The sequence below is a fragment of the Vibrio sp. R11-SG3-ISO3-SZ genome (assembly GCF_059834345.1).
Map to the genome: position 1 here is coordinate 1 of NZ_JCBDGX010000032.1, position 47,326 is coordinate 47,326.

50 protein-coding genes and 1 pseudogene are annotated in these 47,326 nt (G+C 44.0%); 41 read left to right on the top strand and 10 right to left on the bottom strand.

What is annotated here, in order from left to right:
- The 4 genes and pseudogenes from rpmB to mutM all read left to right on the top strand — a co-directional run.
- A pseudogene (rpmB, locus tag AC6R1O_RS04425) lies at window positions 1-79 on the top strand (50S ribosomal protein L28); the annotation flags it as partial.
- Window positions 80-92: 13 nt separating this feature from the next.
- Window positions 93-263 (top strand): 50S ribosomal protein L33, encoded by a 171-nt coding sequence (gene rpmG / locus AC6R1O_RS04430; RefSeq protein ID WP_260260108.1) that lies wholly within the window; start codon window positions 93-95, stop codon window positions 261-263.
- A gap of 242 nt (window positions 264-505) precedes the next feature.
- Window positions 506-1,036, top strand: a complete 531-nt coding sequence (locus AC6R1O_RS04435; protein ID WP_487902558.1) for a hypothetical protein — start codon at window positions 506-508, stop codon at window positions 1,034-1,036.
- Window positions 1,037-1,253: 217 nt separating this feature from the next.
- Window positions 1,254-2,060: a bifunctional DNA-formamidopyrimidine glycosylase/DNA-(apurinic or apyrimidinic site) lyase gene (mutM, locus tag AC6R1O_RS04440; protein WP_500646159.1), complete on the top strand. Its 807-nt coding sequence runs from the start codon at window positions 1,254-1,256 to the stop codon at window positions 2,058-2,060.
- A gap of 8 nt (window positions 2,061-2,068) precedes the next feature.
- Here the strand turns inward: mutM and AC6R1O_RS04445 are convergent, their stop codons facing one another.
- Window positions 2,069-2,836 carry a glycosyltransferase family 25 protein gene (locus tag AC6R1O_RS04445; RefSeq protein WP_500633161.1) on the bottom strand — a complete coding sequence of 256 codons (768 nt, stop codon included), beginning with the start codon at window positions 2,834-2,836 and terminating at the stop codon, window positions 2,069-2,071.
- Between the two features lie 252 nt (window positions 2,837-3,088).
- Between AC6R1O_RS04445 and AC6R1O_RS04450 the strand changes: the two genes are divergently transcribed.
- From AC6R1O_RS04450 to AC6R1O_RS04475, 6 genes are read left to right on the top strand one after another with little or no spacing between them, the layout of a single operon-like run.
- Window positions 3,089-4,303 carry an O-antigen ligase family protein gene (locus AC6R1O_RS04450; protein WP_500656534.1) on the top strand — a complete coding sequence of 405 codons (1,215 nt, stop codon included), beginning with the start codon at window positions 3,089-3,091 and terminating at the stop codon, window positions 4,301-4,303.
- On the top strand, window positions 4,266-5,192 hold the full coding sequence (locus AC6R1O_RS04455; RefSeq protein WP_500633163.1) for a glycosyl transferase family 90: 927 nt from the start codon (window positions 4,266-4,268) through the stop codon (window positions 5,190-5,192). Before AC6R1O_RS04450 ends, AC6R1O_RS04455 begins: the two co-directional genes overlap by 38 nt.
- A gap of 17 nt (window positions 5,193-5,209) precedes the next feature.
- The gene (gene waaF / locus AC6R1O_RS04460; protein WP_500633164.1) at window positions 5,210-6,274 is read left to right on the top strand and encodes a lipopolysaccharide heptosyltransferase II; all 1,065 of its coding nucleotides are present in this window, start codon (window positions 5,210-5,212) and stop codon (window positions 6,272-6,274) included.
- Entirely contained in the window at window positions 6,274-7,548 is a 1,275-nt protein-coding gene (waaA, locus tag AC6R1O_RS04465; RefSeq protein WP_500633165.1) for a lipid IV(A) 3-deoxy-D-manno-octulosonic acid transferase, read from the top strand. The genes waaF and waaA overlap by 1 nt, the downstream gene beginning before the upstream one ends.
- Window positions 7,545-8,285 (top strand): glycosyltransferase family 25 protein, encoded by a 741-nt coding sequence (locus tag AC6R1O_RS04470; RefSeq protein WP_500625420.1) that lies wholly within the window; start codon window positions 7,545-7,547, stop codon window positions 8,283-8,285. The genes waaA and AC6R1O_RS04470 overlap by 4 nt, the downstream gene beginning before the upstream one ends.
- A 12-nt stretch (window positions 8,286-8,297) precedes the next feature.
- Window positions 8,298-9,182 (top strand): hypothetical protein, encoded by an 885-nt coding sequence (locus AC6R1O_RS04475; protein ID WP_500633166.1) that lies wholly within the window; start codon window positions 8,298-8,300, stop codon window positions 9,180-9,182.
- A gap of 25 nt (window positions 9,183-9,207) precedes the next feature.
- Here AC6R1O_RS04475 and AC6R1O_RS04480 read toward each other — a convergent pair whose 3' ends face one another.
- Together AC6R1O_RS04480 and AC6R1O_RS04485 are read right to left on the bottom strand one after the other, a co-directional pair.
- Window positions 9,208-10,122: a WaaS/CpsH family glycosyltransferase gene (locus AC6R1O_RS04480; protein WP_500633167.1), complete on the bottom strand. Its 915-nt coding sequence runs from the start codon at window positions 10,120-10,122 to the stop codon at window positions 9,208-9,210.
- Window positions 10,123-10,133: 11 nt separating this feature from the next.
- The gene (locus AC6R1O_RS04485; protein WP_500633168.1) at window positions 10,134-10,856 is read right to left on the bottom strand and encodes a 3-deoxy-D-manno-octulosonic acid kinase; all 723 of its coding nucleotides are present in this window, start codon (window positions 10,854-10,856) and stop codon (window positions 10,134-10,136) included.
- Between the two features lie 70 nt (window positions 10,857-10,926).
- Here AC6R1O_RS04485 and AC6R1O_RS04490 point away from each other — a divergent pair, with 70 nt between their 5' ends.
- Genes AC6R1O_RS04490 through AC6R1O_RS04505 form a run of 4 tightly spaced genes read left to right on the top strand, consistent with a single transcriptional unit; the run spans window position 10,927 to window position 14,567 of the window.
- Window positions 10,927-12,021 (top strand): glycosyltransferase family 9 protein, encoded by a 1,095-nt coding sequence (locus AC6R1O_RS04490; protein ID WP_500633169.1) that lies wholly within the window; start codon window positions 10,927-10,929, stop codon window positions 12,019-12,021.
- A 1-nt stretch (window position 12,022) separates the two neighbouring features.
- A complete protein-coding gene (locus AC6R1O_RS04495) occupies window positions 12,023-13,099 on the top strand; it encodes a glycosyltransferase family 9 protein (protein WP_500633170.1) in 1,077 nt (358 codons plus the stop codon).
- Window positions 13,100-13,107: 8 nt separating this feature from the next.
- A complete protein-coding gene (gene coaD, locus AC6R1O_RS04500) occupies window positions 13,108-13,596 on the top strand; it encodes a pantetheine-phosphate adenylyltransferase (RefSeq protein ID WP_500633171.1) in 489 nt (162 codons plus the stop codon).
- Window positions 13,596-14,567: a glycosyltransferase gene (locus AC6R1O_RS04505; protein WP_500633172.1), complete on the top strand. Its 972-nt coding sequence runs from the start codon at window positions 13,596-13,598 to the stop codon at window positions 14,565-14,567. Before coaD ends, AC6R1O_RS04505 begins: the two co-directional genes overlap by 1 nt.
- Window positions 14,568-14,652: 85 nt before the next feature.
- Here AC6R1O_RS04505 and lpxM read toward each other — a convergent pair whose 3' ends face one another.
- From lpxM to AC6R1O_RS04530, 5 genes are all read right to left on the bottom strand, one after another.
- Window positions 14,653-15,609, bottom strand: coding sequence for a lauroyl-Kdo(2)-lipid IV(A) myristoyltransferase (lpxM, locus tag AC6R1O_RS04510; RefSeq protein WP_500633173.1), 957 nt, complete (start codon window positions 15,607-15,609; stop codon window positions 14,653-14,655).
- An 89-nt stretch (window positions 15,610-15,698) separates the two neighbouring features.
- Entirely contained in the window at window positions 15,699-16,640 is a 942-nt protein-coding gene (rfaD, locus tag AC6R1O_RS04515; RefSeq protein WP_500633174.1) for an ADP-glyceromanno-heptose 6-epimerase, read from the bottom strand.
- A gap of 238 nt (window positions 16,641-16,878) precedes the next feature.
- Window positions 16,879-17,220 (bottom strand): hypothetical protein, encoded by a 342-nt coding sequence (locus AC6R1O_RS04520; protein ID WP_500625410.1) that lies wholly within the window; start codon window positions 17,218-17,220, stop codon window positions 16,879-16,881.
- Window positions 17,217-17,717 (bottom strand): N-acetylmuramoyl-L-alanine amidase, encoded by a 501-nt coding sequence (locus AC6R1O_RS04525; RefSeq protein ID WP_500633175.1) that lies wholly within the window; start codon window positions 17,715-17,717, stop codon window positions 17,217-17,219. Before AC6R1O_RS04525 ends, AC6R1O_RS04520 begins: the two co-directional genes overlap by 4 nt.
- A 60-nt stretch (window positions 17,718-17,777) precedes the next feature.
- On the bottom strand, window positions 17,778-18,086 hold the full coding sequence (locus AC6R1O_RS04530) for a hypothetical protein (protein ID WP_500656535.1): 309 nt from the start codon (window positions 18,084-18,086) through the stop codon (window positions 17,778-17,780).
- 278 nt (window positions 18,087-18,364) lie between these two features.
- Here AC6R1O_RS04530 and AC6R1O_RS04535 point away from each other — a divergent pair, with 278 nt between their 5' ends.
- From AC6R1O_RS04535 to AC6R1O_RS04660, 26 genes are all read left to right on the top strand, one after another.
- Window positions 18,365-18,922, top strand: coding sequence for a helix-turn-helix domain-containing protein (locus AC6R1O_RS04535; protein ID WP_500633178.1), 558 nt, complete (start codon window positions 18,365-18,367; stop codon window positions 18,920-18,922).
- Window positions 18,919-19,236, top strand: coding sequence for a hypothetical protein (locus AC6R1O_RS04540; protein ID WP_500633179.1), 318 nt, complete (start codon window positions 18,919-18,921; stop codon window positions 19,234-19,236). The genes AC6R1O_RS04535 and AC6R1O_RS04540 overlap by 4 nt, the downstream gene beginning before the upstream one ends.
- 345 nt (window positions 19,237-19,581) lie before the next feature.
- A complete protein-coding gene (cysD, locus tag AC6R1O_RS04545) occupies window positions 19,582-20,496 on the top strand; it encodes a sulfate adenylyltransferase subunit CysD (RefSeq protein ID WP_500656536.1) in 915 nt (304 codons plus the stop codon).
- A gap of 12 nt (window positions 20,497-20,508) precedes the next feature.
- Complete coding sequence (locus AC6R1O_RS04550) at window positions 20,509-22,224, top strand: SLC13 family permease (RefSeq protein ID WP_500656537.1); 1,716 nt, start codon at window positions 20,509-20,511, stop codon at window positions 22,222-22,224.
- 22 nt (window positions 22,225-22,246) lie between these two features.
- Complete coding sequence (gene cysC, locus AC6R1O_RS04555) at window positions 22,247-22,873, top strand: adenylyl-sulfate kinase (RefSeq protein ID WP_500656538.1); 627 nt, start codon at window positions 22,247-22,249, stop codon at window positions 22,871-22,873.
- 1 nt (window position 22,874) lies between these two features.
- Window positions 22,875-23,840 (top strand): DHH family phosphoesterase, encoded by a 966-nt coding sequence (locus AC6R1O_RS04560; RefSeq protein WP_500656539.1) that lies wholly within the window; start codon window positions 22,875-22,877, stop codon window positions 23,838-23,840.
- Window positions 23,841-23,860: 20 nt separating this feature from the next.
- Window positions 23,861-25,276: a sulfate adenylyltransferase subunit CysN gene (gene cysN, locus AC6R1O_RS04565; RefSeq protein ID WP_500656540.1), complete on the top strand. Its 1,416-nt coding sequence runs from the start codon at window positions 23,861-23,863 to the stop codon at window positions 25,274-25,276.
- A gap of 65 nt (window positions 25,277-25,341) precedes the next feature.
- The gene (rfbB, locus tag AC6R1O_RS04570) at window positions 25,342-26,430 is read left to right on the top strand and encodes a dTDP-glucose 4,6-dehydratase (RefSeq protein WP_500633184.1); all 1,089 of its coding nucleotides are present in this window, start codon (window positions 25,342-25,344) and stop codon (window positions 26,428-26,430) included.
- Complete coding sequence (gene rfbA / locus AC6R1O_RS04575) at window positions 26,430-27,299, top strand: glucose-1-phosphate thymidylyltransferase RfbA (RefSeq protein WP_500656541.1); 870 nt, start codon at window positions 26,430-26,432, stop codon at window positions 27,297-27,299. Before rfbB ends, rfbA begins: the two co-directional genes overlap by 1 nt.
- Window positions 27,300-27,307: 8 nt before the next feature.
- Window positions 27,308-28,180 (top strand): dTDP-4-dehydrorhamnose reductase, encoded by an 873-nt coding sequence (gene rfbD, locus AC6R1O_RS04580; RefSeq protein ID WP_500656542.1) that lies wholly within the window; start codon window positions 27,308-27,310, stop codon window positions 28,178-28,180.
- Between the two features lie 5 nt (window positions 28,181-28,185).
- Window positions 28,186-28,731 (top strand): dTDP-4-dehydrorhamnose 3,5-epimerase, encoded by a 546-nt coding sequence (rfbC, locus tag AC6R1O_RS04585; RefSeq protein ID WP_500656543.1) that lies wholly within the window; start codon window positions 28,186-28,188, stop codon window positions 28,729-28,731.
- A 922-nt stretch (window positions 28,732-29,653) separates the two neighbouring features.
- Window positions 29,654-30,460 carry an ABC transporter permease gene (locus AC6R1O_RS04590; RefSeq protein ID WP_500656544.1) on the top strand — a complete coding sequence of 269 codons (807 nt, stop codon included), beginning with the start codon at window positions 29,654-29,656 and terminating at the stop codon, window positions 30,458-30,460.
- A gap of 9 nt (window positions 30,461-30,469) precedes the next feature.
- The gene (locus AC6R1O_RS04595; protein ID WP_500656545.1) at window positions 30,470-31,798 is read left to right on the top strand and encodes an ABC transporter ATP-binding protein; all 1,329 of its coding nucleotides are present in this window, start codon (window positions 30,470-30,472) and stop codon (window positions 31,796-31,798) included.
- Between the two features lie 2 nt (window positions 31,799-31,800).
- Window positions 31,801-32,874, top strand: a complete 1,074-nt coding sequence (locus tag AC6R1O_RS04600; protein ID WP_500656546.1) for a DegT/DnrJ/EryC1/StrS family aminotransferase — start codon at window positions 31,801-31,803, stop codon at window positions 32,872-32,874.
- Window positions 32,871-33,572 carry a WbqC family protein gene (locus AC6R1O_RS04605; protein ID WP_500656547.1) on the top strand — a complete coding sequence of 234 codons (702 nt, stop codon included), beginning with the start codon at window positions 32,871-32,873 and terminating at the stop codon, window positions 33,570-33,572. Before AC6R1O_RS04600 ends, AC6R1O_RS04605 begins: the two co-directional genes overlap by 4 nt.
- Before the next feature lies 1 nt (window position 33,573).
- The gene (locus AC6R1O_RS04610) at window positions 33,574-34,377 is read left to right on the top strand and encodes a sulfotransferase domain-containing protein (protein WP_500656548.1); all 804 of its coding nucleotides are present in this window, start codon (window positions 33,574-33,576) and stop codon (window positions 34,375-34,377) included.
- Window positions 34,374-35,339, top strand: coding sequence for a sulfotransferase family protein (locus AC6R1O_RS04615; protein WP_500656549.1), 966 nt, complete (start codon window positions 34,374-34,376; stop codon window positions 35,337-35,339). The genes AC6R1O_RS04610 and AC6R1O_RS04615 overlap by 4 nt, the downstream gene beginning before the upstream one ends.
- Before the next feature lie 202 nt (window positions 35,340-35,541).
- Window positions 35,542-36,612, top strand: coding sequence for a glycosyltransferase (locus AC6R1O_RS04620; protein ID WP_500656550.1), 1,071 nt, complete (start codon window positions 35,542-35,544; stop codon window positions 36,610-36,612).
- A 635-nt stretch (window positions 36,613-37,247) separates the two neighbouring features.
- Window positions 37,248-38,129: a glycosyltransferase family 61 protein gene (locus AC6R1O_RS04625; protein WP_500656551.1), complete on the top strand. Its 882-nt coding sequence runs from the start codon at window positions 37,248-37,250 to the stop codon at window positions 38,127-38,129.
- On the top strand, window positions 38,126-38,533 hold the full coding sequence (locus tag AC6R1O_RS04630; RefSeq protein ID WP_500656552.1) for a sugar 3,4-ketoisomerase: 408 nt from the start codon (window positions 38,126-38,128) through the stop codon (window positions 38,531-38,533). The genes AC6R1O_RS04625 and AC6R1O_RS04630 overlap by 4 nt, the downstream gene beginning before the upstream one ends.
- Window positions 38,526-39,065 (top strand): GNAT family N-acetyltransferase, encoded by a 540-nt coding sequence (locus AC6R1O_RS04635; RefSeq protein WP_500656553.1) that lies wholly within the window; start codon window positions 38,526-38,528, stop codon window positions 39,063-39,065. The genes AC6R1O_RS04630 and AC6R1O_RS04635 overlap by 8 nt, the downstream gene beginning before the upstream one ends.
- Entirely contained in the window at window positions 39,062-40,168 is a 1,107-nt protein-coding gene (locus AC6R1O_RS04640; RefSeq protein ID WP_500656554.1) for a DegT/DnrJ/EryC1/StrS family aminotransferase, read from the top strand. Before AC6R1O_RS04635 ends, AC6R1O_RS04640 begins: the two co-directional genes overlap by 4 nt.
- Before the next feature lie 15 nt (window positions 40,169-40,183).
- Complete coding sequence (locus tag AC6R1O_RS04645; protein WP_500656559.1) at window positions 40,184-41,287, top strand: glycosyltransferase; 1,104 nt, start codon at window positions 40,184-40,186, stop codon at window positions 41,285-41,287.
- Window positions 41,277-42,212 carry a rhamnan synthesis F family protein gene (locus AC6R1O_RS04650; protein ID WP_500656555.1) on the top strand — a complete coding sequence of 312 codons (936 nt, stop codon included), beginning with the start codon at window positions 41,277-41,279 and terminating at the stop codon, window positions 42,210-42,212. Before AC6R1O_RS04645 ends, AC6R1O_RS04650 begins: the two co-directional genes overlap by 11 nt.
- A 147-nt stretch (window positions 42,213-42,359) precedes the next feature.
- Window positions 42,360-43,286, top strand: coding sequence for a 3-oxoacyl-ACP synthase III family protein (locus AC6R1O_RS04655; RefSeq protein ID WP_500656556.1), 927 nt, complete (start codon window positions 42,360-42,362; stop codon window positions 43,284-43,286).
- Window positions 43,287-43,487: 201 nt separating this feature from the next.
- Window positions 43,488-44,417 carry a glycosyltransferase family 2 protein gene (locus AC6R1O_RS04660; protein ID WP_500656560.1) on the top strand — a complete coding sequence of 310 codons (930 nt, stop codon included), beginning with the start codon at window positions 43,488-43,490 and terminating at the stop codon, window positions 44,415-44,417.
- On the opposite strand, the gene AC6R1O_RS04665 is transcribed toward AC6R1O_RS04660, so the two are convergent.
- Both AC6R1O_RS04665 and AC6R1O_RS04670 read right to left on the bottom strand, forming a co-directional pair.
- Window positions 44,400-45,158: a glycosyltransferase family protein gene (locus AC6R1O_RS04665; RefSeq protein ID WP_500656557.1), complete on the bottom strand. Its 759-nt coding sequence runs from the start codon at window positions 45,156-45,158 to the stop codon at window positions 44,400-44,402. The two genes, AC6R1O_RS04660 and AC6R1O_RS04665, sit on opposite strands and share 18 nt — an antisense overlap.
- A gap of 3 nt (window positions 45,159-45,161) precedes the next feature.
- Entirely contained in the window at window positions 45,162-47,036 is a 1,875-nt protein-coding gene (locus AC6R1O_RS04670; RefSeq protein ID WP_500656558.1) for a polysaccharide biosynthesis protein, read from the bottom strand.
- A gap of 160 nt (window positions 47,037-47,196) precedes the next feature.
- Here AC6R1O_RS04670 and AC6R1O_RS04675 point away from each other — a divergent pair.
- A partial coding sequence (locus tag AC6R1O_RS04675) for an NAD-dependent epimerase/dehydratase family protein (RefSeq protein ID WP_500656561.1) occupies window positions 47,197-47,326 on the top strand: 130 nt, incomplete at its 3' end.

The following is a 47,326-nucleotide window of genomic DNA, read 5'->3' on the forward strand; positions in this document are numbered from 1 at the left end:
AAAAGGTATGCGCATCATCGACAAGAAAGGTATTGATACCGTTCTTGCTGATATCCGTGCAAACGGCGAAAACGTTTAAGAGGAAATAGACAATGGCAAAGAAAGGCGTACGTGAGAAAATCCGTCTAGTATCTTCTGCTGATACTGGTCACTTCTACACGACTGATAAGAACAAGCGTAACATGCCTGGCAAATTCGAGATCAAAAAGTTTGATCCTGTAGTTCGCAAGCACGTTATGTACAAAGAAGCGAAAATCAAGTAATTGATGCTTTTTTGAGTTCCCACAGGGAACCGTGAATTGAAACCCAATCATAGCAATATGGTTGGGTTTTTTATTGGGTTTGAGTTCCTAGAGGCGAGTGACTAGTTCCTAGAGGATGGAATATTTAAGATTTTGTTTTTCTCTAGGAACTAGGCTGATATTTGGCTTTTTCTCTAGGAACTAGGAACTTTTACTTATCAACGATATTCTAGTGGCTAGGAACTGTCATCTAGGAGCGCCCTATGCCTCGAGCGTCCATTGCTAAACGCCGCCGTTGGAACAACTGGCTTATCCTTGGCATCATCGCCTTTATGGTGATTCTCAATGCCCCGTCGCTCATCAAAGCGTACTTAATTGACGAGCCCTCGACGCCGGCCGTGTCGGATGCATCACTATCGAGCGAGTCGCAGACGGCGCTGCCCAAATTACTCAACCCTAATTACCCTGTCAGCGCGCTCTATTACCGCGGCGTGGAAATTGAGCTCAAAGACGGCAAACTGGTCTCCAACGTAAAATTGAAAGACGATGTTCCACCGCCAGACATCATCGAGCGTTGGCGTTCGATTGAGGGGACATTGGTATCGCCAGAAAATTTCGACACCATGCAAGCCAGTCTCGGCAATCCAGAAACCATCGAAGTCTGGTATCAGGGCCTAGATGAGCCCCACCGCATCACGCTGTACAAAACCGAACAATTTTGGCTACTGAAAAACTGGCAAGACGATTGGATCGCGATCACCGTGGATCCCGACTTCCTACAACCGCGGTATTGATCAGAGTTCCTAGTTGATGAAAGTTCCTAGTTCCTAGTTGATAGTTCCTAGAGGGGGGTTGACTTGACTGGGGGCTCAGACATACTTTTCTAGGCACTAGGCACTAGGCACTAGGCACTAGGCACTAGGCACTAGGCACTAGGCACTAGGCACTAGGCACTAGGCACTAGGCACTAGGCACTAGGCACTAGGCACTCAAAACTAGGAATTTACACCCATGCCAGAATTACCTGAAGTCGAAGTGAGCCGGATGGGGATCTCGCCACACCTTATCGGCCAAACCGTCGCCAAAATCACCATTCGAACGCCCAAACTGCGTTGGGCGATCCCTGCAGAGCTGGCTCAGCTTGAAGGGCAAGTGATTCAAACCATTACGCGACGTGCCAAATATCTGCTGATTGAAACTCAAGTGGGTTGCGCGATTGTGCATTTGGGCATGTCTGGCTCGCTGCGAGTGTTGGATGCGGAGATCCCGGCAGGCAAACACGATCACGTGGATCTCAAACTCTCGAATGGCAAAGTGCTGCGCTACAACGATCCGCGCCGCTTTGGGGCGTGGCTATGGAGTGAGGATGGGCAGCACACCGTACTCGCCAACAGCGGCCCTGAGCCACTGACCGAGGCATTTAACGCCGAGTACCTGCTAGAAAAAGCCGCCAACAAGCGTGTTGCGGTAAAGCAGTTTATTATGGACAACAAAGTCGTGGTCGGGGTGGGCAATATTTACGCCAATGAGTCGCTGTTTAGTGCTAAAATCCATCCCAGCCGAACGGCTGGCAGCTTATCTCTGCCAGAGTGGCAGCAACTGGTCAGCGACATCAAAGCCGTGCTGGCGACCGCCATCAAACAAGGCGGCACAACGCTAAAAGATTTCGCCCAAGCCGACGGCAAGCCCGGCTACTTTGCCCAAGAGCTGCAAGTCTACGGCAAAGCCGGAAAGCCCTGCCCAACCTGCGGCGAGCCGATTGAAGAGCTCAAAATTGGGCAGAGGAATACGTTTTATTGTGGTGGGTGTCAGGTATAGCGACTGGCTTAACCGAACCACCAACGCAGCGGTTTGTAGTTCGAACCCAGCTTTCCGAGGTGGTAGAGGTTAGTGGTGAGGTTGAGTGTCATGTTCATCAACTTATGCAAAATCTTCATCAAGGCAATAAAGTAGTTTTTCTTCCCTTTTCGCTTACGATTGCCAATGATCGATGGCTTGTTTCCGCCCCAAAGCCCCGCTTGGCAAACACCGAAAATCGGTTGTTTGTGAATCCATGTGTTGCGTAAAAACACATCGACCGGGTAATCAAAGTGCTTGCTATGGTCGATAAACGCCTGCGCCGTTTTGGGTGAAATCGCGTAGGCCGTCATACACTGTGGCACTTTGAGGTATTTAACCAGTCTTTGCTCTCCGCAATCACGAACAGGGTAGAACATATCGTGGTTATCTGCGTTTTCAATACGAATGTAGCCACACGTCTCAATGTGTTCTTTCGCGATGTCGAGCGTTTTCAGATAAGTGTCAGGCTCGATGTCAAAATCATCTTCATAGACGATCATAGGCTCGTTAAGCTCAACGCACTTTTGCCACATGAGGTAGTGACTGGCATAGCATCCCACTTCGCCAATGGCGGCAGGCCTACCCATTCGGCGTTCAAAGTGTGCGTATCGAATGCTATCGAGTAAAGGGTGCTGATCGGTTCGGGCATCGACACCGAGAAAAAAGTCGCAGTTGAGCTGTGCCTTTTTAAGCACTTTGGTTGTGTATTCTTGTCTGTCTTGGCAAGAGTGAAGAGTGATACAGAATGCTTGCATGAGTATGGGTTTGTCTTGTTGTGCGTGTGTCTATAGCCTATAGAGAAAGTATTTCGGCTTAGTAAAATATAAGCACGCTCATATAGGAAAGTGAATCGTATTGGCTTTTTTTATGGTAGCGTTGAGGTCGAAGAAAACCTTGAAACTTGGTAGACTGTTTAGAACATATTTATAATAATGTCGATAGAAAAGCCCAATAAAAAAGATGTAAATCAAATTATTAGTGAAAGGGCGAGAATATGAGTATAAGCAGTGAATAAATTAGAAATGATAAATTCAATCAGGCTATGTTTGTTTTTTATGACATTGGGCTGGTTTTTTTCTGGCATGATATGGATGTATCAGGGCAGTAAGCCTTTGGTGGGGTTTGTTGTCGTTCTCCTCCTATCATCACTTCCCTGGTTAAAAGGGAATGCTAAAGCGCTGTTTGATGGTGGGCCTTATAATCGTTGGTTACATCTTCTTTTCATAACCGCACTATTTATTGTCGGGTCTTATCTCACTTACGGCGCCAGTAGCCAAGAGTTACGATCTCTGCTTGTGGCTTGTGTCTTTTTGTTTGTGATAAAAGATATGAAATTGTCACTTAGGCACCTTCAAACCTTATTGTTTATCTCTTCAATCAGTGCCTTTATTTTGACGGTTTACTTTGTCTATATTCTTCAAGTTGACCGAATGGGATTACCGACCAATCCGATCCCTCTGGCCTCTCACTATTCGTTACTCATTTTACTGGCATTGGCGATGACTCAAATCCAATACCAAGATAAAAACCGTGTTGTCTTGTATGCAGCCGCGGCCTTATGTGGCTTTGCATTCATGTATACCGAATCGAGAGGGCCTATATTGGCCTGTGTCGCGGTGGTTGTGTTGTTGTTTAGCCTTAGATTGTGGCGCCAGTTTTGTCTTAAACAGTTCTTAATATTGATCGCTATGGCCTCTCTAGCAGGCATAGCGGCAATGTATTTATTAGCGGAGCGTATTGACGATACATTGGTTGAGGTTGATCGTATTGCGCGCGGGGATTTAGACTCCTCTATTGGACTTCGCCTGCAAATGTACGCTGCCGGGTGGGAAATTTTTAAGAACCACCCTTGGCTCGGTGTTGGCCGGATTTTACCTGAGCATGTTGATGGAATTGACCTGACAGAACTCGGTTATCGTTTTGTTACGAACGCTCATCTACACAATAACTTCATTGATAAGCTCGCTTCCTCTGGTCTAGCTGGTTTCACATTGTTAACTTTAGCCCTAGGTTTACCCTGTTACTTTGCTTATCGGTTGGTCTCACCTTATCGGGCTCTTCTTGTTGCACCCTGTGTGCTTTATACTTTCCTTTGCTTGTTGGATTCACCGTTTAAAAATGGTGATACGGCGGTACTCTATTTTGTTACTATAGGGCTACTACTTAAAGTGATAAGCACAGAAAATGAAAATCCTCTACTACCTAAAACACCTGTGTCTTGAGTGTGCACCAAGCTTTTATTTTACCCGCGTCGCCAACCATCTTGCCAAACAACACCAGGATTCAGTAAGCTTGGTGGCGAAGCGTGTAGATTACTATACGAAAGGGCTCAATGGCTTCACTTTGCCCCAAGATTGCACGGCGATTTCGGAGTACAAGCGCAAAGGCTACACCTCCTACTATTTTGATCTCAAAGAGTTTCTGCACTATTTCCCCAAGCATTTTCGATTCGCCTACTGTTTTGGTGACGAAACGCACATCGAACCTATCCCAACTTTATTTAAAGCTCGCCCGATAGTCGGAGAGAACAGCCACTCCGTTTTATTTAAGCTCGATAAGCGCCGCCACTTTCGCTTTGTGGACGACAAACTGAGCTTCGCTGAAAAGAAAGATATGGCGGTGTTTCGTGGTGCCGTCACGCAGCCGCATCGAATCCGCTTTATGGAGGCGATGTTTGAACACCCTCGCGTCGATGCTGGGCAGTCGAATCCATCAGACGAGCACCCAGAATGGCAAAAGCCTTTTATGTCGGTCGAAGAGCAGCTTCAGTACAAATTTTTGATTTGCTTGGAAGGCAACGATGTCGCGTCAAACCTGAAGTGGGCGATGTCTTCGAATTCTGTGGTCATCACGCCTAAGATGAAATATGAAACGTGGTTTATGGAAGGGACGCTTGAGCCGGGCGTGCATTATATTGAAGTCAAAGACGATTGGTCAGACTTTGATGAAAAGATAGAGTACTACTTGGCGAACCCTGAGAAAGCAGAACAGATCGTTAAGAACGCTCACGCCTATATCAAACCATTTCAAGATGAAGAACTTGAAAAACTCGTGTGTATTAAGACACTTGAACGATATTTCGAATTGTCTGGCCAGCTTAATAAAAGCTGACTGAGAAAGAGTAAGCAATGAACATATTAGTAATTGGCCCATCATGGGTGGGCGATATGGTGATGTCCCAGGGGTTATACATTGAGCTAAAGCGGCAATGCCCTGATGCGAAGATCGACGTTCTCGCCCCTGCTTGGTGTAAACAGATTTTGGAGCGAATGCCGCAAGTGAACCAAGCACTTGAGATGCCACTGGGTCACGGTCAGTTTGATTTGGCGACGCGCTACCGGTTAGGAAAATCACTAAAAAAGAACGCCTACGACGCCGCCTATGTGCTGCCCAACTCAGCAAAATCGGCCCTCATTCCCTTTTTCGCAGGCATCAATCGACGCGTGGGTTGGAAGGGTGAAATGCGCTACGGGTTACTCAATGACATCCGCAGTAACAAGAAAGCGTTTCAATACATGCTTGAGCGCTATGTTGCGCTTGCTCACCCAAAGAGTGAGATGACGGGGAGCGGATGTTTAGGTGCCTTGCAGGATTTACCCTACCCTCACTTAACGGTGGTGCCTGAGGCTCAATCGCAAGCCATGCACACTTTAGGGCTCAATCGTGAGCGCCCAATTTTAGGGTTGTGCCCCGGCGCAGAATTTGGCCCGGCGAAGCGCTGGCCAGATCAACATTTTGCTACCGTTGCGGCTGAGATGATTGGCCGGGGGTATCAGGTGTGGTTGTTTGGCTCAGCGAAAGACCGAGAAGTCACCGAACAAATCATTCAGCAGGTCCCAAAAGAGAAGCAAGGCCACTGTTTCAACTTAGCCGGAAATACCAGTCTTATTCAGGCGGTGGATCTTATTGGTGCGTGCCACACCGTCGTGAGTAATGACTCTGGCCTTATGCACGTTGCGGCGGCGGTGGGTTGCAATGTCGTCGCGGTTTATGGGTCGAGTTCACCGAAATACACGCCGCCACTGACCAAAAAACTGGCAATACTTAATACGGATATTGATTGCCGTCCGTGTTTTGAACGTACCTGTCCCAAGCAGCATCTTAAGTGCTTGGTTGAGCTTGATCCTCAGCGAGTGATCAGTGCCATTCAACAGTTTGATAGCGGCCACTCTCAAGCCGAGCGTTTGATTTGATGCGATCTCTCTACACTCTGCTTCTCGCGTTAGTCAGCCCCCTGTTACTTTGGGGGCTGTATCGAAAAAGGCCAAACAAACCCGACTTCGGCCCTCGTTGGAAAGAGCATTTTGGTGTTACCCCGCCGCTTGCTGAGGATGAAAAAACCTCTAGCGGCGTGATTTGGGTGCATGCCGTCTCTGTAGGCGAGGTGTTGGCGAGCAAAAAACTGGTGTTGACACTCAAACAGCGTTACCCCAACAAGCGCGTTCTTGTCACCACTACCACCAGTACTGGCGCTGAGCAAGTGGCGAAGATGGGGCTAGAGCATCGCTACATGCCGATCGACTTTGGTTGGTGTGTGAACCGCTTCCTTACCACGATTCAACCCGACATCATGTTGATCATTGAAACAGAACTGTGGCCGAATACGCTTCACACCGTCTCAAAGCGGCAGGTTCCGATAGTATTAGTCAATGGCCGTCTATCCGACAAATCGCAGCGCCACTATCACCGGTTGCGTTTGCTAATGACGCCAGCATTGCAATGCGTTCAGCACGTGTTGAGCGTTCATGAGGATGATTCAGCCCGGTTTAGGCAGTTGGGCGCCAAAAACGTCACGACGACGGGCTCTTTGAAATACGACATCACAGTGAACCCCGACACACAGCGTCTTGGCCAACAGCTGAGAGAGAAGCTCGGCATATCAAGGTTGGTCTGGATTGGCGCAAGCACCCACAGTGGTGAAGATGAAATCCTATTTCGCGCTTATCAGCTGGCCAAAAATCAGTTGCCCAATCTGCTCTTGATGTTGGTGCCTCGCCACCCAGAACGTTTTGATGATGTCGCAACAAGCGCAGCTCAGCACGGTTTAACGGTAGAAAGGCGCTCTCATCAGAAGCTGACGCCAACGTCAGAGCAAACCGACGTGTACTTGGCCGATACCATGGGCGAAATGATGTGCTTGCTTGCTGCCAGCGATATCGTGTTTATGGGGGGAAGTTTAGTCGGCCGCAAAGTCGGTGGACATAACTTCATTGAACCTGCGGTCTTATCTAAGCCGTGTTTGACAGGCCCAAGCTATTACAACTTTTCAGATCTTGCCGAGCAGCTTGTCCAAGCGAAGGCTCTGGCTGTGGTCAGTGATGAGCAAGAGATTGCCGAGCAGCTTATGATGTATGCTTTTGCCCCAATCCTCGATGGTGGTGCGGGTTATGATATAGTGCGAAGAAATCAGGGTGCCTTAGATAACACCCTAAACCTCATTCAACGTTTAATAGAGAATTCACCATGATCAAAACCTTCATCATTCATGTCAGTAAGGGCTACGAGGATAGAAGAGAGCATATCGACACTCACCTTCCTCAAAGAGGGATTACAGAATACGAGTATATGCTAAAAGGTGATATTGATGATTTATCACAAGACATTAGAGATAACTTTTTCTCCCACAACTTGTCGCTACCCCAGATGTCTTGCCTCTATAAGCACTACCTCGTTATGAAAAAAGTAGTGGAAAATGAGATCCCTCATGTATTGGTTTTAGAAGATGATGCTTTGCTTGATGAGCACTTCTGTCAGCATCTTCAGACATTTATTGACGAGGTGGGTAATGAAGAAAACTATGTCATTAACATCGAAGAAGCGTCTAATCTTGTTCCATTTTCCATCCGTAAACATAATCAGTCCCTTTACGTTTGTAGTACGAATAAACTGACCGGGGGGTTGGTTTATGATTTGTCGTTTGCTAAGAAGATGGTCCAGTATTTAGAGAGTACGGTTACAGATGCTCCTATTGATGGGCTAATAGGGAATGTAAGAGAAGAGGTAGGTTACAATATTTATTGGACACATCCTCCTATCGTGAGGCAAGGCAGTAAAATCGGTATTTTTTCTAGTGAATTAAGTGGTCGTCGTTCTGGGCTGTATGCTGAAGTGCGCAGTTGGTTTAAAGAAAACTACCGAACCCATGTGCGCAGCCATATTAGTAGAAAGCAAAAATCACTCTTTACTGGCGTGAAGAAATTCTAGGTGGAGGGTAATATGGTATCCAAGAGTTATTTAGTTTACGTCGTCTACGGCAATGACCCTACATACTACCTCGGGGCTCGCTTTGGTATATTGTCGTTTTTATCGCAGTGGCAGGGGGATGCTTCCACGCGCCCTGAAGTTGTGGTGTTGGCAGAGCAAACAGATCACTTTAATGGAATGCCAATCAAGGTTTTTGGTATTTCTCCTCAGCAAAAATTAGAGTGGAGCTTGAATAATCAGTATCACTTCCGGATCAAAAACCGAGGTCTTCGATTCTTGGCTGATGCATTACCACTTGGCGTGGAAGATAAACTGGTTTTTTTAGATGCAGACACCTATTTTAAGCAGTCAACTAATATCTATTTTGACACGATAACGGCCAAGTGTTCTTTGATGTATTTTCCCGAAGTGAACATCAATAGCCTTCCAGACTCAAACGAGTATGGGCAGATCAAAGGACGTGCTTTTAAGCTCAAAAGTGGAGAAACCTATACGGTGACACCAGAGTCAACCATGTGGGCGTCTGCAGTGATTGGGGTCACAGGTAAGCAGGTCGAGAGTTTAGATTATGCTGATGACATCATGCTTGCGTTACGTGACGCAGGTTGTCATGCACATACTCTAGAGCAGTTTGCTCTGTCAGAAGCATTGAGACAACAAACAGAGCTTATTCCCGCGAAACCTTGGCTTAACCACTACTCTACGAGTGGCCGAAAAGATTGGGGTCGCAAAGTACTAGAAAGGTTTTTTGCTTGTCACGGTGACAAGCCATTTGAAGAACAGATTAAGCTCGCTCAATCGGTTAGCTTTACCCGTCCTTTTATTGAGGTTATTCGTGGGCACATTTATAAGAAAAAGAAAAAAATACGCAAATTACTAGGATTAAAGGAAGAGTAATTGGATTACGTGATATAGTCTAATATTAACTAGATTTTCTTTTTTGTGATCTTCCGATTGAATATATCTCTTTGGGTAAATTAATTAACTGTTCGTAGGTTGTTTCCACTTTATATGCTTCGGTATTGCATTGTGATTTTTTCAATGGGGTGTTCAAGAATTGAACCACTCCATTTTTAAGGTCTTCTATATCGTTGAAAAGTAGAATATTGTCTGGATGATACAGAGGATGTTTTTTTATCGATGGATTGTTTGTGATAACTTTACGCTGAGCGTGCAGTGCTTCTACTACCCTCATGGTACTTGCGTTTTGTCCATCAATAGTGATTTCTAAAACGGCTTTTGCGTTCAGTAGTTTTTGCAAGTAGTTTTCATAACTTAGCTGTTTTCCGTTGTTAATTATGGAAATATTACAATGAATACCGCAATCTAAGAGAGATGTTTTGATGTCATTTAATAAACTAGCTCTTCCTTTATCCAATCCTACAAAAGAGATATCGTACTCTTGTTTAAGCTGTATGTTTTCAAGTGAATAAAGGCTTGGTGCGGGAAGAGTTATATGGTGAAAGCCATAGTTTAAACAGTCACTTTCATTGAAGCTGTAAACCTCAAATCCTTCTAGTTCATCCAAAAAAGATCCGTTAAAAATGTTTCTAAATGTAATCACCTTTCTAGCATTTACATTTTTAGTCGCTCTTATGTGTTTGATTGAATCCGTAATAAATATACAGTCAATGTTATTAAAATTTTTTATTTTCTTCTCAATTATTTTCGAGTAAAACCAATGTTGAATTCTTTTGTTGAAAAAAAAGAGATTAGAAATGATACGTTTTGTGAATTTTCTTACTTCAACGTGATGAGTGTCATGAATTTTTGAAAGGCGTTGTATTTCTACTTGTTCGTAGTCTTCTTTATAGCCAAGGAAAACTAAAGTTTTCATATATTGAATACTCATCTATTTTTGTAACCAGTTCGAATTTGAGACCAATTGTCTTCAATCCAATAGATCCCTTTGATTTTCTGTTCTTTCTCAAAAGAGCGCTTCAAACGCGCCATATTATCCCCTTTCCAACCTTCGCCGACTTGCTGATAACACTTATCAAAGTCAATAATCCACACCTTGTTATGCCCATCAATCAAAATGTTGTGGATGTTGAGATCCGTATGATTGATATTGGCATCGTGCATTTTGCGTATTTGCTGACCTATGTGCTGGTAAAGCTCGGGTGATATTTCGTGTTTAGATAGCAGCCCAACCAAATCTTGCGCGTTGGGTATTTGACTGATCAGAATATCGGCACGGTAAGTCCATCCGGAGCGGGTGACTTTCGCTGCAATGGGTTGTGGTACATTGACTTGGTGTTCGCGCAGCTGATTGAGTAGCATGAGTTCTTGATACGCGCGAGTGTTCTCCCAGCCGGTGAAGTGATACTTATCTTTGACCACTTTTCCCCATAGCCCACCACGATAGTAATGGCGAAGCGCATAGGCGCCGTTATCACCTTGAACAAACCAAGTGGTGCCCCTGCCTTTCGCTGAGCCAAGAATACGCCCTTGTTCTTGCCAAAACGAGACGGAAAAGGCCTGTTCAACGGGTTCCGCAAGGCGTTCAGGATCGTACCAATAGTGGGTGCAAGCGGTCTTGGCTCCGCCGATTTGTTTTGTACTAAACATGAATCACTGTCGAGGTTAGGGTAGTCTGTGGCATACTTAGCCACAGAGTATCACAAACGACCCAGAGTTAATGAGCCGCTCGCAACGCTATCAAAAAATATTAGTTATCGCTACACACTGTATCGGCGATAGTCTGCTGATCACCACGTTTACGCGAAGTTTACGCAAGGCATACCCAAACGCGCAAATTGACGTGTTAGTTAATGCCCGCGGCGAGATGGTGTTTGGCACCAATCCCGATGTCGATAATCTGGTCGAGATCCCGCCGAGACCAAGCTTGCGAGATTTCTTTGCTCTTCGCAGGCAGCATGGTCGGTACGATTTGGTGGTCAATGAAATGCTCAACGACAGAACCGCCATTTACAGTTGGTTTTTTGGTAAGCAGAGAATCGGAGCAGTGGATGAGAACTTGCCCGGCGCATGGCTTAAGAAATGGTTGTTCACCCATTATATTCTTGAGACCCACAACTTTGAGCATAAAATGAGCCGCATGGCGAGAATTCTCGACTTGATTGATGTGGATATTGAACCTCAGTTAGTCTCTCCCGAAGCGCCATTACCAGAGTCGGTTTCCTCCTGTTTGCCTGAGCAGTATGTGGTTGTTCATGCGCCTTCTTCCAACGAGATAAAACAGTGGCCTGTGCACTATTGGATTAAGACGGTAGAGCAGCTTCTGTCGCATGATTATCATGTAGTGTTGACCGGAGCAGGTGAGCGGGACGAACAGATCGTTGCGCAGATCGTCGAGCAGTTACCAGCGTCTGCTAGATTGATTAATGTTGTAGGGCAACTTTCACTGGCGCAAACGTCTACATTGTTAAAACGTAGCCAAGGCTTTGTGGGCCCAGACAGTGGCCCAGGGCATATGGCATCTGGCTATCCGATACCGATTGTGTCTATCATCAGCGTGGCTCCAGCCAGCATGTGGTCACCCTGGCCGTATCACATGCCCGTGGAACGAGATCGCCACCTTTATCAAAATGGCACGGCAAAACAGATACAAGGTAATGTAACGCTGCTTCAGTCGCAGAGATCATGTGTGCCGTGTTATAAAAACAAATGCCAAATTAGTGAGGACCTCTACTCACCATGTCTAATGGATATTCAGCCTGAACAAGTGGTTGAAGCGGTGTTTGATGCTATCCCGATCAAAGTGGTGAACTAGGATGGCAGTGTCTTCTCCCCAATCCATCTGCATTCTGCGCCTCTCCGCCATTGGCGACACCTGCCACGCGCTGGCGGTGGTTCAGCAGATTCAACGCACCTATCCCGATTGCCAGATCACCTGGGTGATGGGAAAAATAGAAGCGCAGCTGTTTGGCGATCTCCCCAGTGTGAGGGTAGTGGTGTTTGACAAAAAGCAGGGCTGGCAGGGGATGAAGGCCGTCTGGCGAGCCCTGAAAGGGGAGCGTTTTGATTATTTACTTCACATGCAAGTGGCACTCAGGGCTAGCTTACTCTCGGCGGGCATTCGCGCGCGCACCAAAGTCGGGTTTAGTTGGGCAAGAGCGAAAGAAGGGCAGTGGTTATTTACCGATAAAAAATTGTCCGCGACTCACGCCGAGCATGTTTTGGATAACTTTGCTGAGTTTGCGCGCTTTCTTGGCTGCCCAGAAGCGCCGCCTAAGTGGTCAATCCCTGTTAGTGAACAAGATCAATCCATCGTGAAGACGCTTGAGCACCCATACTTGGTGATAAGCCCTGCGGCAAGTAAAGACGACAGAAACTGGCTCGCCGAGCGTTACGCGGGGGTGGCCGACTACGCCCATGCGCAAGGGTTGCATATTGTATTGTGTGGCGCGCCAACCGAGCGAGAAAAAGCGCTGGCGCAGAGCATCACTGATAAGATGTCTGTACCCGTGACTAACCTCGTCGGCCAAACCAACCTAAAGGCGCTTACGGCTGTGTTGGGTCGGGCGCATTGTGTGCTCGCCCCTGACTCTGGCCCAGCCCATATTGCCACGACACAATCGACGCCCGTTATCGGGCTATACGCGCACAGCAACCCCAAGAGAACGGGGCCATACTACAGCCAGCGTTTTGTGGTTTCTGTGTATGAGCAGATTGCGCAGCAGCAATATGGCAAACCAGTTGACGAGCTGCCTTGGGGTAGCCGTGTCAAAGGCAAAGACCTGATGGCGCAAATCTCCGTAGAGGAAGTGAAACGCACTTTGGATGATTTGCTCTCACATTATCCAGTTCAGTTCTCACACATACCCTCTCCACCGAAGACAGATAAATAAGGACGATGATGCGTATTGCTGTTTACCCAGGTACATTTGATCCGGTTACGAATGGACATTTTGATTTAATTCAACGCGCCGCCAAGATGTTTGACCACTTGGTGGTGGGCGTTGCCGAAAGCCCGAGCAAAAATACCCTGTTTAGCCTTGATGAGCGAGTCGCGTTGCTCAAAAAGACCTGCCAAGGCGTGAACAATGTTTCCGTAAAAGGGTTCAGCGGCCTATTAGTGGATTTCGCCACTGAGCAAAACGCTACTATTTTAGTACGCGGGTTACGTACGACGATGGACTTTGAATATGAGTTTGGCCTAACCACTATGTACCGCCGTTTAAAACCCGGGCTAGAAAGTTTGTTTCTCACCCCTTCTGAAGAGTTTGCGTTTCTCTCCTCGACACTGGTAAGAGAAGTCGCGATTCATGGCGGAGAGGTACAAGAGTTTGTGCCTGCTTGCGTGCATCAAGCCATTCTGTCTAAAACCAACCAGACCTCCCATTGATGATGAATATCTTAATTTATACCCAAGCGACTTTGCCGGTAAAAAACTATGGCGGCACCGAACGCGTGATCTGGGATCTTGTGTACGCTCTGCACTTGCTCGGCCACAAGGTGACCTTATTGGCCGGGAAAGGCACGCAGTGTGAATGGGCAACGGTGATTGAGTACCAACCGGATCGCCCGGTCGCAGAGCAACTTCCGCAAAACATCGATGTGGTGCATTTTCATAGCCATCCGGAGTCCGTGCCCTGCCCCTATGTGATCACCCAACATGGCAACTCGTCAGGCCCAATTGACCGCAATACCATTTTTGTTTCCTCGCAACACGCACAAAACCATGGTGCACAGGCCTTTGTTTACAACGGCTTAAATTGGGACAACTACCTCAAGCCTGACTTGAATGCGAAACGAGAGCGTTTTCATTTCTTGGGTAAGGCCGCGTGGCGAGTAAAGAACGTACAAGGTGCGATTGATATCACTAAGAAGGCGAATCAGTCTCTCGATGTATTAGGTGGGCACCGTTTGAACTTCAAAATGGGTTTTCGCTGTACGCTCGATAGACACGTGCGCTTTTTAGGCATGGTGGATGACACGACAAAATCTCAGGTTATGACACGCTCAAAAGGGCTGATTTTCCCCGTCACCTGGCATGAACCGTTTGGTTTGGCGATCACCGAAAGTTTGTATTTTGGCTGCCCAGTCTTTGCTACGCCTTATGGCTCTTTGCCGGAGCTTGTTAATGAGCAGGTAGGCGTTTTATCCTCTGATGAGACCGCGCTGGTTGCGGCGGTGAAAGAGGCTCAGCGCTATCTACCTCACACTTGCCACGAGTACGCGCGCGATCACTTCAATGCCAATGTGATGGCAAAAGCGTACGTGGCGCAGTATGAAAAAGTGGTCAACGGTGAGGTGTTGAACCCAAACCTTGGCGAGATTATTAAAGACTTTAAACGTTTGCCCTACACAAAATAAACAAAAAGGGAGCCATCGTGCTCCCTTGTTTGACTAGATAAAGGTTTATCGCTTGATTTGCTTATGTCTATGAGCAGACGAGCGATTAGTAGCCTACGTACGGATCATTACCATCTCGCTGCGTTTTCAACAGCTTTAAGATCCACATATATTGCTCTGGTTTTGGCGTGACGAAGGTTTCGACGACTTCATTCATTGCACGTGCATCTTGAACATCATCACCGGAAAACTCGGCCATCGGCGGCAAGATCTCAATTTCGTATTGGCCCGTTTGGGTATTGTAACTGGCAAAGGTCGGGACAATTTTTGCTCGGCTGACTTTCGCGAGCTTGCCAAGGCCAGGCAGCGTGGCTTTCTCCGTTGCAAAAAAATCCACAAATACACTTTGCTCAGGCCCGTGGTCTTGATCTGGCAAGTAGTAACCGAGGTAACCGTCTTTTACGGATTTGATAAAGGGTTTAATACCGCCGCTTCTGTCATACACTCGGCCACCGTATTGAACCCGTTGCTTGTGCATCAGCCAGTCTGTCACCGGATTTTTCTGGCTATTGGCCATCGCCGAGACAGGAAAGCCACGTGAGGCCAACAAAATAGCTGGAATATCAATCGCCCAAGAATGAGGCACCAATAATATGGCACTTTGCCCGTCTTGCTGGAGCTGCTCTAAGTGCTCTATTCCTTTAATGACCGAGTGCTTTTCTAGCCATTGTTTACTGCGCAGTGAGATAGCCGAAAACCCAAGTAGAAACGTCCCTGCAGTAAGTAAGCACTCATGCAGTATGGCTTCTCGCTCTGCCTCCGAGCGCTCAGGAAAACATAACGCCAAATTAATTCGCGCTTTTTGGACCGACCCTTTGCGCTTCTTCACCATTTTATCGGCAATAACTCGCGCAATCGCCACTCTCGCCCTATTCGGCAGCAGCGCAATTGGCAACCCAGCCAATAACCCAAGCCAAAGCCCCCAATATTTAGGCGCAAGAAACGCTCGGCGAAACGTCGGATTATACGCCTTAGGATCATAATCGTTTCGAATTGAACTCATAAATACCCGATACTCTTCCAGGAACTAGGAACTAGGAACTAGGTTCTCACCCCATTACCCATTACCTATCACCCACAACCCATCACCCGTTACTTATTCACCAACCCCATATACTCCGCGACCCCTTCCGCCACCGTCTTAAACTCATGCTCACAGCCCGCTGCGCGCAGTTTTGTTAGATCTGCTTGAGTGTACTCTTGGTATGCGCCTTTTAAATGTTCTGGGAACGGAATCGTCTCAATCTCGCCTTTGCCGTGGTACTTGATCACGGCTTTTGCTACTTCTTCAAACGATTCAGCATTACCCGTACCAAGGTTAAAAATCCCTGATACGCCATGCTCAAAGAACCACAAGTTCACTGCTGCCACATCACCCACGTAGACGAAATCACGCTTAAAGTGCTCGCTACCGGCGAACAGTTTCGGATTTTCGCCTGCGTTCATCTGGTTGTTAAGGTGGAACGCGACAGAGGCCATCGAGCCTTTGTGCTGCTCACGCGGGCCGTAGACGTTGAAGTAGCGGAAGCCTGTCACTTGAGAGAGCGTCTCGCCGTGGGCTTTGGCATCTTCCCACACGCGTCTCACGTAGTTATCAAACTGCTGTTTGGAGTAGCCGTACACATTCAATGCGCCTTCGTACTCTTTCTCTTCAATAAAGGTATCCGTCTCACCGTAGGTAGCCGCTGAGGAGGCGTAAAGGAACGGGATCTCTCTATCTAGGCAGTAGTGCAGCAGCTCTTTGGAATACTCGTAGTTGTTGAGCATCATGTACTTGCCATCCCACTCGGTAGTCGCAGAGCATGCGCCTTCATGGAAGATGGCTTCAATCGGGCCAAAGTTCTCACCCGCCATGATCTGAACAAGGAAGTCGTCTCTATCCATGTAATCAGCAATATCCAGATCCACCAAGTTCTGAAACTTTTTGCCGTTCTTCAGGTTATCGACCACCAAAATATCGTTAATACCTTGCTCATTCAGCGCCTTGACAATGTTACTGCCAATCATGCCCGCGCCACCTGTTACGATGATCATACGTTTGTTTACCTCAGCCTAGAAATTGTTCGTTATGGGCGAAGTATATCAGGTACAGCGGATAAGTTCCTAGTGCCTAGATCCTAGTTCCTAGAGGGTGTGTGGTGGGGTTGCGTTAAATAAGGCTAAAGCCCCCATAGCGCTGCTTGAACGATAGATAAATCACTTCTACGCATCTAATTCTAGGAACTAGGCACTTGTCTTCCACTAGGAGCTCCCCTCTAGGAACTAGGAACTTTTAAGAACTCTTCTTAACCACCCCTCCCGTCAAGTACAGCCCAATCGCCGCAAGGACCGGGTACCCGAACGCCTCATTAATCATCTCGCTGATGGGTTGCCACTCAAAACCGTGCATACAGCCGATCACCACCATCGAATGGAGCAACACATAAGGGATGGTAAACAGCAGCACAATATAACGTTGAACCAACTTAAACGGTTCAAACGCTTTGAGCAGGGCGAGTTTGTGCTTGGCTTTCTCTTCGTTGGTGAAAAACATCGCATCTCCTGTGTCGGTGAGGGCTTCTAGGCTTTTATCGATAAACGACGGGCTACCAAAAATACGGCTCCAAAGGCTCATAGGGTCTCCTTGTTAGTTTGCTTAGCCACAGAAACGGATTGGACAGGGTGAAGCACCATCACCGGGCAGGCTTTGTTGGCAAAGGCGTGGTGCGGTTTGACCTGCTCATCGGTAATGCCATGCTCTTGCTGCAGCCGCTCGATTAACGCAAACAGCGCTTTGCGCTGGGCGAGGGTGAAGTTGTCTTGCGCGCCGCCTTGCTCATCACATCCGCCCACCACACAAATGCCAATATTGCCGCGATTGTGGCCACGCACATGGGCTCCGATATGCGTGAGAGGCCGACCCGCCTCTACTTGCCCATCGCGCGTGATCACAAAGTGATAGCCAATATCTCGCCACCCTTTTGCCCGGTGCCAGGCGCGTATGGTGCTCACGCCAATACCCTGCTCGGCACGGGTCGCGCTGCAATGCACGGTGATCGTGGTTAGAGGGTAGTGTGAATTATGTAGTGAGGTGATGGGTGATGGGGTGTGGTTTGTTGGAGTTGGGGTCATCGAATTTCCTCATGATGGTAATGGGTAATGGGTAATGGGTTAGGGGTAATGGGTTGTGGGTTAGGGGTGTTCGGTGGTGAGGGTGTTGATAAAGGCGGTCATGGCGCGTTCGAGCGTTTGCAGATCCGCACCGGTTTGTTTGGCAAGGTTTGCCAAATTACAGCCTTTTACCCATAGGGCGTAGGTGAGCTCATAGCCTAGAGGCTCTGAGCGTTGGGCCTGGGCAATTAGGGCGATAAACCCCTCACGGCTGATGGGGCAGTGTGGGTAGGTGGGGAAATAGATCTCCTCTAGGGTTGGGTCAAAGGGGGAATACACGTAGCAGAGGCGACGAATCGCCCATTCACTGTATTGGTGACACACAGGCATAGCAACTCCCTTCTCAATCAGGAGGCGACACTCTACGCGACATTTCGCCATTAGGGTTGGCGAAATACTGGCGATTTGTACAGCCCGAGCGAACAAAGGCAAAAATGCGAGTGTGTACAAAATTAGGTGCATATCCAATGAGCCAAAGAACGGCCAGGCGTGAGGCGGCTTGCAACCTCACCAATTCGCGCGGCATTTCTGCCGTATGGCGAACCCTAATCAATAAGAGGCTGTTTTGTTTGTTGTTTACATTCCAATAACAAAGCCGAGGAGAACCCATGAGCCACACCCTAGTCGCCACCCTGATGAAAGCCAAAACCGGATCGCCCATCAGCAAACTGATCTTACTTAAGTTGGCCAATAACGCCGATGTGCACGGCCGCTGCTTTCCCTCTTACCAGTATTTGGCGCTCTATTGCGAAGTCTCGCTGCGCACAGTGAAAGAGCACATCAAACGGCTAGAGGAGCAAGGCTTTCTCGAACTGGTGCACCGCTTTGACAAACGCGGCCGTCAGCGCAGTAACTTGTACCAGCTCTACACGCCTGCCCATTTGCACGTTGAACTAGACGGCACGTGCACCGGAGAGGAAGCAAAGTCTTCACCCTCTCCCCGTGCAGCAACTGCACCGAGAATCTCCCAATTAAAGAGTAATAAAGAGAGTTGTAGGCAGGCAGCGCCACCCCAGCGCCCTGTGGATAAGTTAGTCCGCGAGTATCACGCCAAAGGGCGAACCCACCCGTTTGAAGAGCGCATTCAGGGTTTGATCAAAGCACGAAAACGCAGCCGTGCGGATGAATATGCGAATGAGCAAAAGAAACGGGAGGAGGCATCATGAAACACCGATTATCGCTCACTGAGCAAAAACACATTTTAAGCCTGTACATCATCCGCGCCAGCGGCCGACCGAGAGAGTTACTTGAAGTGTTATTAAGCGCCTACCCCAACCCAATGAGCGGCAGCGAACTCAAACGTGCCCTTAACATGACCGGCAGCCATGCCTTGCCGTCCGCGGTGCGTAATGCGGAGATTTTTATTGATGTGATTAAGCGTTATGATACTGCGACAAATAAGACCTATTACCAGCTTGATGAGCAGTGTGTGCAGCGCTTTGCATTTAATCAGCTAATGGGTAGTGTGATGAAAGTTTAGGAGTGTGACGGTGCAATCAATCGTTGCTAGTTTATCCCCTGCTTGAAATGGTGTACTATCCGAAGCAGATTTATGCAGTGCGCGCTTGTGTATTACCGATCTTTTGAATGGAGTTTTAAAGGATACTTAGGTGTACAGTCATAGCGCGCCAGCGGATGTTGTGCGGTTGTCCAAATAAAAAAAATGGGAGGGGCTATTGGGGCCAGTAAGTAAAAACAATCAAAACCAAGCCTTTACCAAGCCTCTCGAAAAAACAACCGTCTCAATTTGGCTAAAAACCGTCTCAGGCAAGAAAGAATACTGAGATGTAACTACGAAAATTTATACAACTATGAAGTGGCAGCAATGAAAATATCTCCAGAAAGAATGACTCATCTAAAGCAGTTGGAAGCCGAGTCGATTCACATCATGCGCGAAGTTGCCGCGGAATTTGATAACCCAGTCATGCTCTATTCAGTGGGCAAAGACTCCTCCGTTATGCTGCATTTGGCGAAAAAAGCCTTTGCCCCGGGCATCCCTCCGTTTCCTTTGATGCACGTCGATACCACGTGGAAGTTCAAAGAGATGATCGAGTTTCGCGATCAGATGGCCGAAAAGCTGGGCATGAAATTGATTGTCCATCAAAACCCTGAAGGGCTGGCCATGAACATCAGCCCGTTTGTGCATGGCAGTTCAAAACACACCGACATCATGAAAACCCAAGGCTTGAAGCAGGCGCTGGATAAGCACGGCTTTGATGCGGCGTTTGGCGGCGCGCGACGCGACGAAGAAAAGTCACGTGCGAAAGAGCGCGTTTACTCGTTTCGTGATGAACATCACCGCTGGGATCCGAAAAATCAAAGACCAGAGCTGTGGAACATTTACAACGGCAAAGTCAATAAAGGCGAAAGCATCCGAGTGTTCCCATTGTCGAACTGGACGGAACTCGATATCTGGCAGTACATCTACTTAGAAGACATTGAGATCCCAAGTTTGTATCTGGCGAAAAAACGTCCCGTGGTTGAGCGCGATGGTATGCTGATCATGAAAGATGACGACCGTATGGAGCTCAAGCCAGGCGAAACCATCGAGCACAAAATGGTGCGTTTTCGTACGTTGGGTTGCTACCCACTGACCGGTGCGGTGGAGTCAGAAGCGACGACATTAACGGAAGTCATTCAAGAGATGCTCTTGACCACGACCTCTGAGCGCCAAGGTCGCGCCATTGACCACGACTCATCCGGGTCGATGGAGAAGAAAAAGCGCGAAGGCTATTTTTAAGCTCCTGCCACCATGTGGATCACTGCGCTTGTTATTCTTGTTTTACTCACGAGCTTAATTGTCTCAAAATGGCGCGCCGCCTATTTGTTTGTCGGCGCGACTCTCGTGCTTTACCTCTTCGGACAAATTGATCAAAGCCGTTTAATCGGAAACATCACAAATAGCTCCATCCTAACTCTGATTGCCTTAATGGTGGCTTCTCTCGCGTTAGAGAGAAGTCACTTGTTGCCATGGTTATCGAGCAAAATCTTTGATGACAGTTACAGCAAAACACTCCTTCGCCTTGGGCTATCCAGTGCCCTGAGTTCGGCTTTTCTCAACAATACCGCGGTGGTGGCCACTTTGATGGGGGGAGTGCAACGCAATCAAGACCACCCCGCCACTTCACTGCTGATCCCTCTCTCTTACTTTGCCATTTTAGGTGGTACGTTGACCTTAATTGGTACAGCGACCAACCTGGTTGTGAATGCACTGTTAGTTGAAGCTGGTCACCCCGAGTTAAATTTCTTTGTTTTTCTCCCTGTCGGTCTTGCGCTGGTGGTACTGGTTGGCGGTGTGGTTGTGCTAAGCGCTCGGCAGCTCCATCGAAAAGTCACGTCTCATTCTCCGATGTCTCACTACTTTATCGATGCAGAGGTCAAGCTAGGCAGCAAACTGATTGGCAACACCGTGCGTGAAAATAAACTGAGAGCATTAGATGGACTGTTCTTAGCCGAAATCGTCCGTGGTGATCAACTGATTTCCCCTGTGACACCGGATACGCGCATTCAAGCGAAGGACAAACTGGTCTTTACCGGTGATGTAGAGAATGTGAAGCAGCTCCATCTACTTGACGGCGTCGAAATCTTTGCCGATGCCAGTCAGCTTCTCAGTTCGAATTTGACCGAAGTGATCGTCAGTCCAGAGTCGGTATTGATCGGGAAAACCCTCAAAGCGACGGATTTTCGCTCGCGTTTTGACGCCGCGGTGGTCGCGATCAGCCGAGAGGGACATCGACTCTCTGGTAAATTGGGCGAGCAAAAAATTCACTCGGGTGACAAGCTGGTCTTGGCCATTGGCGAAGATTTTCATAAACGGCAGAATCTAACACGCAACTTTTTTATTCTCAGTGGTATAGAGCTCAACCACACCTTGTCATTGAAGCAAAATGTGCTGACCGTTTTGGGCTTTTTGGGCGCGATTGCGCTATCGGCCACGACATCGGTCTCGTTGCTTGAATCCATGGGCGCGTATATTCTACTGATGCTGGGCAGCAACGTCATTGATGGGACGACCATACGCCGCCGCTTTCCTTTTGAACTGTGGACGGTCTTGGTATGCGCGCTGTCCATCGCGTATGCATTCAGTGCCTCGGGTTTGGCACAATGGGTGACGTCTGGCATACATGATTTGCTCGGAGAGCAAACTCCCTTTGTGGCGCTAGTGTGTCTGTTTATCGTCACGCTCATACTGACGGAAGTTATCACCAACACCGCTGCGGCAGCGATTATGCTGCCGGTAGGGCTGGCGTTGGCACAGGCTTACCAAGTCTCGTCGATGCCATTTATCATGGCAGTGGCGTATGCCGCCAGTGCATGTTTTTTAAGCCCTTATGGGTACCAAACAAACTTAATGGTTATGAATGCTGGTGGCTATCATTTTAAAGACTTTATTAAAGTGGGGTGGAAGGTGTCGATGAGCTACAGTCTTGTTGCGCTTATCGCCATTCCTCTTTTTTTCCCATTTTAGGTGTGACAATAAACAGAAAACAATGAATCCGTACACAAAAAAACACCACGATGCAGTCAGTGCCGACATTGTTTGGCACAATGCGAGCGTAACTGACAAAGAGCGAGCAGCACTGAAAAAGCAAACGCCGGTCTTGCTTTGGTTTACAGGGCTGAGCGGCTCGGGTAAATCCACCATCGCCAACGCGGTAGAACGCAAACTCTTTGAGTTGGGTAAACACAGCTATTTACTCGATGGCGATAATGTTCGCCATGGGCTGAATAAAGATCTCGGTTTTAGCGATGCTGACCGTGTTGAAAACATCCGGCGTATTGGCGAAGTGGCCAAGCTCTTTGTTGACTCAGGCAGCATTGTTCTTACCGCCTTTATCTCCCCATTTCGGGCAGATAGAGCGCAAGCGAAAGACATGTTGTCGAGTGGGCAGTTTTTAGAGGTGTATATTGATACGCCACTTGAGGTGTGTGAGCAGCGCGATCCTAAAGGGCTCTACAAAAAAGCCCGCTCTGGAGAAATCAAAAATTTCACCGGTATCGATTCAACGTATGAAGCGCCGTTACGACCTGACATTCATGTAGAAACCGCGCTCTATACGGTCGAAGAGTGCGCGCAACGTATTATTGAGCAACTACAGCAGCGGCAGTATATTTAACATGCATTATGACGTTTTTAATGGCGATGCCGATGGCATCATGTCACTCATTCAGCTAAGAAAAGCGCAGCCTAAATCGAGCACATTGATCACCGGTGTCAAACGCGACATTCAACTGCTGAAACAAGTCGTCACGCAAGGAGATGCCTCTGGCGTGACCGTGCTCGATATTTCGATGGAGAAGAATATTGATGCGCTGTACGAGCTGGTTGAAAACCATATTCCTGTGTTTTATTGCGATCACCACCGGGCGGGAGAGGTACCTCAATCAGACGCGTTAACGGCGTTGATTAATCTCGATGCCAACGTGTGTACAAGCTGGTTGATCAACCGTCATCTCGGTGAGCAATATGTTGATTGGGCGATTGCTGGGGTATTTGGTGACAACTTGTTTAGCACTGCTCAGTCACTCGCGGCAGAGCATGGACTCGAGCAAGAGTATATAGAGTTTTTAAAAGAGCTCGGAACGCTGGTCAACTACAATGGGTATGGGGCGACGCTTGAGGACCTCCATATCCAACCAGAGCGGCTTTTTCAGCAGTTGATGGCGTATGCGTCGCCAAGAGAGCTTTTAGAAGACCCTGTTTCTCCTTACTTCCAACTGCAAAAGGCCTATCTGGAAGACAACGAGAAAGTGGCCACACTGCGCCCAGTGCATTCTTGTGAGATTGCAGAAGTCTACGTTCTCCCTTGTGAGGCATGGGCGAGACGCATTGGCGGCGTGTTTGGCAATGCGTTAGCCAATCAAACGCCAAACAAAGCTCACGCTGTGGTGACCTTGAATGCAAGCCAAGAAGATTACACCGTGAGTGTTAGGGCGCCACTGAGCAACCGAACGGGAGCGGATGAGATTTGTGTCCAGTTTCCAACTGGCGGTGGCCGTAAAGCCGCTGCTGGCATTAACCAATTACCCAAGTCTGAGCTAGCGTCATTTATTCAGACGTTAACTGACCATTACGCTAAGTAGACATAGAACAGGTACAGAACATGTCGCACTCTTCAGAGCTGATTGCAAAAGATATTGAAGCCTACTTAAAGGTTCATGAAAACAAAGATCTCTTACGTTTTTTGACCTGTGGAAATGTCGATGACGGTAAATCTACCCTCATTGGACGTTTGCTTTACGACTCAAAGCTGATTTATGAAGATCAGATGGCCGCCATTGAAAAAGACTCCCAGAAGTTTAATACCACAGATGAAGCCTTTGACTTGGCGCTTCTCGTTGACGGGCTTCAATCAGAGCGTGAGCAGGGTATCACTATTGATGTCGCTTATCGTTACTTTTCCACCGACAAGAGAAAGTTCATCATTGCCGATACTCCAGGACATGAGCAGTACACGCGCAACATGGTGACCGGCGCATCAACGTGCGACTTAGCGATCGTGATGGTGGATGCGCGCCGCGGCATTCAAACCCAGACTCGTCGTCATAGCTATATTTGCTCCCTCCTAGGCATAAAGCACATCATTGTTGCGATTAATAAGATGGACCTAATGGAATACAGCCAAGAGGTGTATCAACAGATCAAAGCCGATTACCGAGAAATGGCGAAAAATTTCAATATCGATGATATTCGCTTTGTACCGATTTCAGCGCTAAAGGGTGACAATGTGGTGGCCCCAAGTGAAAAAATGGACTGGTATCCAGGTGCGACATTGATGAAGTTGCTGGAAACGGTCAAAGTCGATAAAGACAAAGACCTAGAGCATATGCGATTCCCAGTCCAATATGTGAATAGACCCAATTTAGACTTTAGAGGGTTCTGCGGTACGCTCGCCTCTGGGCAAATTCAAGTCGGGGATGGGGTCACAGCGTTGCCCTCAGGCAAAACGTCGAAGGTCAAATCCATCTTTACCTATGATGGTGAACTGCAAACAGCGCAGCCGGGTCAGGCGATTACGGTAACACTGGAAGATGAAATCGATGTCTCTCGTGGTGATATGATGGTGCATACTGGGCATGAGCCAGTTGTCACCAACCAGTGTCAAGCGCACATGGTTTGGATGGGTGAACAACCCATGCTGACACATAAAGACTATGTGTTGAAGTTTGCCACTAAGAGCTGTTTAGGGAACGTGGCCAAGATTGAACACAAAGTGGATGTGAATACATTGGCCAAGCATGCAGAAAACACCGATAGCTTAGGGCTGAATGAAATTGCGCTGGTCCATATCAAGCTAACGGAAAACATCGCGCTGGACGAATATCAGCATTTGCCTCAAACCGGTGCGTTTATTGTCATTGATCGCATCAACAATGTGACGATTGGAGCAGGCATGGTCAGTGCAATTAAAGGCAAGGATGCAGAGAGTACTGGCGAGCGAACCTATACCGAATCGGAAAAGGCCCTCAATGCATTCATACGTGAGCAGTTCCCGGAATGGGGTTGCAAATCCATCTAGTGAAATAGATGGCAGAATACTTATAATTAGTAATGAATTAATAGAACAGTTGGAATCAGTGTAAAATGAAAATTTTAGTAACGGGCGGTGCAGGATTTATTGGTTCAGCAGTGGTCCGCCACATTATTGAGAATACTGCAGACAGTGTGATTAATGTTGATTGTCTGACGTACGCGGGGAACTTGGAGTCTTTAGCGTCAGTAGAGACAAATGAACGCTACGCGTTTGAACAAGTAAACATTTGTGACAGAGCAGAATTAGATCGCGTTTTTAGTGAGCATCAACCTGATGCGGTCATGCACTTAGCCGCGGAATCTCATGTGGATCGCTCAATTACGGGGCCTGCAGCGTTCATTGAAACCAACATTGTTGGTACTTACACACTGTTAGAAGCCACGAGAGATTACTGGAATACACTCAGTGAGTCGGCCAAGCTCGCCTTTCGTTTCCATCATATTTCAACAGATGAAGTGTATGGTGACTTGACTCATCCCGATGAAGTAGAGGCCGGTACTGAACTCCCTATGTTCTTAGAAAGCACACCATATGCGCCATCAAGCCCTTACTCTGCCTCTAAAGCATCGAGTGATCATTTGGTGCGTGCGTGGCTTCGTACGTATGGCCTTCCTACCATCGTGACAAATTGCTCAAACAACTATGGCCCTTATCATTTTCCAGAGAAACTGATTCCTCTTGTCATTCTCAATGCCTTGGAAGGCAAAGAACTGCCGATTTATGGCAAAGGTGACCAAATTCGAGATTGGCTCTATGTCGAAGATCATGCTCGCGCACTATACAAAGTGGTGACAGAGGGCATGGTTGGTGAGACCTACAACATTGGCGGCCACAATGAAAAGCAAAACTTAGAAGTGGTTCAAACCATTTGTTCTATTTTGGATACGCTAGTCCCGAAAGAGAGTCCTTACGCGGAACAAATTACGTACGTTCAAGATAGACCAGGACACGATCGCCGCTACGCCATCGATTCAAGCAAAATGCAAAAAGAACTCGGCTGGACGCCAGTAGAGACATTCGAAACAGGGCTGAAAAAAACGGTGCAATGGTATCTCGATAATCAAAAGTGGTGCCAGAATGTTCAGGATGGCAGTTACCAACGCGAGCGTTTGGGTGTGGTGAAAGGAGAGGTAGAATAATGAAAGGTATTGTTCTAGCAGGTGGCTCGGGCACCCGTTTATACCCATTAACCCGCGGCGTATCGAAGCAGCTGCTTCCTATCTATGACAAGCCAATGGTGTTTTACCCGATTTCGACTTTAATGCTTGCCGGTATCAAAGACATTCTTATCATCACGACTCCGGAAGATAATGAAGGCTTTAAGCGTCTCCTCGGCGATGGCAGTGATTTTGGCATCAACTTAGAATATGCCATCCAACCAAGCCCTGATGGCCTAGCACAAGCGTTCATTATTGGTGAAGAGTTCATTGGTGATGACAGTGTATGTTTAGTACTAGGTGACAATATTTTCTATGGTCAATCTTTCAGTCAGACATTAAAAAGTGCAGCGTCAAGAGAGGCTGGAGCAACGGTATTTGGCTATCAGGTCAAGGATCCAGAGCGCTTTGGCGTAGTGGAATTTGATGACAGTATGAAAGCTGTCTCGATTGAAGAAAAACCAACCAAACCAAAATCAAACTATGCGGTCACGGGGTTGTACTTCTACGACAATCGAGTCGTGGATTTTGCGAAGCAAGTGAAACCGTCGGCGCGCGGCGAACTTGAGATCACTTCTATCAATGAAATGTACCTCAATGATGGTTCGTTGAATGTTGAGTTGCTGGGTCGAGGGTTTGCTTGGCTTGATACTGGCACACACGAAAGCCTGCATGAGGCATCGTCATTTGTCCAAACCATCGAACATGTTCAGGGTTTGAAAGTCGCCTGTTTAGAGGAAATCGCCTGGCGACAAGGTTGGTTAAGCAACAAAGATATTGAACGACTAGCAACGCCCATGCTGAAAAACGAATACGGTCGTTACCTAATGTCATTGCTTAAGCCACTCTAGGACACAAAATGAAGGTACTTATTACAGGTTGCAATGGCCAGGTCGGCCATTGTTTAGTTAACCAACTTCGCGATAAAGCGGAAGTTTTAGCCGTCGATAAAGAGCAGCTGGATATCACCGATCAAGTGGCTGTCTATACGACCGTTGCCGATTTCGAACCGAACTACATCATTAATGCGGCAGCACATACGGCCGTCGACAAGGCAGAAGAAGAAGTTGCACTCTCGTTTGCGATAAACAGGGATGGTCCCAAGTTCCTTGCAGAGGCAGCGGAAAGTTGTGGTGCTGTGATGTTGCACATTTCTACGGACTATGTGTTTGAGGGGACGGGAACTGAACCCTATCAGGAAAGCGATCCTGTTGGACCGCAAAGTGTGTATGGTGAAAGCAAGCTTAGTGGGGAAGCCGCGGTAATCGATGCATGTGAAAAACACTTGATCTTACGTACCGCGTGGGTGTTTGGAGAGCATGGAAACAACTTTGTCAAAACGATGCTCCGGCTTGCACAGACGCGAGATGAACTTAGTATTGTCGGCGACCAAATCGGCGCACCCACCTATGCGGGAGACATAGCAGCTGCGCTAATTAAAATGGTCGAATCAATGGAGGCGGGGATCGAGCCTAAGTGGGGGGTGTACCATTATTCTGGTATGCCTTATGCTAGTTGGTATGACTTTGCACAAATGATCTTTGAGAAAGCCCAAAATCAGGGAGTCATTGATAACTCCCCGAGCCTTAAGTCGATCCCAACATCGGCATATCCGACGCCGGCAAAGCGTCCGACAAATTCACGATTGAACTGCAACAAAATCTCGGCCCAATTTGGTGTTACACCAAGCGATTGGGTAAGTGCCTTGGACAATATAGAAGCTTATAAGTAGGAAATATGAAAGTTATTGATACTACCATTCCTGACGTCAAAATCATTGAACCTGCAGTTTTTGGCGATGAGCGGGGTTTCTTCATGGAAACTTGGCAACAGAAAAAATTTGATGAACTAGTGACAGGTAAATCAACATTATTTGTGCAAGATAATCACTCCAAATCGAAAAAGGGGATCTTGCGAGGCCTGCATTATCAGACTAAGAATACACAAGGAAAACTTGTGCGTGTTGTCTCTGGTGAGGTTTATGATGTCGCTGTTGACATTCGTAAAGGTTCAGAAACTTTTGGTAAATGGGTCGGTGTTTATCTTTCTGCGGAAAATAAACGTCAATTGTGGATTCCTGAAGGTTTCGCTCATGGTTTTTATGTGACCAGTGAGGAGGCTGAATTTGTATATAAGTGCACCGATTATTACAACCCAGCGTTCGAGCGTACACTTCTTTGGGATGACAAAGTTCTTAGCATTGAATGGCCACTTGAAGGCGCCCCCACCCTATCGAGTAAAGATAAAGAAGGTGAGACATTCTCAGATCTAAAAGCACTTTAGTGTTGATGGGATTTCTACACTAAAGGCTATACACTGCACATACCATGTTGCTTCTGTTGTTGAGTACGGCGTTGTTATATAAGGTTGTTGGACCTTTTCCAAGTCCTGAACTCAGCTCCTTTCGCACGGTTAGAACGGTCACGAAAAATGACTAGCTTTACAGTACGAAAACACTTTTTTAAAGTAGATGTGGTAGGTGCGTTTTGGCTCGATGACTCTAGTACTTTTCCACAGAGAGCGAAGCTATATTGAGAGCGGCGACGTCGCTACTATACGCATGCGTACTCTTACAAAGTTTAAACAACTATTGTTTTTGACTTGTTACTTGATATTTCGCAAACGTCAACAGAGTAGACCAGTATCGTTAAATGTGGGAAAACAATTCTAGGTTGGACATCATACTAAACCTAGAAGGTCTATTTGTCGTATAGTGATTCACTCGACTGAAGTTAACGCCTTTGGTGAGAGTGAGTTTAAAGTGGATAGATTTGGTACAAAAACGTAGAGCATCGGTGCTCTACGTTTAGCTGTAGATGTGGGTACACTCGAAACCGATTAGTGTAGATGTAATTGTGTTGACGCCGATACTCAACATACAACGCAGAAAGGTCAATACTAAATCAGCCGATGGAGCGAATGACATTTCAGCCGATACGAGACTTTAAAAGATCAGGTTGTATCCTGTTAAAGGACAGCCGTCATTAAGAATGAACCTGTAACAGCCCTAAATTGGGAAACAGCGAAGTAGAAAGCCTCACTATTGCTCTATATCTGAGACAGCAATATTCCGTTCTGAAGATTTAGCAAAGTCAAAGGACTAAGTATATCCGTTAGAATCTAGTGGCCAGTGATACATGTCGTCGTTGAACTTGAAGCTGATTTGAAAAGCGACCACACTGGTTTTAGTACTGAGAGTTTAAGAATGTATAGATTACCATTTGAATTTTTTATAGGTCTTGTAAGACAACGAGATCTGCTAATTTCTATGACTAAGCGAGATATAAACAGTCGCTATATGGGGTCATTCCTGGGAGGAGGCTGGGCTCTGATACAGCCTCTAGTTACCATTTTAGTTATGTGGTTTGTATTTCAGTTTGGTTTTCGTGCAGGCAACACAACAGACGGTATACCGTTTGCGCTATGGCTTATATCAGGAATGATTCCTTGGTTCTTCTTTTCAGAAGCTTTATCAACATCTTCTAATGCGATAGTCGAACAAGCTCATATAGTCAAAAAAATCGTTTTTCGAATTAGCCTTTTACCAGTTGTAAAAATACTTGCCTCTTTAATGGTACACTTTTTCTTTATTTTTGTACTCGTAATTGTTTCATTAATCCACGGCTACATGCCTACTTTAAAGTGGTTGCAGATACCATACTATTTGTTCAGCGCAATATTTTTACTACTAGCTTTGTCTTGGACAACCTCTTCTATTATTGTTTTCTTTCGAGACTTCGGCCAATTAGTATCAGTCGGTATTCAACTAGGTTTTTGGGCTACCCCAATTTTCTGGAATATTGCGATGATTCCGGATAAATACCAATGGATATTCAACTTAAACCCAGTTTTCTATTTTATAGAAGGTTATCGAAATTCGATAATTGACGGTGAGTGGTTTTGGGAGAATCCCACTTGGACGTTATATTTTTGGACCGTAAACCTATTATTAATGTTGGTTGGAGTGACTTGTTTTAAAAGGTTAAAACCACATTTTGCTGATGTATTATAGAGATTTATCATGACTGACACCGTAATTAGCTGTAAGGGTTTAACAAAGATCTACCCGATGTATAACGACCCAAAAGATCGTTTCAAAGAAGCGTTGCATCCATTCAGAAAAACGTACCATAAAGAGTTTTTCGCGTTACGAGATGTTAGTTTTGATATACATCAGGGCCAGACGGTAGGAATAATTGGTCACAATGGAGCGGGAAAATCAACACTATTAAAAATTATTACTGGCGTTCTCACTCCCACTAAAGGTGATATACAAGTTAAAGGAATTGTTTCGTCGATCCTCGAGTTGGGTACCGGTTTTAACCTAGAAGCAACTGGGATCGAGAATATATATATCAATTGTTCGCTGATGGGAATTTCGAAAAGTATAGTCGACTCTAGAATTGACCGCATAGTAGCTTTTGCCGATATTGGTGACCATATAAATCAGCCTGTAAAGGGTTACTCATCTGGGATGTTTGCTAGATTGGCCATGGCAGTAGCAATAAACGTTGAGCCAGATGTGTTGATTGTTGATGAGGCCCTCGCTGTAGGAGATATGAATTTTCAAGCTAAATGTATGACTGCTATGAAAGAGATCCAAGCTAGAGGGACTACAGTTCTTTTTGTAAGTCATGATATCAATAGTATTAAAAGCCTATGCGATCGGTGTATCTATCTTAAAAACGGTATGGTTCATGCATCTGGTAAAGCAAGTGATATTACGGAACTCTACATAAAAGAGATGCGAGAGGAGCTAAACTCTCAAAATGAGCGTATGCCTGTCAAGAAAACGGGAATATACAAGGAAGAACTAGAGTCTAAGAGCTTGGACAGTGCATTAGCTGATAACAACACATCATTTAAGCATTCCATCGAGTTTGAAAGCAGAGTGGAACAATTTCGCTATGGTACAGGAGAAGCTAGAATTACTTATGTAGAGCTACTTGATGACTCTGATATTCCTCTAACAGAAGTTGCATTTAACCAAGAGGTCAAAGTAAGGATTCATCTCGAGAGTTATAGCGATTTAGACGTTGCTGTTAACTTCCAAATTTATGATGATAAAAAGATCAACATCACTGGTGGGGGATTCAAACAATTATCTGAAGAGCTATTACAGATTAAATCAGGAGATAAGTATATTGTTGATTATGTTTTGAGTTTACCTTTACAAAGTAACAACTATTCAATCCAAACGAACATATCAAGTTTCGTTGAAGGTACTGATACTCCAATATTTATTGACTGCGTACCTGATTCTATAATATTCAAGGTCGGATCAAGACCAAGTTTTCCAATTTGGTCCAAGGTAGATTTGTTTCCAAAGTTGTCTTACAGTAAGAGCTAGTTATGATTAACGTTACCAAGACTTATTTACCACCAAAAGAAAAATATAAAGCTTATATTGATAGAATATATTCAAGTGGAAATTTAACTAACAATGGTCCTCTCGTCAATGAACTTGAAAGACGCCTAGAAAAATATTTAGGAGTTAAGAATATTGTACTCGTCTCTAATGGTACCGCAGCTATGGAGATCGCTTACAGAGCGTTAGATATTAAGGGTTCAGCTATTACAACTCCATTTAGTTTTGTCGCGACAACAAGCTCTTTAGTAACAAATAATATTAAGCCTCTGTTTTGTGATATTGATAAATCATCGCTGAATATAGATAGTAGTAAAATTGAAAGTAGAATTGAGTCAGATACTGATTTAATTGTTCCCGTACATGTATTTGGAAATCCCTGCCGAGTAGAAGCGATAGATAAGATTGCAAAAGAACATAGTTTGAAAGTTGTCTACGATGCCGCACATGCATTCAATGTAAAGTACAAAGGGACTAGTGTGTTGAATTATGGACACATATCCACTGTTAGTTTTCATGCAACAAAGCTATTCCATACAATTGAAGGCGGGGCTTTGATCATCAATGATGATAGATTAGTTGAAAAAGTAAGATTGCTCATTAATTTTGGAATTGAAAATGCTGAGTCAATTCCATCAATCGGAACTAACGCTAAAATGAATGAGTTCGAAGCGGCAATGGGGCTGTGTGTACTTGATGACATAGATAACATTCAGTTGAAGCGAGAGGAAATATATAACTACTACTTTGAAAATCTCAAAGACGTTGTGTCATTTCAGCTACTAGCAGAAGAAACGGATCACAATTATAGTTATGTTCCAATTATTCTAAGTAACGTTGATCAATTGAAAAAGGTTCAATCTTCACTAAATAACTTTGATATTTTTCCAAGAAGATATTTTTATCCTTCATTAGATACTCTTAGCTATGTTGACGTTGTTGAGCATTGTTCAAATTCTAGAGATATTGCATCACGAATACTATGTTTACCTTCATATCATGAAATTACTCAAGAAGAGCAGAGAGAAATTGTTAAAATAATTAGAGAGAGCTTATGAGATCTGCAATTATGCAACCCTACTTTCTTCCCTATTTAGGGTACTGGCAATTGATCAACGCTGTCGATGTTTTCGTGATATATGATGATGTGCAATATTCAAAACGCGGCTGGTTCTCTAGGAATAATCTACTTTTAAATGGAAAGAAAACACTGTTCTCTATACCTTTGGAGAAGTCTTCGGACTATCTAGATGTAAAAGATAAATTTATCAGTAAGTCATCCAAAAAGAACATAACAAAAATACTCAATTCTATTAAGCAAAGTTATCGCAACGCGCCTCATTTTGATTCAGTTTATCCGTTAGTTGAAAGTATTTTTGAGTTTGAAGACGACAATTTGTTTAATTATATATATAACTCAGTAAATAAGATCTGTGAATATATAGGTATCAACACTCAAGTGGTTATATCTTCTGATCTTGGTCTAGATAAGTCGTTGAAAGGTGTGCAGCGCGTAATTGATATAAACAAGAAGATAGATAGTTCTCTTTATATAAACCCAATTGGTGGTGTGCACTTATATGACAGAGCCGAATTTGAAAGACATGGTATAGAGCTTAAGTTTCTACAATCGAAACTCCCATCATATGAACAGAATATTGAGCACTTTGAACCTTATTTGTCCATCATCGATGTTATGATGTGGTGTAGCAAAGTTGAAGTGAAGTTATTTCTAAATGAATACGAACTTATATAAAATGAAAAAAGTTGCAATACATTCAGTTCCTAGATCAGGTTCATCTTGGCTAGGTGAAATAATTAATAGCGACCCGAATGTGAATTACTGCTATCAACCGTTATTTTCCTATAAATTCAAGTCGCGGCTAGATGAATTTTCGACTAAAGAAGAGATAGATAATTTTTTTAGAGACATCTCTCAGTCAAATGACTCATTCATAAGGCAAACAGAGGCTAGAAACAAAAAAGAAAAGCCTAGTTTCTATAAATTTAATACTCTTAATACCGTTGTGTATAAGGAAGTTCGCTACCATCATATTATTGAGAATTTAATAATTGAGGATCCAGAAATTAAAGTTATTGGTTTGGTTAGAGATCCAAGAGGGGTAATTAACAGTTGGTATCATGCTAGCAGAGAATTTCGGAGAGATTTGGGATGGAATCTCAAGGATGAACTGATGCTAGCTGAAAGAAAAAACAAAAAACTGAAAGAAGAATATTTTGGCTTGTTGAAGTGGGCGGAGACTAGTGAGTTATTTGAGGAATTAGAGAAGAAGTATCCAGGAAATTTTAAACTAGTTGAATATCATGACCTGATTAGTAATACTGAAATCTCAATAGCTCGATTGTTTGAGTTTCTTGGCATGGAACTAACGGAGTTCACCTCTAAATTTATCTGCGATGACTTGTTTGTTGATTCTGAATATTCAGTATATAAGAATAAGGTCACCGATGATGCATGGAGACATGGCTTATCGATAGATATACAGAGAGACATCGAGAATTTTGCAATTAATAATAACCTTGAGAGGTACTTACGTTGATTTTTCTTATTTGTTCTGAACGGTGTGGAAGCAATTTTTTAACTAAGTTAATGGGGGCGCACTCTAAAATATCTGCACCTTCACCTAAGCATATCATGAATCCTATTTTTAGGAATTTGTTTCGATACGGTGATCTAACTGATCAATCGAACTGGGAAAAATTAATTTCCGACTTGCACGCTTTATACACAGTGGATTTTTCGGTTTGGAACACTAAAGTTTCAAAAAATGAAATTATAACAAATGTCAAGTGTGGAGATATTGCAGGGCTATATGAATTCATATTCGGACGTGAAATGGAATTCTTGGGAGCTGAACTGTCCTTCATAAAGGAAAACCAACTGTATGAGTTTTACCCATTTATTAACAAATTTTTTCCTGATTCAAGATTTGTCTATCTGATAAGAGATCCAAGAGATATGGCGTTATCATGGAAAGCTAGTAAATCTCACGTGGGAGGGTTTCTATCTGCAGCAAGGCAATGGAAAAAAGATCAGCAAAATAGCCTTAAATTAACCGCATGTATACCTGAAGACAAGTTGTATATTTTGAAATATGAAGATCTAATTTTAAATACTAGTTCGTCTTTGAAGAAGGTGTGCGAATATTTGGAATTAGATTACGAAGAGGACATGCTGTCTTTTTACAAATCAGACACTGTTAGAATCAACGCTAGTAGGGAAGACAATTGGAAGAACTTGTCTAAACCGGTTATGTCAAACAATTCAAATAAGTTTTTAAAGCATATGACCAAAGAAGACATACTGTTCGTCGAGCATATATGCCAATTTGAGATGCCTTATTTTGGATATGAATGTATATCCTCTTTAGAATCTCTAAATAGCATTACAGAACAGATGATGGCTTCTTATGAAACACTTGATCTTGAAACCGCAGTGTATGATGTACCCCAGAAAACACTGGAAAATATGAAAATGAAAAAGCTAATATACGAGAGATAAACATTCACATTGTATATTTACGTTGATACTTAATAATTAAGAGATTATTATTGCTATAGGTTATCTATAATAAAGTGCTGTGCCGGAAGCGAGGATTTACCATTTTGTTAAGTCTAGATTTTGGATAGGTTTCATTATATTTCCCTACCCATGTTTTTATATAATAAAACATCCATTTCTTTTTTAATAATTAGGAACTACGATGAGAACTCAGAATGAAATCACTAACTCATGGTCTAGTGATCTACCATTGGTTAGCGTTTGCTGTGTTGTTTACAATCATAGTAAATTCCTCCACGAAGCACTTGACAGCTTTTTGTCTCAGATCACAGATTTCGGCATAGAGGTTCTTATAAGTGATGATGCCTCTACAGACGGTAGCCAAGAGATCATCAAAAGCTATCAAGAACGATATCCAAGAATTATCAAACCTATTTTTCAGTCGCACAATCAGTTTTCTGTTGGTATTAGGCCCAACATAGAGTTCAACTTACCTAGAGTTTGTGGTGAATACATAGCATTTTGCGATGGTGATGATTTTTGGTCAGATCCTCATAAGCTGCAAAGTCAGGTTGACTTCTTACGTCTAAATCGTGACTTTTCAGCTTGTGCGCACAACACTGCTGTGATGGACTCTGAAGGAGAGTTGAATGGGAATATCGTCAACTCCCTAAGAAAAGATAGTTTTGATGTCGATGATTTTACGCGAGGTGAAGTATACTTTCATAGCTCATCATTATTATTCAGAAACGATGAATCAACCCAGAATGCTATTGAGCTTATGAAGTTACACAATGGTGATTGGTTCCGTCTTATTGCGTTTTCGATGTTTGGTCCAGTAAAATATATTGACAAAGTTATGTCTGTATATAGGGTTCATGGAGCTGGGATTTGGTCCTTATTAGATGAGGAAGAGCAAGTTGTACGAAACCTACGTGCGATTGTTTCGTTTAATCGAATATTAGATTATAAGTTCGAGGAGAACCTCTTATCTTTACTGGTTGAAAGAACTAAATATTTAAACTCTGTAGATAGTTTCTATAAGATATTCCGAGACCTCGAGTCTGATGATTTCGCTAGAGTTATTATGTTTTATAGTGAATTAGATAGAGATAGGAGCATAGAGAATGACAAGTTAAAAATTGATTTGGCAAATTTGGAAAGTGAATTACACTCTTTGCAGAATCAGTACTATACTTTAAAAGTTTTTCACGAAAAAGTTACGAATAATTTTGTTTGGAAACTATTAAGAAAAGTAAAGGGTTTGTTCTAAGACTTCCCGGTAGTGCGCAAAGCTAGGTACCTTGAAGAATTGGTAAAGCGAATCGTGTAGGATATTGTTTCTTTTCGTGGTTTGGCTCTTTCTCTAATCGTAACATACTTCAAGTTCGCTAAAAATAATATTCCTAATTTTCTTATTTATAATAATGTCGTTCGTCTTTTGATGTATACGGAACTTTATAAAGTTTATTGAGTGTTTTATTAATGTTAAGATCAATGAGAGTTTTTTTTAAGTGCTTTTATTACTTACTGCCTTATGGCATTAGAAGGCAGTATCGAGACAGTGCTCTGTTCTATTTATCACTTTTATCCAGAATTAGGGCTTCGATTCGTGATAGTAGAGCAACCAAGTCATTTTATAGCAATGTTACTCTAGTCGACTCACTGACTTCACTAGGCGCAGATTGTGAACCTCTTGAGATACAGGCAAATAGATACGGGACAATCTCAGCGCCTCGCATTTATGTCGAGAATAGACTTTGTGAACGTTCTAGCATCGAAGGACAACTACCGGACATTTCTATTGCATCGCTGAAAAGTGTTAAAGTGTTAGGTGGTACAGATAGTATAATTTACGAAAATCTCCTATATCATTTCGAACTAACGATGATGAAGGAGCATCATGATTTGAAGCAGCCAACAGTTTTTCGCCCTCTGGATCGTTCAACCTTTACACTCAATATATCAGATAAAAGCCACATCGGTGAAGGAGTGGTAGTTGTTAGCTTACTAAAAGAACATTCTGCGAATTACTATCACTGGATTACTGAGATATTACCAAAACTGATTCTCATACTAAAGCATTTGAAAAAGATGGATAGTAGAATTGTCATCTTGATGGATGACACTGTTGCGCCGCAATGTCTTGAAGTTGCTGAATTATTTCTTTCAAATTGCCTGAAAAATAGGTTTGAAATACGGTTTGTTAAGAAGGGGGAGCTAGTGCATTGTGATAACTTAGTTTATTGTACGCCGACTTGGCTTTCTCTAGACAATACTAAATTTCTTCCTAACCCAGTAAGCGAGTTTTTTATATCGACTGATGTATTGACAGAACTACATAAGGAGATGAGTAGATTAATCAGTCCGGCTAGTCGTACATGCAACCGAAAAATCTATATTCAGCGCCAAAATAACAGATTAAGAGTTTTGAGAAACGTACATGCTTTAGAGCGATTGATGTATAAGCATGGTTTTGAATTTATTGACCCATCTTATCTATCGTTTGAAGAACAAGCAAACTTGTTCTCTCAATCTAAGGTGGTTGTCGGTGTTTCCGGGGCGGCATTTACAAATATTCTATTTATGCCTGAAGGTTCTTTAGCCATATCTCTTTACCCATCCGCGCAAAGTACAAACTTCTATGTCTTCCAACCACTAGCTGATGTTGCGAATGTTGACTTGATCCACTTTCTGACAGAACCGGAAGATGAATCGAACTGTGTTCATGGAGACAGTTCTGTTAACATTGAAGTATTAGATACGTTATTAAGTGAAAGACTATCATGATGAAAATTATTGATTTCGATGTGATCGGTGATGACAGAGGTTCTCTCGTATCTCTAGAACAAAACGAGAATGTGCCGTTTGATGTCAAACGCGTCTATTACATTTTTGACACCGCGAGTGGAGTTTCAAGAGGCTATCACGCTCACAAAAATCTAGAACAAATACTTATATGTGTAAGTGGTAGTTGCCGCGTTGTACTAGATGATGGCGTTGAACGAAAAAGTTTAACTCTCAACACGCCAAGTAAAGGTTTGTATATTGGTAATTATTTGTGGCGGGAGATGCATGACTTTTCAGACAACTGTGTATTAATGGTTTTAGCTAGTGAAAAATACGATGAGTCTGACTATATTCGAAATTATGAAGATTTTTTATCTTTGAAAGTAAGGGATTGTGATGATTGAGTCGAAGAGTATATATTTTAGATTAGCAGAAGTGTCTGATGCGGAGTTTATTTTAGGTTTGCGTTTGAATGACGGGCTTAATAAGTATTTGTCTAGTACTGATGCTAGTTTAGAATCGCAAAGACAATGGTTGATGGAATATAAGTCTAGAGAAGCCTCCGGTAACGAATATTACTTCGTTATAATTCGAAAGGACACCAATATACCCATCGGTGTGGTAAGATTATATGATTTCATTAGAGAGAGAAATTCGTTCTGCTGGGGTAGCTGGATATTGAACTCTGATAAAACGAGAACGGCTGCAATTGAAAGTGCATTGTTGGTATATGAATATGCATTCAGGGCGCTGAAATTTTCTCGAGCTCATTTCGATGTTCGTAAAGATAACATATCAGTTGTAAAGTTCCATAAAAAGCTTGGAGCAGTGGAAGTCGGAGAAACAAAAGATGATATTTTGTTCGAATACTCACTCGAAGAATATGAAAGCTTTTATAATTTAAACAAAAAATACATTGAGACAACACCACTATGATTCCTTTCCTAGATTTAAAATCGGTCAACCATAAATATGCACAAGAGTTGAAAGATGCTTGTTCACGCGTGATTGATTCAGGTTGGTATATATTAGGTGATGAACTCACTTCTTTCGAACAGTCATTTTCTCAATATTGTAATACTAAGCATTGTATTGGGGTTGCCAACGGGTTAGATGCTCTCACTCTAACTCTTAGAGCGTGGAAAGAGTTAGGCAAGTTAAGTGACGGTGATGAAGTAATCGTGCAAGCCAATACTTATATCGCATCAGTCTTAGCAATCAGTGAGTTGAATCTAACGCCTATTTTAGTTGAACCGGACGCTGCAACCTTAAATCTAACTCCTAATAATATTCTTGATGCAATTTCCCCTAAAACTAAAGCTATTCTACCAGTCCATCTTTATGGCTTGATATCACCAATGCCAGAGATAATGAAAATCGCTAGAGATCACAATTTATTAGTATTAGAGGATTGTGCTCAGGCACACGGAGCTTCTATTGGTGATGTAAAATCAGGCGCCTGGGGTGATGCGGGTGCTTTCAGTTTCTATCCAGGAAAGAACCTGGGTGCATTAGGTGACGCAGGAGCTATTACTACAAATAGCGACGAATTAGCTAATACAATCCGTGTACTAAGAAACTATGGATCAAAAGTTAAGTATCGCCACGATTTGAAGGGAGTAAATAGTCGACTAGATGAAATTCAAGCAGCGATGCTTAACGTAAAACTGAAATACCTAGATAAAGATACTCATGTTCGAAGAAAGATAGCAAAGTTTTACCGAGATAATATCAATCATCCACTTGTTACGTATCAAGAATGCTCCGATGTGAACGAGCATGTTTACCATCTATTCGTTATAAGAACGAAGTTCCGTGATGAGCTAGCAAAATATTTGCTGGACAATGGAATCCAAACTCAAATACATTATCCTATATCTATTGTTGAACAGAATGCATACTCAGAGTTACCTGCAAGCTCCACACCGTTAACAACGTTAATCAATTCAGAGCTACTGAGTCTTCCCATGTCACCAGTTCTCACAAGCAGCGAAATGGATAAAGTAGTCAGAATTATTAACGCTTGGCAATTAAAGTAGGTAAGTTTAGTGGAAATGTCTCCCCTAGTTTCGGTTTGTATTCTTTCTTTTAATCATGAGAAGTATATTAGAAAAGCTATAGATAGTGTATTAGCACAAAGCTATTCAAATATAGAGATAATTATTGTTGACAATGGTTCATCTGATTCAACACCTTCATTGATCCCCTCTTCTTACAGAGAGGAAATATTAAGTGGTAAGATTAAGTTTTTTCCTTTGCCTAGCAACACCTATCCTTCTCACGGTACAAATTTTGGCTTGAGGCAGGCATCAGGAAAATATATTTCAATATTGTCTGGCGATGATACTTTTGTTCCGAATAAGATAGAAAGACAACTGGATGTTATGACCAAAGATGGTTTAACTAACCTTTTCACTTGGGTGAATATAATTGATGAATGCGATAACGTTATTGAAAATAATTACCTTGAATTTATTTTTAATCGAAACTATACAAGTGCAGACATCAAAGCTCACTTTTTAAGAGAGGGAAATATGCTATGTGCCCTCTCTCTAATGTTCGAAAGGTCGATGTTCGAGAAATATGGCTTGTTTGATGAACGTCTTATTCAACTTCAAGACTACGATTTTTGGCTCAGGATAATATCTAAGGAACCAATAAATCTCTTAAGAGAAAAGTTAGTAAACTATCGTGAACGTGGAGATGGCCAAAACCTCAGTCTCCTGAGGTCAAACGAGCGGACAAATCGAGTTGAGTTTGAAGAACTTTACGTTAATAGAAACTTTTTGAACTTTGACATAGTGACAATCGAGTCAGTAACAGGAAGAAAAGTTGACGAGCATGGCTCAATCGCGTTAGCACTTTATGACTATTATTTAAGTTTGGGTAATGAAAACTTTGCTAAGGGTTTCTTGTTATCTATTTACGATGAAATAAGTCCTCAAGTTTCTTTCCCATCGCATTTGTACAACCGTTTTTTTGAATGTTACTCTACTGTTAGTTTTTTCAACTCTGAGTTAGCTCGACAGAAAGAGAGGGAAGTCTCTTTACTGAAAGAGAAATTGCACCTATATGAAAGTTCCAGAGTAATTAGACTCGTAAAATTGATGGTATCTTGGTATCGCAAATTTCTTGGAAAGTATAAAAATGAATGTTAGTAATAATGAGACTCATGATAATATTTCATGGGATAAAATTGAAAGTAGCGTTTTATCTGTGACTGAGTTTGCGAATTTTTCAAGTTTAGACCAAAGAAAAGTTGCCATTTTCTGTGGCTACATAAAAAGTACAGAGGAGTTTAATTATCACGATAGAATATACCAATGGCTCAAAGCTAATGGCTATTATGTTATTCTAGTGATGCCAAATACAGCCAGTATCCATAATTCTGAGTTAGCAAAAGCCTGTGATGTTTTTATTGAAAGAGAAAACTTCGGATATGACTTTGGTTCTTATGCGTGTGGGTTACAATATGTGAATTCCATTCGCGAGTCTGATGAGATAACAAGGCTACTTTTTGTTAACGATAGCTTTATAGGACCGTTTGGACACTGTATGCCCATAGATGATACCGGTGAATTTTGGGGTAATACTGACTCCAACCAGGTAAAGTATCATTATCAAAGTTATCTTTTTGGATTTAACCTAGAGAAGACTAAGTTGTCAGTTGTTAATTCCTTTTTCTTTGAGCGAGGTGATATTTATACGAACGACAAAGACAAGGTTATACATAACTTTGAACTTTCCTTGTTTGAGTATTTCTATTCCCAAGGGCTTGACTGCCAAGTACAATACCCCGTATCCACCCTAAGAATTGACTTTTTAAAGCGTCCTTTCAGTTTTATCTCTTATCGTCAAGTTTTTTCTAGATTTTTCTTTTATTTAAGAGTCTTACGTCAGGACGTTAACCCGACACATCAGTTGTGGTATCAATTATTCAGTAGAGGTTTTCCTTTTTTAAAGAAAGAACTTTTGCGTGATAATCCCACGGACTTTCCTGATCTCAGAAAAAAGGTAGATCACGTTATAGCTAGTCCTGATTTGATTAAAGATTATAGAGAGATCGTTAAGTGCCATCTATGAATTAATTTCTCTTTCGGTTCATACTGAGAAGTAGATCTTTCGCTTAGTTAACCAAGTGGACTTCTAGTTACCCTTAGTGAATGATTTTTAGATATAGGGCTTCATAGATATGCTTATCACACGATAATTTATTAAAGCGATTTGATTATGAGTATTTCAGTAAAGAACATCGGTATTTATATTCCAGATAGAAAAATAGATAACGTCGCGTCAGCAATTAAACTGGGCAGAGATAGTCACTTTGTTGATAAAAGACTTGGTGTAAGGAAGAGAGCCGCAAAGGAGGCCTCCCAGAAGGCGTCTGATTTGGCCTTGAGAGCAATTGAAGATTTGGAGCTTAAAGTTCCTAATGTTTTGAATGATCTAGACGCTCTCGTTGTGATTACTCAAACAGGAGACTATGCAATACCTCACACCTCAGCGATAGTCCACGGTAAACTAAAGTTGAAAGAGTCCGTATCTTGTTTTGATATCTCGCTTGGTTGTTCAGGTTATATATACGGACTTTCTTTGTTGAAGTCTCATATGTTGGAAATGGGGTATAAAAATGCTTTGCTTGTTACATCAGACCCCTACTCTGAAGTTGTAGACCCGCTAGACTCTTCAACGGCTTTGCTATTTGGAGATGCCGCAACCGCTACATTGCTTAGTTACGATGGTGTATATCTTATTGAGCGTCCAATACTTGAATCTAATGGGACGGATTGGGAGGCTCTTTACCTAGATGGCCATTTAAAAATGGACGGAAAGAAAGTTTTGAACTTTGCTTCAAAAAATGTGGCTGCGCAAGTTGACACTTACCTAACAGAAAGATCATTGACCACTTCTGAAATAGATTTGTTTTTAATGCACCAAGGAAGCAAAGTTATTATTGATAATCTTAGAAGAAAGATTGGTGTTGACGAAAGGAAAATGCCATTTATGATTTCCGGGTACGGGAATACTGTTTCATCTTCTATTCCTCTGATGCTTAGCCATTATATTGATCCTCCGAGCGAAGAAATTAAAAATGTAATCATTTCAGGATTTGGAGTTGGCTTATCTTGGGGTACAATGTTATTACGAAAGGTTTAAGGTATTGTTTTCATTTTGTGTATCTGTGGTTAGTCCTATTTGATGTCTTTTTTCTCTAGTTATCATATCTAACTTTCATGTTGGAGATTAGAATAGAAGAACTTCCCTGTTTCCACTTTCAACTGGGTCACTACAGATCTTTGTATGGCTTATATTCTCTGTTGTTGAGTTAATTTGCTATGGCTAGAGGAGCCTCCTTTGTTGACCACATCTATCATCGTTACCTTTCAACCCCAGTTAGCGAATTTTGAGGGCTTATTGCATGCTTGCCAAGCAAATGGCAACCGCGTCATAGTGGTAGATAATGGCAGTGAAAATGCCAAAGAGCTTGCGCAGCTTTGTGAGTTGTTCGAAAGGGTGGATCTCATTTGTTTAAACGCCAATCTTGGCATCGCTGAGGCACAAAATATTGCGATTAGGCAGCTTAACATCGAGGACGATGATCTAGTGGTGTTCTTTGATCAAGACTCATCGATTAATGACGATTATTTGATTCAAGTTGAGGAAACGTATCAGAAGCTAGAGCGAGACTATGGCAGCGCACTTGTACTCGGTCCTCGTTTTTACAATCGTGTCTCTAAGTTTGAATACCCGGTCATCAAATTGAATCACTTGGGTCTAAGGCAAAAGCTTTTACCTAGTCATTATGCTCATCCTACTGAAGCGTCTTGTATCATTTCTTCCGGTATGGCAGTGAAAAAAGGGACTCTCAACCGAGTAGGCCTGATGGATGACACTTTATTTATCGATTATGTCGATACGGAATGGTGTTTAAGAGCGCGTAAGCTAGGATATCCGATTTTGGTGGAGCCACGCTTAGTCATGGAGCATGAGATTGGCACGAACAACGTTAAGTTTTTGAGGTGGCGTGTTCCTGTCCATTCGGCAGCTAGGCGTTACTATCGGATTCGAAACTCATTTTTCTTACTTAGATACTCGCACGTGCCTAAACTGACGAGTTTAAGAGAAGTCATTTTTTCTATTGTGCATCAAGCTTTTCTCGTTGTCTTTACTGACGAGAAAGTCGGACACCTTAAGTCCTTGGTTAGGGGGGTGAGGGATGGTCTTTTTTACAAAAAACGGAAACAGGGCTCATCAAACTCCCAGGGCTCATCAAACTCCCCAATGTAGCCTCAATTGATACCTTAGAGAGCTTTGCCAATACCAAATGAAATGCTTGGATAGAAGCCGTCTGTTTTGATGAGATGCAAAGTGGACGGCTTTGATGTTGGGAAAGTAATAAACGTTTAACTTGTGCTTGTTCGCACGCGTACAGATGTCCGCATCTTCAAAATACATGAAGTAACGTTCATCAAAGCCGCTCAGCACCTCAAAGCTATGGACAGTGAAGAGTAGAAAAGAACCCGCGGCCCATTCGATTCGCGTTGGTTTGTCAATTTTGCTTTTGTCGTAGACATCACTTCTGGGTATCCCAACTAAAGACTTTAATGGTGACAATAGACTTGGGTAGCGTCGAATAGAGCGATCGTAAGTGCTCAGCGACTTGTCGGTGTAGAGGTTGATTGCCGAGATGTCGGCTTGGTACTCAGTCGCTTGTGCTACCAACTCTGACACGCTCTCTGCGTCGATTTCAACATCAGGGTTCAGTGCCAAAAAGAAGTCTTCACCGGTCGGGCTCAGGTGCGATTTAACGTACTGAAATACTTCATTATTGTTGGCCCCGAATCCCTTGGGTTTGGAACCTTGTAGTAGACAGATATGGTGCTCATGGCAGAAGTCGCTGAGTGCGGGTGTTGGCTGCGTGTTGGATTTTATGATGATCGTGAAATGTTGGGCAAGTGTCGGCAGCGTCGGGTTCTCGACAATCATCGCGTCGTGATGGTGATTTACAATAGAAATAAAGACAGTCATAAATCAGCTTTCGCTCTCGCGGGGTGTATAGCCAGTAGGCGCATCAAGTAAGATACGTCGAATACAGCTCACATCAAAATTGTGGCAACACGTATCCAGCTCATCCAAAAGCTGCTTCATTGCTTTCCAGTCCAACTTGTCTTCACAAGCAGTCATAATTTTTTGATGGCCCGTTCCCTGGACATTATCGCCAATCAACAGCTCTTCATAAAGTTTCTCTCCGGGGCGAAGACCCGTGAACTTGATTTCAATGTCACCGTCCTCTGGCGAGTTGGCGGTGTATTCCTTCATCCCCATCAGGTGGATCATACGTTTGGCTAAGTCTAAAATCTTAACCGGCTCACCCATGTCTAACACAAACACTTGGCCATTGTGCCCTAGGGCGCCTGCCTGAATGACCAACTGCGCGGCCTCAGGAATGAGCATGAAGTAGCGAATAATGTCGGGGTGCGTCACTGTCACAGGGCCGCCCGAACGGATCTGCTTTTTAAAAAGCGGTACAACAGAGCCCGAAGAGCCTAAAACATTACCAAAGCGAACCATCGTAAAGGTGGTGGATGATTGTTTATCGGCCAGTGCCTGCAAAACAAGTTCAGCGAGGCGCTTACTCGCTCCCATTATGTTGGTGGGGCGAACCGCTTTGTCGGTGGAGATTAAAGTAAAGTTCTCTACGCCGGTTTCAATGGCAGCATTCGCGCAGGCAAACGTCCCAAAGACGTTGTTGCGAATCCCTTCTACAATGTTGTCTTCTACGAGCGGCACATGCTTGTAGGCAGCCGCGTGATACACGGTTTGAATGCGGTGCGCCGTCATCAACTTGGTTAAGCGGTTTTCTTTTTGCACTGAGCCCAGCGCCGCAACGAGTTTTGTCTCGGATTGGAGTTTTGCCTTGATGCCGTTTAATTCTTGGTCAATTTTGTACAGGTTGTACTCGTTGAGCTCAAAGAGAAGTAGGGTGGCCGGTTTTTGAGCAAGAATTTGGCGACAAAGCTCAGAGCCAATCGAGCCACCGGCGCCGGTGACCATGACGTTCTTTCCCGTGATGTTTTGTGACATCAGATAGGAGTCTGGATCGACAGGTGCGCGGCCTAACAAATCACCGACAGCCAAGTCTTTAATCTCTGTTGCACTGCCTCTGCCTGCGGCGATGTCTTCGACCGAAGGCACCGATTGGATTTCAATTGGCCAATTGGAGAGCTTTTCCACCAAACGCAAGCGTTGGCCTTTATTGATGTTGTTGATAGCAAGCAGCAACTTAACAGGCTGATAGAGAGACTGAAGTTGCTCGAACTCTGACGGGTGGTACACCTTAATGCCAAACATGATTTGCCCAGATTTACTGCGGTCATCGTCTAGCAGAGCAACGGGGTGGTATTCGTCGCCTTGGATGAGGGCATAGGCCAAGTCACGACCGGTAGAGCCCGCCCCATAGATGAAGACATTGGGCTTTTGGCGTCGGTAATAATGATAATAGATGGTGCGAATGAAGATACGCGGGCCACCTAGTGTCAAAATCGCTAATCCGGCATAGATAAACGGCACACTTCTAGGAATAAAGGAGTGAAAGAAGAAGCCGCTGAGCGCCAGTGTTAAGGTCGACAGTAAGACACTAAAGAAGATGTAGCCCATAGCCGGCAGCATCATGTAGCGCAAAACAGCTCGGTACATCCCTAATTTGGCAAAGCTGATGATCGTGACGGCGAGTGTCACCACAAGACTGGCAAATTCGTCAAACCCAATCGCAAACTCTGTCGTGCCTAAGCGAAACACAATGGCCAAATACAGCGAGGCAATCACCGCAAGGATGTCATAGAGAATGGTGATCAGCCGCTTGTTTCTGCGACTGGCATTAAGAAGAAGTTGAATTGGGGTGAACATCGAATACCACTGCCAGCTGAAAATTATTATTTTTTATTATGTCGCCTGTATTCTAGAAACCTTTAATGTCAAACGCTAGAGGAAAACGGTATCATTTGCCCCAATTGTGTCCTCACACATTGTTTTGTACGAGAAAAGCGCCAGTTAGCGCAGGGGGAAAATGAAGGTATTAGTCACTGGGAGTAACGGTTTTGTTGGCGCTCGCGTCATGCAATTGGCGAAACAGAGAGGCTGGCAGGCGGTGGGCGTTGTCCGTGTATCCTCTAAGCCGATTTCTGAGTCCTCATTTG

Coding starts and splice junctions, on each gene's coding strand:
- rpmG (WP_260260108.1), top strand. CDS start 93: ATGGCAAAGAAAGGCGTACGTGAGAAAATCCGTCTAGTATCTTCTGCT.
- AC6R1O_RS04435 (WP_487902558.1), top strand. CDS start 506: ATGCCTCGAGCGTCCATTGCTAAACGCCGCCGTTGGAACAACTGGCTT.
- mutM (WP_500646159.1), top strand. CDS start 1,254: ATGCCAGAATTACCTGAAGTCGAAGTGAGCCGGATGGGGATCTCGCCA.
- AC6R1O_RS04445 (WP_500633161.1), bottom strand. CDS start 2,836: ATGCAAGCATTCTGTATCACTCTTCACTCTTGCCAAGACAGACAAGAA.
- AC6R1O_RS04455 (WP_500633163.1), top strand. CDS start 4,266: ATGAAAATCCTCTACTACCTAAAACACCTGTGTCTTGAGTGTGCACCA.
- waaF (WP_500633164.1), top strand. CDS start 5,210: ATGAACATATTAGTAATTGGCCCATCATGGGTGGGCGATATGGTGATG.
- waaA (WP_500633165.1), top strand. CDS start 6,274: ATGCGATCTCTCTACACTCTGCTTCTCGCGTTAGTCAGCCCCCTGTTA.
- AC6R1O_RS04470 (WP_500625420.1), top strand. CDS start 7,545: ATGATCAAAACCTTCATCATTCATGTCAGTAAGGGCTACGAGGATAGA.
- AC6R1O_RS04475 (WP_500633166.1), top strand. CDS start 8,298: ATGGTATCCAAGAGTTATTTAGTTTACGTCGTCTACGGCAATGACCCT.
- AC6R1O_RS04480 (WP_500633167.1), bottom strand. CDS start 10,122: ATGAAAACTTTAGTTTTCCTTGGCTATAAAGAAGACTACGAACAAGTA.
- AC6R1O_RS04485 (WP_500633168.1), bottom strand. CDS start 10,856: ATGTTTAGTACAAAACAAATCGGCGGAGCCAAGACCGCTTGCACCCAC.
- AC6R1O_RS04490 (WP_500633169.1), top strand. CDS start 10,927: ATGAGCCGCTCGCAACGCTATCAAAAAATATTAGTTATCGCTACACAC.
- AC6R1O_RS04495 (WP_500633170.1), top strand. CDS start 12,023: ATGGCAGTGTCTTCTCCCCAATCCATCTGCATTCTGCGCCTCTCCGCC.
- coaD (WP_500633171.1), top strand. CDS start 13,108: ATGCGTATTGCTGTTTACCCAGGTACATTTGATCCGGTTACGAATGGA.
- AC6R1O_RS04505 (WP_500633172.1), top strand. CDS start 13,596: ATGATGAATATCTTAATTTATACCCAAGCGACTTTGCCGGTAAAAAAC.
- lpxM (WP_500633173.1), bottom strand. CDS start 15,609: ATGAGTTCAATTCGAAACGATTATGATCCTAAGGCGTATAATCCGACG.
- rfaD (WP_500633174.1), bottom strand. CDS start 16,640: ATGATCATCGTAACAGGTGGCGCGGGCATGATTGGCAGTAACATTGTC.
- AC6R1O_RS04520 (WP_500625410.1), bottom strand. CDS start 17,220: ATGAGCCTTTGGAGCCGTATTTTTGGTAGCCCGTCGTTTATCGATAAA.
- AC6R1O_RS04525 (WP_500633175.1), bottom strand. CDS start 17,717: ATGACCCCAACTCCAACAAACCACACCCCATCACCCATCACCTCACTA.
- AC6R1O_RS04530 (WP_500656535.1), bottom strand. CDS start 18,086: ATGCCTGTGTGTCACCAATACAGTGAATGGGCGATTCGTCGCCTCTGC.
- AC6R1O_RS04535 (WP_500633178.1), top strand. CDS start 18,365: ATGAGCCACACCCTAGTCGCCACCCTGATGAAAGCCAAAACCGGATCG.
- AC6R1O_RS04540 (WP_500633179.1), top strand. CDS start 18,919: ATGAAACACCGATTATCGCTCACTGAGCAAAAACACATTTTAAGCCTG.
- cysD (WP_500656536.1), top strand. CDS start 19,582: ATGAAAATATCTCCAGAAAGAATGACTCATCTAAAGCAGTTGGAAGCC.
- AC6R1O_RS04550 (WP_500656537.1), top strand. CDS start 20,509: ATGTGGATCACTGCGCTTGTTATTCTTGTTTTACTCACGAGCTTAATT.
- cysC (WP_500656538.1), top strand. CDS start 22,247: ATGAATCCGTACACAAAAAAACACCACGATGCAGTCAGTGCCGACATT.
- AC6R1O_RS04560 (WP_500656539.1), top strand. CDS start 22,875: ATGCATTATGACGTTTTTAATGGCGATGCCGATGGCATCATGTCACTC.
- cysN (WP_500656540.1), top strand. CDS start 23,861: ATGTCGCACTCTTCAGAGCTGATTGCAAAAGATATTGAAGCCTACTTA.
- rfbB (WP_500633184.1), top strand. CDS start 25,342: ATGAAAATTTTAGTAACGGGCGGTGCAGGATTTATTGGTTCAGCAGTG.
- rfbA (WP_500656541.1), top strand. CDS start 26,430: ATGAAAGGTATTGTTCTAGCAGGTGGCTCGGGCACCCGTTTATACCCA.
- rfbD (WP_500656542.1), top strand. CDS start 27,308: ATGAAGGTACTTATTACAGGTTGCAATGGCCAGGTCGGCCATTGTTTA.
- rfbC (WP_500656543.1), top strand. CDS start 28,186: ATGAAAGTTATTGATACTACCATTCCTGACGTCAAAATCATTGAACCT.
- AC6R1O_RS04590 (WP_500656544.1), top strand. CDS start 29,654: ATGTATAGATTACCATTTGAATTTTTTATAGGTCTTGTAAGACAACGA.
- AC6R1O_RS04595 (WP_500656545.1), top strand. CDS start 30,470: ATGACTGACACCGTAATTAGCTGTAAGGGTTTAACAAAGATCTACCCG.
- AC6R1O_RS04600 (WP_500656546.1), top strand. CDS start 31,801: ATGATTAACGTTACCAAGACTTATTTACCACCAAAAGAAAAATATAAA.
- AC6R1O_RS04605 (WP_500656547.1), top strand. CDS start 32,871: ATGAGATCTGCAATTATGCAACCCTACTTTCTTCCCTATTTAGGGTAC.
- AC6R1O_RS04610 (WP_500656548.1), top strand. CDS start 33,574: ATGAAAAAAGTTGCAATACATTCAGTTCCTAGATCAGGTTCATCTTGG.
- AC6R1O_RS04620 (WP_500656550.1), top strand. CDS start 35,542: ATGAGAACTCAGAATGAAATCACTAACTCATGGTCTAGTGATCTACCA.
- AC6R1O_RS04630 (WP_500656552.1), top strand. CDS start 38,126: ATGATGAAAATTATTGATTTCGATGTGATCGGTGATGACAGAGGTTCT.
- AC6R1O_RS04635 (WP_500656553.1), top strand. CDS start 38,526: ATGATTGAGTCGAAGAGTATATATTTTAGATTAGCAGAAGTGTCTGAT.
- AC6R1O_RS04640 (WP_500656554.1), top strand. CDS start 39,062: ATGATTCCTTTCCTAGATTTAAAATCGGTCAACCATAAATATGCACAA.
- AC6R1O_RS04645 (WP_500656559.1), top strand. CDS start 40,184: ATGTCTCCCCTAGTTTCGGTTTGTATTCTTTCTTTTAATCATGAGAAG.
- AC6R1O_RS04650 (WP_500656555.1), top strand. CDS start 41,277: ATGAATGTTAGTAATAATGAGACTCATGATAATATTTCATGGGATAAA.
- AC6R1O_RS04655 (WP_500656556.1), top strand. CDS start 42,360: ATGAGTATTTCAGTAAAGAACATCGGTATTTATATTCCAGATAGAAAA.
- AC6R1O_RS04665 (WP_500656557.1), bottom strand. CDS start 45,158: ATGACTGTCTTTATTTCTATTGTAAATCACCATCACGACGCGATGATT.
- AC6R1O_RS04670 (WP_500656558.1), bottom strand. CDS start 47,036: ATGTTCACCCCAATTCAACTTCTTCTTAATGCCAGTCGCAGAAACAAG.